We start from the raw sequence: 57,671 nt of genomic DNA on the forward strand, positions 1-57,671 counted from the left end.
AGAGGAGCAACCAAACGCTGTGAGACCTTAGGCGTTGCATACGAGAAATTCCTTCTCCCGGCAGACGTTACCCAGGAAGAGCTGATGGCTACCATCGATAAAGTAAACAAAGACGATTCCATCCACGGCGTTCTGATTTTCCGTCCGCTTCCGAAACATCTCGATGAGGCAGCAGTCATCAAAGCACTCTCCCCGGAGAAGGACGTAGACGGTATCACAGACGGTTCCATGGTAGGCGTATTCGCCGGAACAAAACAGGGCTTCCCGCCATGTACTCCGCAGGCCTGCATGGAGATCCTCGACCACTACGGCATCGACTGCACCGGTAAAAAAGCCGTTGTCGTAGGCCGCAGCCTCGTTGTAGGAAAACCGGCAGCCATGATGCTGTTAAAGAAAAACGCAACCGTAACCATCTGCCATACCAGAACGAAAGACATGCCGTCTGTAGTTAAAGAGGCAGATATCGTGATCGTAGCAGCAGGCCGTGCAGGTGTTGTAGATGATACTTACCTGTGTGCAGGCCAGACCGTTATTGATGTCGGAATCAACGTAAACGAAGAAGGAAAACTCTGCGGAGACGTTGCATACGCAAAAGCTGAGCCGATCGTTGAGGCAATCACACCGGTTCCAGGCGGCGTAGGATCCGTTACCACATCTGTTCTGGTCGGCCATGTGGTAGAGGCTGCCATGAGAAAAAACAGCTGATCATAGGCTGAAGATAAGAAAGTGACAGAAAAAAGGCACTGTGCGTCCGAAAAAAGGGCGGCGGTGCCTTTTTTGCGTGCGCGGCAGTGCAGTTTTGGTGATAGGAGAGGGGGCCGGCTCATAGAATATAACAGTACATAGCAACAAAGATCAAAAGGGGGACAATAGCGCATGGATGCATATTCAGTATACCGCGATATTCAGAAACGAACGAAGGGCCAGTTCCTGATCGGAGTGGTGGGGCCTGTACGGACGGGAAAGTCCACCCTGATCCGCCGTTTCCTGGAGGTGCTGGCACTGCCGTATCTTTCGGAAAAGGAACAGGCGGAGGTACGGGATGCCCTGCCTTTAAGCGGGGAGGGAAAGACGATCACAACGGTGGAGCCGAAATTTGTGCCGAAAGACGCCGTGGAGCTGCAGCTTGGGGAGGGCGATCCGATCCGGCTGCGACTGATCGACTGCGTCGGCTTTCTGGTGCCGGACGCGGCGGGAAATCTGGAAAATGAGAAGGAGCGGATGGTGAAAACACCGTGGTCCGAGCAGGCGATTCCGTTCCGGGAGGCGGCGGAGATCGGTACGAAGAAGGTGATCGCAGAACATTCCACGATCGGTCTTATGGTGACGTGCGACGGATCGTTCGGCGAGCTGCCGCGGGAGAATTTTCTGCAGGCGGAGGAACGGACCGTTGCGGAGCTCAAAAAGCAGGGAAAGCCCTTCCTGATTCTTGTGAATGCGAAAAAACCGTACCGGGAGGAGACACAGCGGCAGGTAAAGGAGCTTGAAACAAAATTCGGCGTGGCAGCGATGGCGGTGAACTGCGACCAGCTCCGCAAAGAAGATATTCTGCATATGCTCGAAAAGGTGCTGTATGAGTTCCCGCTTCAGCAGATGGAATTTTATATTCCAAAATGGGTGGAGCTTCTTGCCGATGACCATCCGCTGAAGGCAGAGCTGCTGCAGAAGATCCGTGAGATGTGCAGGGAAAAGACGCGCCTGAAGGATGCAGTGGGCGGAAAAACAGCGATTGCCAGTCAGTATGTCAGCCAGACACTGCTGCAGTCGATGGATCTTGCGAGCGGTACGGTGAAGGTGCGGATTGAGGTGAAAGAGCAGTATTATTATGAAATGCTGAGTGTACTTGCCGGCGTGGAGATCAAAGGCGAGTATGATCTGGTGCAGACGATCCGCGAGCTGTCGGCACAGCGGGAAGAGTACCGCAAGGTAGAGGACGCGATTCATGCGGTGCGCGGATGCGGCTACGGCGTCGTGATTCCGGGGAGGGAGGAGATTCAGCTGGAGGAGCCAGCCGTGATCCATCAGGGAAACAAATACGGCGTGAAAATTAAATCGGTGAGCCCGTCGATTCATATGATCAAGGCCAACATCGAGACGGAGATTGCGCCGATCGTCGGAAGTGAGCAGCAGGCGGAGGATCTGATCGCCTATATCAAAGAGAGCGCAAAGAGCCCGGAGGGAATCTGGAATACCAACATTTTCGGCAAATCCGTCGAGCAGCTCGTTGACGACGGCATCCGCAGCAAAATCGCCCAGATCACCGAGGATGGCCAGGCAAAACTCCAGGATTCCATGCAGAAAATTGTCAACGACAGCCGGGGCGGAATGGTGTGTATTATCATTTAATACAAAAGCTGTTCGAATATTTTTGAGTAATTGTGCAATAATACTTGAAAAGCGAACCAAAATAGCGTATAATCCGAATTGTGAAAAGAAAAGAAGAAAAATGTAACTTCCTGGAATGTTCGATGATCTCATTATTTTGAACCTACATTTACTTTAAACGGGAGGCTTATTATTGTCATGTGGATGTCAGGCCACCCTGGAAACAGACGTCAGTGGAAGGCAGAAATGGTGACTGCGGCTACCCACCTAGCTTGCGTTGCTAGGAGTCAAAGTATGGGAAACGGCATTCCGGGGTTACAAAAGAGAAAAAAGAGAATCATGAAAATGGTTCTCTTTTATACGTTACATACAACCAAAAGGAGAAGGAACATGAAAAAACAGGGTTTTGGAACAACAAAAGACGGAAAAGAAGCATTGCTCTACACGCTCTCCAATAAAAACGGAATGGAAATCAGTGTAACCGATTACGGCGCACATCTGGTATCGGTTCTCGTTCCGGATAAGGATGGAAAGAAGAGAGACGTTGTCCTTGGATTTGACTCCGTAACCGGCTATGAGACCGACGGAAGCCATTTTGGAGCCACCATCGGAAGAAACGGAAACCGTATCGCGGGAGCAGCATTTGAACTGCACGGAAAAACATACCAGCTGGCAAAAAATGAGAACAACAACAACCTGCACAGCGGCCCGGACGGATACGATTACCGCCTCTGGAACGTAGAAGAGGCGGATGACAGCGCCGTTACCTTCGTTCTGATGAGCCCGGACGGAGACCAGGGATTCCCGGGAAACTTTGAAGTGTCCGTTACGTATACCCTGACCGATGAGAACGCCGTAGAAATCCACTATGAGGGAAGCTGCGATCAGGATACCGTTGTCAACATGACAAACCACAGCTACTTCAACCTGGCAGGCCACGATGCCGGATCTATTGAGAACCAGACACTTGTCTTAAAAGCGGAGCAGTTCAGCCCGGTGATCGATTCTGCATCCATCCCGACCGGCGAGCATGCACCGGTACAGGGAACCCCGATGGATTTCACCAGCGAGAAAGCAATCGGAGCAGAGATCGAAGCAGATTTCGAACAGCTCAAACTGACCGGCGGCTACGACCACAACTTTATCCTGGACAAGGCTGTCGAGGGAAGCATTGAGCTGATGGCAGTCGCATCCTGCAAAGAGAGCGGCATCACCATGGAAGCCTTCACGGATCTGCCATGCGTTCAGTTCTACGCCGGAAATTTCATTGCTCCGGTTACCGGAAAGAATGGGGTATTCTATGACAAACGCAACGGCTTCTGCCTGGAATCTCAGTATGTGCCGAATGCCATCAACCAGGAGGGTGAGGAGAAACCGATCCTCGAGGCAGGCGATACTTACGACACCACAACCGTATACAAATTCATTTTCTAAGATCCTATTTTATAGCAATCCTCGAAAATAATGCAAAAAATTCAGCACCGCAGAGCGTGAATTACTGCGTCACAGATTTTCGTCGTACCCCGGTACGCCTTCAAATCTGTTCCTTGCAATTCGCGCTCTGCAGCACTGCCTTTTTTGCATTATTTTCGGGTCTTGCTATAGAAACAGCATAAAAAAGCTCCCTTCCTGCAGCGTCCTGTGAAAACAGGAGCGCAGGCGGGGAGCCTTTTTATGGGAAAATATGCAGAAAACGAATTCTGAAAAAACAGAAAAAGAAAAGACCCTGTTTTCGAATCCAACAGAATCTTACCAGTTATGTCATATTCTTTTCAGAGGTGGGTAACCGCTTCGCCATCTGAATCAACCTGCAAGCGGAATAGCAGACACCTTTAAGCGGAGGATGGCGCCTGACAAAGAACAGGCGAAACCAGAATCTGAAACGGTTTACCCGGCCGTTTAATGCAATGCATAAATCTCGCTCGAAGGTTTCTAAAAATCTAATCGAAAATTTTCAGACATTCCATATCCCATAATAGTCTTTGAATGGAAGCTTTCATCGGAAGCATCAACCCTATGCATACAGAGCAGGTTTCCTGACTTACAGATCATCGTTCCACATTCCTTCTCATATGTTGCGGACATACAATGGATTTGTTATGCTTCACTCCCTGATTACAGTGACCGGATCGCCCAGGAATCTCACCTGAATTCCCTCTCTCACCAAAAGACGGATCTTCTTTTGATGCACTCTGGATGTTGATATGAAATTTATACACAGCCATACTATATACCATAGGGCGGTATTTGTCAAGGAAAAATCGCAAAAAGAAAAGGAATCAGACAAAAAGCCGTGTGCATAGAATGAGATATGAAGAGAAAAAATGATACATTGGAACTGATACTGTTAGGAGTGGGGATTCTCCTGCTGCTGTTATTGTTTGTTGTGAAGCGCCGTCTGGATGCGCCGGAAGAGACAGCGACAGCAGAAAGCAGGACGGAGACGATGGAAGGCAAAAAGCAGGAGGAGACGATACAGAACATGGAACAGGAAAACGCGGCTTTTCTGAACAGTAAAAAGGAAGAACAAAAAGAAACAACGGCAGCCGGACCGGTGCAGATCCGTGTCCTTCTGACGGACTGCGGAAAGCTGGGATACGCACAGAAACAGGTGTCCCTGCGTGGAAACGCAAGTCTTTCCATGAACGACGGCGCATACACAGCTTCCCCGCAGGAGACGATCTGTGTGACGGAACAGGAATGCGGGGAAGTTGTGCATGTGGTGCCGGCCGATGAGACGGCGGGAACGGCGGTTTCCCTGACGGGAAAGCCGGAAGACGAGACGGTTTATCCGGGAAGTTTTGTCATCTATAAAAGCGAAGAGGGACTTCTCGTTGTAAATGAACTTGATCTGGAAATGTATCTTCGGTATGTCGTGCCGAGTGAGATGCCGTCCTCCTATGAAAAGGAGGCATTAAAAGCACAGGCGGTCTGTGCGAGAACGTATGCGTGTGCCAGGATTCGTGAAAAAACGTGGGAGAACTACCACGCGGATGTAGACGACAGCGTGGAAAGCCAGGTCTACCACAATATGGAAGCGCAGCCGGAGACAGACGCTGCGGTGGCGGAGACAGAAGGAAAAATCATTACCTGCGGCGGGGAACCAATTCAGGCGTATTTTTTCTCAACCTCCTGCGGGAAGACGAGTACGGATGAAGTGTGGAATACGGCGGAGACGGCAGAATATCTGAAGAGCGTGACGGTAGGCGGGGAGAAGCAGGAACCGGAGACGGAGGAGGCGTTTGCATCGTTTATCACCAAAAGGGACAGCACAAGTCTGGAAGTGGAGGACGGCTGGTACCGCTGGCAGGTGACGATTCCGGCGGATGTGCTGTCAGAACGGGCAGCGGATCAGAAAATCGGGGAGATCACGGGGATTGAGGTGCGGCGGCGGTCAGAGGGAGGTGCGGCAGAAACCGTCCGTATCGAGGGAGAAAAAGGATCCATGGAAATCGAGGGAGAGTATCAGATCCGAAAGTTCCTCTCGGCGAAAGGCTGGCCGATTCAGAAAAATGACGGAACTGTAAGCTGTGAGATGGAGCTGCTTCCGAGTGCCTGCTTTATCGTGGTTCCGGAAAAAGAAGGGGAAACGGCTGTCTCCTTTACATTTTACGGCGGCGGCTACGGCCACGGCGTCGGCATGTCACAGAACGGTGCGAAACATCTGGCAGAGCAGGGAAAATCGTATGAGGAGATTCTCCGCTATTTTTACCAGAACATCGAAATCGGCGACTGCCGTTCCCTTTTTTAAAAAAATCACCGAAAACAGATTTTTTGTGCTATAATGGGCGAAAGTGAAAAACAGTTAGAAAATGACGAGGAGAGAAACATGGCGACAATCAAGGACATAGCGGCACGCGCCGGCGTTACGGCGACGACGGTTTCCCGCGTGATCAACAACCGCGGATACATCAGTGAAGAGACAAGAAAAAAAGTAACGCAGGCGATGCAGGAGATGAATTACCAGCCGAATGAGCTGGCGCGTTCCCTGGCAAAAGCGCATTCCAATACGATCGGGGTTATCGTTCCGCACATCTCGCACCCGTTTTTCAGTAAAATGATCAGTGCACTCGAGAGCGCGGCGGCAAAGCGGGGCTACAAGATTCTGCTCTGCAACTCGAAAGATCAGCCGGAGAAAGAAACCGAATATCTCGATATGTTCATCTCCAACCGTGTAACCGGCGTTGTGATGGCAAGCCGCGATGTGCAGATTGAAAAGTTTCATGATCTGAAAATTCCGATCGTCAATTTCGAGCGAGAGGAAAATACGGAGGCCATTACAATCCAGTGTGACAACGAGCAGGGAGGAGCGCTTGCAGCATCGCATCTTGCGGACTGCGGCTGCTGCCATCTGCTTCATTTCGGCGGAATCGTCGGAAGAGATATGCCGGCGGACCGGCGTGCGGATGGATTCCTGCGCGTCTGCCGGGAGCGGGGGATTGAAGGGGAAGTTCTTTTGAGTGACCGCTTAAGCTACGGCTCCATGCACTATGAATCCTATATTGAAAAGGGCCTTCTGGAGCACCCGGAGACGGACGGCATTTTTGCAAGCAGTGACCTGATTGCCGCACAGGTACTCCAGCGCCTTTACGCCATGGGAAAACGGGTGCCGGAGGATATTAAAGTTGTCGGGTTTGATGACACTGTGATCGCCGGGATTACCACGCCTTCCATCACGACGATCCATCAGCCGATTGAGGAAATGTCGGAGCTTTCCATTGCGTATATCGACCGGAGAAGAAAGGGAGAGATGGTGCCGAATGTGACGACCATGCCGGTGAGCCTTGTGGTGCGCGATTCGGCGTGAAACAAAAACGAAAAGAAAACTCTGCGGAAAAAAGAAACCGCGGAGTTTTTTTCTGCCCTGCGGTAAACGATAGACAGAAAAATAGCAAAAAAGACAAAGAAGAAGCCGGAAATTTGTTGAAAAATATGGTATGTAAACGGTTGACATATAATTCACACAACGGTATACTGCAAGAGAAGAAACGTAACACAGAATTACCGTTACCGGAATGATGTGACAAAATAAAGAATAAGATAAAGGAGAATAAACAACATGACAGTGGAATATCAGAGAAGACTCGAAAAACACTACGACGAGCTGAAATGGCTCTACTGTGAGCTGTATCCAAACGGCCAGGGACGCTTTGAGGAACTCTGTGCAGCCATGGAGCAGTGGTACAAAGAGCGGAATAAAAAATGGAAAGCGCTGGATCGGAAAAGAGAAAAACAGAAAGACTGGTACAAGAGCCAGAAAATGCTCGGTATGATGCTGTACATCGACGCATTCGCAGATAACATCAGCGGCCTTGAGAAAAAACTGGATTATTTAAAAGAGTGCAACGTCAACTACCTGCATCTGATGCCGTTCCTTGCAACGCCGAAGGGAAAAAGCGACGGCGGCTATGCGGTTGCCGATTACCGCACGGTACAGCCGTCCCTTGGAACGATGGAAGATCTGGCTGCCCTCTCTGAAAAATGCCATGACCAGGGCATGAGCCTTTGTATGGATTTCGTTATGAACCACACTTCCGAGGATCATGAATGGGCAAAACGTGCACTTGCCGGTGAAAAAGAGTACCAGGACCGTTACTTTTTCTTCGACAACTACGATATTCCGTCCGAATATGAAAAGACCTGTCCGCAGGTATTCCCGACAACGGCACCGGGCAACTTTACCTGGAGAGAGGACTGCCATAAATTTGTCATGACGACGTTCTATCCATACCAGTGGGATCTGAACTATGCGAACCCGGTTGTCTTTAACGAGATGGTAAACAATATGCTCTATCTCGTCAACCAGGGAATCGATATCGTCCGCATTGATGCCGTTCCATACATCTGGAAACAGCTCGGCACCACCTGCCGTAACCTGCCGCAGGTACATACCATTGTCCGCATGATGCGTATGATCACCGAGATCGTCTGCCCGGGCGTTCTGCTGCTCGGCGAGGTTGTCATGGAGCCGGAAAAGGTTGTTCCGTACTTCGGAACACTCGAGAAACCGGAATGCCATATGCTGTACAACGTAACGACGATGGCATCCACCTGGCACACGGTTGCAACGGCGGATACCCGCCTGCTGAAACATCAGATGGATATTGTGACGAGACTGCCGAAGGACTATGTCTTCCTGAACTATCTGAGATGCCACGATGATATCGGCTGGGGCCTCGATTACGAATGGCTGAAACAGTTCGGCATCGCCGAGGCACCGCATAAGAAATATCTGAATGACTATTTCCGCGGTTATGTGGAGGGAAGCGACGCAAGAGGAGAGCTCTATAACGACGATCCGGTGCTGCAGGATGCGCGTCTCTGCGGAACAACCGCTTCCCTGTGTGGACTTGAGGCGGCAGGCTTTGAGCAGAATGAGGCGAAGACCGAACAGGCGATCCAGAGAATTGAGATGCTGAACGCATACCTTTTCATCCAGTCTGGTATTCCGGTTATCTACAGCGGCGATGAGATCGGCCAGGTCAACGATTATTCCTACAAAGAGAGTGAAGATTCTGACCGCGCAGCCGACAGCCGTTATCTGCACCGCGGCCACTTCCGCTGGGATCTGGAGCCCCAGAAGGAGAAAAAAGGAACGGTTCAGAATCAGATTTTTGCTTCGATGAAAAAGATGGAGGAGCTGAAATTCAAATACCGTCCGTTTGAGGGTGAGGCGGATGTCTGGACCGAGGAAACGTATGATACGGCGCTTCTCTGTGTCTGCAGAAAATCCGGCAATGAGATGGTAACGGGTCTCTTTAACTTCAGCAATGAAGACCGCACGGCCTGGATCGATATGGGTGAGTTCACCTGGAAGGATCTGTTTACCGGCGAGAAACGTGTTCTGCGCGGCGTTCCGGTTCCGGCACGCGGTTACGCATGGTATTACCGGAAATGGAATTAAATCCCTTGCGAAGGAAAGAAAAGTATGATATGCTTTGTAGGCTATCCTGAAGTACGATATATGTGCAAGAATGGGATAGATTCACGAAAACAAAGAAAAGGCGGTTTTGCCAGATGATAAAAACAATCCGCGGTTTTATGAAGCGCCTGAATGAGGACCATGTCGGTGCTTATGCAGCGCAGAGTGCGTATTTCATTCTTCTTTCCTTTATTCCGTTTGTTCTTCTGGTTGTTACGCTTGTAAAATATACGCCGCTGACGCGCGACGATGTTTACAGCGTTCTGATCAATATGCTGCCCACGGAGTTTCAGAGCTACGTGGGCGGTATTGTAAATGAGATCTTTTATCAGTCCGTTGCTTATATGCCGATTACGATCATCACAACGCTGTGGTCGGCGGGAAAGGGCATTGCGGCGCTGACAAATGGGCTGAACAGCATTTATCACGTAACAGAGACACGTAATTACATCATCAACCGGCTGCGGGGCATGGCATATACCTTGATATTTGTCGTTGCATTCCTCACCAGTCTGGTGCTTCTGGTCTTCGGAACCCGCATTCAGAATAAGCTGACGGAACATCTGCCGATGGTGGCGCGTGTGACATCCTCTATCATGGGAATGCGTACCCTGATCACGACAGGCGTGCTGGCTCTTCTGTTTCTTGTACTGTATAAATGTATTCCAAACCGGAAGGCGAGCTTTAAGAGCCAGTGCCCGGGCGCACTGATCTCATCCCTTGCCTGGTCTATTTTTTCCCTTGCATTTTCCATGTACCTCGACATCGCGCTTGCGGCGTCCAATATGTACGGCAGTCTGACGATGATCGTGTTTATCATGATCTGGATGTATTTCTGCATGTGGATCCTTCTGATCGGCGCGGAGATCAACGCGTATTTTGAGGATAAACTGCGGAAACTGCAGAACGCGGCGATCGAGCATTTTATGGAAAATAAAGAGACGAATAAAGAAGCGGGAAAATAATGGCTTGACATCCGGGGGTCAAGACGGTACAATAAATATTGTTTATGAAAGTTTTATAAATAATCTAACAGGAAAAATGCTGTGAAGATGTTCAGAGAAATATTTTTTCCGCCAGAGAGAGGGAGTCATCGGCTGCAAGCTCCTTCAGGTTCAGGAATATTTCAAATTTCGCATTGGAGCAGATGTCCGGAACGTATAGCAGGATACTGGAAATGCAAGTAGGGACAGACGTTTGGTGTACGTTACAGCACCGGTTATGAGTGTCTGCAGGAAGTATCTGCAGAAATCAGGGTGGTACCGCGAAATTTCAGATCTCGTCCCTTTGTGGGGCGGGGTCTTTTTTTGTGAGCAACGAGCCAGACAGCCATGCTTGCATGGATATTTGGCGACTGCCACGAAAATCAGATGCTCCGCTGTTTGCAGCGGGGTATCTGACTGTTTTTCACATTTACCATCAAACAAGCAAGAAAAAGAAAGTAGGAGAGTCAAATGCAGGAAAAAAGTGTATTAACCGGCCATCTGTCTGAATTAAAACAGAAGATTGAAAATGGACTGGAAGAGCTGAAAAGCTCCAAAGAACTGTATGAATTTAAGAGCGAGTATCTGGAAGGAAAGAAAAGTAAGATCAGCGGGCTGATGAAAGAAATGAAAAACATTGCCCCGGAAGAGCGCGCAAACTACGGTAAATCCGTCAATGAGTTAAAAGAGTGGGCGCTTGGCCGCTTCCAGAAAGTGGAAGAGGAGATGAAAGAGCGCGAGCTGCAGAAGAAATATGAGTCCGAGAAAATCGACCTGACCCTTCCGGCAGAAGAGACAGCGATCGGAAACCTTCATCCGGTTACCCTGATCCGCAAACAGCTCATCGACATCTTTGCAGGCATGGGCTTTGAGGTATACGAGGGAAGAGAAATCGAGACCGATTACTACAACTTTACTGCACTGAATACACCACAGGATCACCCGGCAAGAGATATGCAGGATACCTTCTATCTCTCCCCGGAATTCCTGCTTCGTACCCAGACATCGGCAGGCCAGATTCATGTCATGGAAAACAAAAAGCCGCCGATCAAGATCCTTTCCCCGGGACGTGTTTTTCGGTCTGATGACGACGCAACCCATTCTCCGATGTTCCATCAGATGGAGGGACTCGTTGTCGACAAAAACATCACCCTCTGCGACCTGAAAGGAATGCTCGACGTACTCGTACAGAAGATCTACGGCGAGGGAACGACAACACGTCTTCGTCCATCTTACTTCCCGTTCACGGAGCCGTCCGTTGAGGTAGACTGCAGCTGCTTCGCCTGCGGCGGAAAAGGATGCAGCCTCTGCAAGGGAACCGGCTGGATCGAGGTCCTTGGAGCAGGTATCGTAAACAAACGCGTGCTGGAGAACTGCGGCATTGATTCAGAAGAGTACAGCGGCTTCGCTTTTGGCATCGGCCTGGAGCGTATCGCCATGCTGAAATACGGAATCAACAACATCAAACTGTTATTCGGTTCCGATCTGCGGGTTTTAAATCAGATTAACGAGAAATAAAGACGAAACAGTTTGAATTTGGAGGTTTAATATGTTAGTACCGTTAAGTTGGCTGAAAGAATATGTAGATATCGATGTTACCCCGGAAGAACTGGAGAAAAAACTGTTCGACGGCGGTTTTGAAGTAGAAGAGCGTTATCAGGTGGGAAAAGACATCAGCAACGTTGTTGTCGGTCTGGTGGAGGGCTGCGAGCCGATCCCGGAGACCCATCTTCATGTGTGCCAGGTAAATGCAGGAGAACACGGCACCATGCAGATCTGCTGCGGCGCAGACAACGTGCACACCGGCGGAAAATTCCCGGTTGCCCTTCCTGGCGCTTCTGTTTATGCAACAGCAAAAGATCATAAGACCATCGAGGGTGTTATGACCATCAAAAAAGGAAAATTAAGAGGATATGAGTCCTGCGGAATGCTCTGCTCCGGCGTGGAGCTCGGCCTTACCGAGGATCTGTACCCGGGCGCAGGCTACAACGGACTGCTTGTTCTGCCGGAAGATGCCGAGCTTGGCGCAGATGTCAAAGAGCTGACAGGTCTTGACGACTGGATCTTTGATATCTCCCTGACTGCAAACAGACCGGACTGCCAGAGTATCCTCGGTATCGCAAGAGAAGTATCGGCGATGCTGGAAAAACCTTTAAAAATGCCGGCAACCGATTACACCGAGACGGATGTGGAAAAAGAAGGCTTCTCTGTCCGCGTGGAAGCTCCGGAACTCTGCCCGCGTTACAGCGCTCATTACGTATATGACGTAAAAATCGGAGAGTCCCCGGCATGGATGAAACGCCGTCTGGCACTCGTCGGCATGTCCGCGATCTCCAACGTGGTTGATATCACAAACTACGTCTTAAAAGAGATCGGCCAGCCGATGCATGCTTTTGACTGCTCTTATCTGGAAGGCAATGAAATCTGTGTCAGAAGAGCAAAAGAAAATGAAAAGATTGTGACCCTCGATGAGCAGGAATACACAATGAATGAGAACAACCTCGTGATCTGCGACGGCGTAAAACCGGTTGCACTTGCCGGTGTCATGGGAGGCTTAAACTCCGAGATCCGCGACACGACAGAGGCTGTTATGTTTGAGTCCGCAAAATTCGCACGCGACAACGTCAGAAAGACAGCCCGTGCGCTTGGAAAAGCGACGGATGCCAGTGCAAGATATGAGAAAGGCGTGGACGAGTATTCAACCGTACTTGGTATGAAACGTGCGCTGCATCTGATGGAAGAGCTTGGCTGCGGTAAAGTTTCCCGTACCCATTTCGATGTGAACACCGGAAACTCCATCGATCCGACTCCGATGACCGTCAGTGTCAGCAAAGTAAACGGCGTACTCGGTATCGAAGTTCCGGAAGCAGAGATTCTCCGCATTATGAAAAACCTGAACTTTGCACCGGAAATCAACGGCGATGAGCTGACCATCCAGGTTCCGGCTTACCGTGAGGATATGCTGCCGGAGGGAGAGAACGATGTCGAGCGCTATCCGGACGTGGCAGAGGAAGTCATCCGTATGTACGGCTACGATCACGTAACCGATACCTTCCTTTCCGCTGCACAGGTAACGATGGGCGGCTACAATGAAGAGCAGAAAGGCGAGCTGGCACTGAAGAATACCTTATGCACCATGGGTATCTACGAGTGCATGCATTACTCCTTCTTCTCCCCTGCAGATCTGGATCTCTTGAAACTGCCGGCAGATGCAAAAGAGAGAAATGCCATCGAGATCATCAACCCGATCAACCAGGATCTGTCCCTGATGCGTACCACACTGGCAGCTTCCATGCTGAATGCCATTTCCAGAAATGAGAAACAGGGCACCCTTGAAGGAAGACTGTTCGAGGTGGCAAGCATCTACATTCCGGAGTCCCTGCCGCTGACATCCTACCCGGATGAGAGAAAAGTTCTCTGCGTCGGAACCTTCGGAAACAACGAGAGCTTCTTCACTATGAAGGGCATCGCCAACACCATCGCCGAGAGCATGGACATTGAGTTCACCTACGAGCCGGTTCAGAAATCCTTCCTGCATCCGTATCAGGCAGTGAAAGTACTCTGCGAGGGTACAGAAATCGGATACTTCGGAAAAGCAGCATACGATATCCAGAACGAGCTGAGCATGCGTACTTCCTCTTACATCATGGAGCTTGACTTAAAAGAGCTCTCCAGATGGTACGGCAAAAAACGCACCTTCCAGCCGATCTCCAAATTCCAGGAGGAGAAACGTGACCTGGCATTTGTCATGGACAAAAACATCAGCTGCGGCGATGTAGAGAACTGTATCCGCGAGGCAAACAAATACGTAAAAGAGATCCGTCTGTTCGATGTTTACGAGGGCGGCCAGATTCCGGAAGGCAAGAAGAGCATGGCGTTCACCGTCACCTTTGCACCGAAGGAAGAAGCATTTGACTTCGAAAAAGTACAGAAATTTGTCGAGAAGATCTGCAAGAAACTGCAGAATGAGTTCAACATCGAACTGAGAGGCTGATTTTTATGAAACTTTATATCATACGCCACGGTGAAACTGCGTGGAACGTAGAAGGCAGACTGCAGGGCCAGACGGACACCGAGCTGAATGAGAATGGTGTCCGTCTGGCGAAAGTGACGGCGGAAGGACTGAAAAATATCCCGTTTGACCTTGGAATTTCCAGTCCACTGCGCCGCGCAAAGCACACGGCAGAGCTCGTCCTTGCGGGCAGAAATGTGCCGCTTACGACCGACGACCGCCTGATGGAGCTTTCCTTTGGCTCCTGGGAAGGGCTTGGATGCCGGGCAAACAATTTTGAGATTCCGTCTGAACACTTCGACGATTTTTACAGAGATCCGTTCCACTTCTGCCCGGCGGGAGACGGAGAGACGATCCAGGAGGTCTGCGACCGGGCAGAAGCGTTCTATCATGAGCTGACTGCAAAACCGGAGCTCCAGGACAAGACGATCCTGATCGCCACCCACGGCTGCTGCATGCGTGCGCTGCTACGCAATGTCTATGAAGACAAGAACGACTTCTGGCACGGCGGCGTGCCGTACAACTGTGCGGTCAGCATCATCGAAGTACAGAACGGTGTTTCCACGCTGCTTGCGGATAATAAAATCTATTATGATCCGTCGGACTGCGTAAACTTTTATAAAGAAGTAAAATAAAAAATGATATTCAGAGGCAGACATAAAAGGAAAGTATTTCCCTTTGTGCCTGCCTCTTTAAATCGCGTTTGCCGTCTGATAGAAAGTGTGATACTATAGAAATAACGGATTTTAACACCAGTAGACAAGAAGTCCCCCGTTTCTGAAGCGGTGGGATGAATTGCTAAAAGAAACATAACGGCAGTGGCGGGCGGAGAGAAATCGGTATTCTCCACTGACATGAGGCAAGTCACAGTCGAACTATTTTCGACATGTCAGACTCCGTGAAATACCGACTATGAGTTGAAACAATGAAAGCGAAAAAGGAGGAACATAAGTATGTCCATGGTAACACTGGGAAGTACAGGAATCTGTGTAAACAAGAACGGCTTCGGCGCGCTGCCGGTACAGCGTGTCACGAAAGAAGACGCTGTTTATCTGCTGCGCAAAGCGTATGACGGAGGCATCCGCTTTTTTGATACCGCGCGTGCATACAGCGACAGCGAGGAAAAATTAGGCGCAGCGTTTGAGAAAATGCGTGAGAAGGTCTTTATCTCTACGAAGACGATGGCAAAGGATGTGGAGGGCTTCTGGAAGGATCTGGAGACAAGCCTTTCCCTTTTGAAGACGGATTACATCGATATCTATCAGTTCCACAATCCGTCCTTCTGTCCTAAGCCGGGAGATGGAACCGGCCTGTATGAGGCGATGCTGGAAGCAAAAGCACAGGGAAAAATCCGCCACATCGGTATCACGAACCACCGCATGAGCGTGGCAGAGGAGATCATCGAGTCCGGTCTTTACGAGACGCTGCAGTTCCCGTTCTGCTATCTGGCAACGGACCGTGAGAAAGCACTGGTACAGGGATGCAAAGAGAAAAATATCGGCTTTATCGCAATGAAAGCGCTTTCGGGCGGGCTGATCACAAACTCCGCGGCTGCATATGCTTTTGAAGACCAGTACGACAACGTGCTTCCGATCTGGGGCGTCCAGAGAGAAAAAGAGCTGGACGAGTTCTTAAGCTACATTGCCTGTCCGCCTGCCATGACGGATGAAATCAAGACGATCATCGAGAAAGACCAGAAAGAGCTCTCCGGCAACTTCTGCCGCGGCTGCGGTTACTGTATGCCATGTCCGGCAGGCATTGAGATTAACACCTGCGCGCGCATGAGCCTGCTTCTGCGCCGTTCCCCGTCCGCCAACCAGCTCACCGAGCGCGGCCAGGCGATGATGAAGAAAATCGAAGGTTGTCTCCACTGCGGCGCCTGCATGAAGAAATGTCCCTACGGTCTGAATACGCCGAAGCTTCTCGAAGAGAACTACGAAGATTATAAAAATGTACTGGCAGGAAAAACGCTGGTATGAGTAATCTGATCTTCAGCCTGAACGCGACGATGCCGATCTTCCTGACAATGATTTTGGGACTTTTCTTTCGAAAGGTTGGTATTCTGGACGAATCGTTCACAAGCAAAATGAACAAATTTGTGTTTAAAATCGCACTCCCGGTGCTGCTGTTCCAGGACCTGTCGGATTCTGATTTCTCCGCTGTGTGGGATATCAAATTCGTTCTGTTCTGCTTCTTTGCAACACTGCTCTCAATTCTTGCGGTATGGGGACTTTCCCATCTCTTAAAAGAGAGAAGTGCAAGAGGCGAATTTATCCAGGCGGCGTACCGGAGCAGTGCGGCGATCCTTGGTATTGCCTTTATCCAGAATATCTACGGAAATTCCGGCATGGCGCCGCTGATGATCATCAGCAGTGTGCCGCTGTATAATATCATGGCGGTTGTCGTTCTTGCAGTATTCCGTCCGGAACGGGAGGAGATCACGGCAGATTTTGTGAAAAAGACGGCGAAAAATATCGTGACAAACCCGATTATCCTCGGGATCGCTACAGGACTTCTCTGGTCGGTGCTTCGCATTCCAAAGCCGGTGATTCTGCAGAAAACGGTGCAGAATATTGCGGTACTTGCAACGCCGCTCGGCCTGATTGCGATGGGTGCGTCGTTTGAGGCAAAGAGCGCGGCAAAGAATATCCGGCCGTCGATTGCTGCAGCTGCGATTAAGCTGGTCGGTCTTGCAGCTGCCTTTCTGCCGATCGCCGTGATACTTGGCTTCCGTCAGGAAAAATTGGTGGCAATCCTTGTGATGCTGGGTTCCGCAACGACGGTGAGCAGTTTTATCATGGCGAAAAATATGGGTCATGAGGGAAGTCTGACGGCAAACACCGTTATGCTCACAACGTGCGGCAGTGCCTTTACGCTGACGTTCTGGCTGTATCTGATGAAAACGCTGGCGTTTATCTAACCGGATTGCGAATATCCGCTTTGATTTTCAGTACACCAAAAGCGTGTCCGGGATTTTGTCCGGGCACGCTTTTATCAATCATAAAAATCAGAAAAAGAGGGAAAAGAATGGACTTCAAAAATGCGGTCAAAGCATTACAGATTGGAAAAAAGGAAGGAAAAAAATTCCGCCTTTCTACGGAATTTGGGAAAAATCCGGAAGAAGAGCTCCCGTTTCCGGAATATCCGCGTCCGCAGATGCGCCGGGAAAACTGGACAAATCTGAACGGATGGTGGGAGTATGCGTTCACGGAAACGCAGAAAATGCCAGAACAGCGGGACGGAAAAATTCTCGTTCCGTTTTCCCCGGAGTGCGATGCGTCCGGCGTGAAGCGGCAGCTGCTTCCAAAAGAATATCTGTGGTACTTCCGCACGATTCAGCTTCCCAAAATTCCTGCCGGAAAACGGCTGCTGCTGCAGTTCGGCGCCGTGGATCAGGATGCGGTAATTTACTGCAACGGAAAGCGTGCCGGAGGCCATCTCGGCGGGTATCTTTCTTTTTCAGTGGATCTTACGCCGTATCTCAAAACGGGAGAGAACGAGCTTGCCGTCAAGGTGCGCGATGAGACGGACACGGACTGGAAGGGCCGCGGAAAGCAGAGCCTTACCCCGGGCGGCATGTTTTACACCGCGCAGAGCGGCATCTGGCAGAGCGTCTGGATGGAATGGGTGCCGGAGACGTATCTGGAACGCATCGTGATCACGCCGGAATATGATACGGCGAGCGTAAAAGTACGGGTTTTCCTCAACGGACCGGATGCGGGACTGACGAAAAAAATTACGGTGCGGGAGAGCGAAGCGCCGGATGCGAAGGTGATCTGCGTCCGGGAGACGAGAGAAAACGAGGCGGAGCTGATTCTCGGTAATTTTGCAGGCTGGAGCCCGGAACATCCGCATCTATATGGGGTTTCCATTGAAGCGGGAGAAGACCGCGTCGAGAGTTATTTCGGCATGCGCAAATTCGGCATTGGAAAAGATGAGAAAGGAATCACGCGTCTTTTCTTAAACGGAAAGCCGTATTTCCAGAACGGTGTCCTCGACCAGGGTTATTGGCCGGAAAGCCTCTACACGCCGCCGTCCGATGAGGCGATGGTTTATGACATTAAGACGGCCAAACGCCTCGGTTTCAATATGATCCGGAAACACCTGAAAGTTGAGTGCGCAAGATGGTATTCCCACTGCGACCATATCGGTATGCTGGTGTGGCAGGATATGATCAACGGCGGCGGCCGGTCGGTCCAGACGTTCCTTTTGTACCTTCCGACCGTACTGCCGTTTGTGACAACGGAATTCAGGGATAACTGTTATCCGCTCTTTTCGCGGACCTCAAAAACGGGAAGAGAGTGGTGGAAGCGGGAGTGCCGCGAGACGGTTCATCAGCTTTACAATGCACCGTGCGTGTCGCTCTGGGTTCTGTTCAACGAGGGATGGGGACAGTTTGATGCCAGGGAGATGACAGAAAGGGTGCGCGCTCTCGATCCGACGCGGCAGATCGACCACGCGAGCGGCTGGTACGATCAGGGAGCGGGGGACATCAAGAGCCTTCACAATTACTTTCGTCCGTTAAAAGTAAAACCGGAGGAGCGCGCGTTTGCTTTTTCTGAATACGGCGGCTATACGTATCCGGTACAGGAGCATCTCTACTCCGAAAAATCGTTCGGCTACCGCACGTACCAGAACCAGACACAGTACCAGAAAGCGATGAATGCACTGGCAGAAAAGATAAGAGAACTCACAGAACAGGGACTTGCCGCAGCAGTCTACACACAGCTTACCGATGTCGAGGAAGAGTCGAACGGCATCCTTACGTATGACCGGAAGGTATGCAAATGGGAACCACAGGAGGCAAAAGATTTTTGCCCAAAAGAATAATTTGGTAAAATTTTTGTTGACAAAGTGAGGATAAGTTGCTAATATATTGGATAAGGCGTTGGAAGTTGTAAGAAATTGCTGAAAATCCGCGGCGCCTGCGGATGGAGGAAAGTTGGTGTTTATGGAACAGAAAAGAACATTATCCCTGCTGGTGGATAATACGCCGGGACTTTTAAGCAGAGTAGCTGGTCTTTTCAGCCGACGCGGATACAATATCGAGACGATCACCGCCGGTGTGACAGCAGACCCGCGATACACAAGAATGACTGTTGTTCTGTACTGCAGTGATGAAATGATTCTGGAGCAGATCAAAAAACAGCTGGCAAAACTTGTCGATGTGCGGGATATCAAAGAGCTGAAGCCGGACGAGAGTGTCAGACGAGAGCTGATGCTGGTCAAAATCCGTGTGAATGAAAATGAACGCCGCAATGTCATCGCCATCTCCGATGTCTTCCGTGGAAGAATCGTGGATGTGGGACAGGAAAGCCTGATTGTAGAGCTGACCGGAAACCAGTCAAAGCTCGAAGGGTTCCTGAATCTGGTACAGGGATACGAAATCCTGGAACTGGCCAGAACAGGAGTGACAGGACTCTCCAGAGGAGCCCACGATGTGCGTTACCTCGATTAACGCAGATCACATTACATACGTTTGCTAGAGGAATGAAATTTTTGTATAGAAAAGTTCATTTCCCTGACAAACAGCAAAAGGCAGAAATGCTTTTCGCTGTATAAATTGACCGACCTGCCGCCGGTCAAGACATTCTATATATTATGGAGGAAAATAAAATGGCAGCAAGACTTTTTTATCAGGAAGATTGTAATCTCTCTTTACTGGAAGGCAAAAAAATCGCAATTATCGGCTACGGAAGCCAGGGACATGCTCATGCACTGAACCTGAAAGATTCCGGCTGTGATGTTATTATTGGACTTTATGAAGGCAGCAAATCCTGGGCAAAAGCAGAGGCACAGGGATTCAAAGTATACACCGCTGCTGAGGCTGCAAAACAGGCTGATATCATCATGATCCTGATCAACGATGAGAAACAGGCTGCAATGTACAAAAAAGATATCGAGCCAAACCTGGAAGAGGGCAACATGCTGATGTTCGCTCATGGTTTCGCTATCCACTTCGGACAGATCGTACCTCCGAAGAACGTAGATGTAGCTATGATCGCTCCGAAAGCACCTGGCCACACAGTAAGAAGCGAGTATCAGGCTGGCAAAGGAACTCCTTGCCTGGTTGCTGTTGAGCAGGATTACACCGGAAAAGCTCTGGACAGAGCACTGGCTTACGGCCTTGGAATCGGCGGAGCAAGAGCTGGTCTTCTGGAGACAACCTTCAGAACTGAGACCGAAACAGACCTGTTCGGTGAGCAGGCAGTTCTCTGCGGCGGTGTATGCGCCCTGATGCAGGCTGGATTTGAGACTCTGTGCGAGGCTGGATACGACCCAAGAAACGCATACTTCGAGTGCATCCATGAGATGAAACTGATCGTAGACCTGATCTATCAGTCGGGATTCTCCGGAATGAGATACTCCATCTCCAACACAGCCGAGTACGGCGATTACATCACCGGACCGAAGATCATCACAGAAGAAACCAAGAAGACCATGAAGAAGATCCTTTCCGATATCCAGGATGGTACTTTCGCAAAAGACTTCCTTCTGGATATGTCCCCAGCAGGCGGACAGGCTCACTTCCGTGCAATGAGAAGAAAAGCTGCAGAGCATCCGTCAGAGAAAGTCGGAGAAGAAGTCAGAAAACTGTACAGCTGGAGCAACGAGGACAAACTGATCAATAACTAATCGGTTTGCTGTCAAATGATCCATATCGGGAGGCTGCCTTTGCGGGCAGTCTCCTTTTTTTGTTCTATCGTTTTATCATAGAAAAAACACTTCTGCGCCATGCATATCCCCCAATATGATAGGGCGCGGAAGTGTTATCTTTTCTGTATTCGTTTTTTTATGCCTCCTGACGACAGGCAGGAAAAGCACGGTAGTATTTGATATAAGAACTTAAAATATCAAAAAATTCGGAATTGGTCGGTTTTGTCAGAACCGGATGCACAGAAAGCGAAAAGAGCAGATCACGGTTTCCGCGGGTCCAGCAGACGGAAATAGCGGTGCGGATGTCTCGTTCGACGCAGGAGGACGATACCTGAAACGTTTGCGCGATCTTTGGGTACAGCGTTTTGCTGACCCGAAGGAGATAATCTTCGTCTTCCATGCATAAAGCGATACCATAGGCGAGATAGCGAAATCCGCGGTATTTTGCACCAATTCCTAAAGAGTGTAGTAGAAAGTAAATTTCAGTTTCCATTACGATGTCTCCTTTTATTCAGTTTTTACATAGTCTTTGCAGACGGGCATGCCAGAGGTGAAAGTTTGTATGGCATACGATTTTCCCCTTTCACTTATGATACGTGGAAAACGTCGAAAAATTACATATTCAGAAAGAAAAAGTGACAATATAGTAAAATAAAAGAGAATATGACACGAAATAAAGAAATGAATGTAATGAAACGGGAGAGGGAAAAATAACATTGATTTTTCAGAAGTTCGCTGGTATAATGAAAACATGATTACGGGGTATGGCGTAGCTTGGTAGCGCGCACGGCTGGGGGCCGTGAGGTCGCAGGTTCAAATCCTGTTGCCCCGATCGGTAAGAGTGTCGTTTTACGGCACTTTTTTTCTTACAGACAAAGACGTGTGCGGAAGAAAAATGAATTGCGCAGAAAAAACAGGGAGGAAGTTATGGGGAAAGTAACGATACAGAGTATGGCAAAGGAGCTGGGATTGTCCCGGAATACGGTTGCCATGGCATTAAAGGATGATCCGAAGGTAGCTCCGGTGACGCGGGAGAGAGTTCTTCGGATGGCGAAAAGAAATGGCTATCTGGGCGAAAATGTATATGTGGAAGAAGTTCGGGCACCGCAGGAGAAGCATTACAATATTATGGTTCTGCGTACGCGGGATGCCGCTGTTTATTGGGACCGTGTCGTGAGCGGCATCTCCGAGGAGGCGAGCCTCAATAACTGTCAGACGCGCGTTGCGGTCGTGACGGAGCGGGAGGAGGAGAACGGCATTCTGCCGCTCGGCCTGAATGAAAATATCGATGCGATCTTCTGCATTAAAATGCTGCCGCTGGAATATATGCAGAAACTGGTAAATCTGGGATACCGCATTTTTCAGCTCGACCATTACTGCGGTATCGAACAGCGGCCGATGGGCGATATCGTGCGTGTGGACGGTGTGCAACCGGTGAGTCTTCTGACGTCCCATCTGATCGGGCAGGGCATGACGCGGATCGGTTTCCTAAGTGAGCACAGCAGCACGTATGAGTCGATGCATGACCGGTATGTCGGTTTCCTTGCAGCGATGGAACAGGCGGGCATTCCGCTCGAGGAGGAGCTTGTGCGCCCCAATATGGAGAGCGATCATTTTTATTACCCGGAAAATTTTGACAAGATTGTGGCGAGCTACGATACACTGCCGGAAGCGATTGTCTGCGGCAACGATATGATCGCCAAAAGATTGACAGAATCCTTCCGGAAAATCGGCGTGCGCGTGCCGGAGGATGTGGCACTGACCGGATTTGATGATGATGAGGACCGGATGCTGTATCCGTTCTTCTCAACCGTTCATGTCGATACGAAGTGGCTTGGCCGCCGTATGGTGCATGAATTTTTATGGCGGGAGGAGCACCCGGAAGCGCCGAAAGAACGGATTCTCGTTTCGGGGGAGGTTGTGGTGCGCCGTTCCTCGTGCAAGCGCCAGGGATAGAAAGAAATAGAAAAAACAGGAAAAAGTGAACAAAGAAAGAAAGCCAGGGACGCCCCGGCGGACGAGAAGAAAAACCGTCTGCCGGGGCGTTTCCGGCTCCCTTTTTGCGATGATTCAAATTCGTGCATAAATGCCATGTAGAAAAACACTACCACGGAAAACAGGTAGAGGATTACCAGAAATACCTAGAAGAGTACAACAAATAAAACAACGAAATCATGTGTTAGAGCACCCGCCGGAGCCTCCTTTCCGGCGGGTGTATTTTTACGGAATCCTGCGTTTTGCGCTTGACAGAGATGGAGAAAAATGGTAACATAAGAGCCAAGTTAGGAAAAAGGCAAAGAAGAGGAATACTACATGGAGCTTCCGAATCCAGAAAGCTGTTGGGTGATGCGAAACAGCAGACGAATTCCGTGGAACTGACCTCAGAGCCGCTGCTCCCAAATTTAGAATAAAAAGAGTAGGTGCAGACGGAAACCCACCGTTAGAAGGGCAGGATATGCAGATGTTTCATCCGTATCCGCAGAGTGTACAGAGAAAATCTCTGTAAAACAGGAGTGGTACCGCGTAAGATAGCAAGTCTTTCGTCTCTTGTGTCAGAAGCCGACACAGAAGATGAGAGATTTTTTTATGCTTTCATCCCGAATTTATGTCGGCAGAATAAATTGTATTTCACTTTCTGGGAGGAAAAAATCATGATGAATGTAAAGAAGTATCAGAAACAGTATTATATGCCGCCGGTTCCGTGCATGGACTGGGCAGAAAAAGACAGCATTGACAAAGCACCGGTATGGTGCAGCGTTGACCTTCGTGACGGAAACCAGGCACTTGTAATTCCGATGAGCCTGGAGCAGAAGGTAGAATTCTTCAAACTCCTCGTCGAGGTTGGTTTCAAAGAGATCGAGGTCGGCTTCCCGGCAGCATCTGAGACCGAGTACGAATTCCTTCGCACCCTGATCGAGCAGGATCTGATCCCGGATGACGTAACCGTTCAGGTTCTGACCCAGGCGAGAGAGCATATCATCCGCAAGACCTTCGAGGCATTAAAGGGCTGCAAGAATGCCATCGTTCACGTTTACAATTCCACTTCCTATGCACAGCGTCAGCAGGTCTTCAAAAAATCGAAAGAAGACATCCTGAAAATCGCCGTTGAGGGAGCAAAGCTCTTAAAAGAGCTGACAGAAGAGGCCGGCGAGAAATACCGCTTCGAGTACAGCCCGGAGAGCTTTACCGGAACCGAGCCGGAATATGCGCTTGAGGTGTGCAACGCCGTTCTCGACGTATGGCAGCCGACTGCAGACCGCAAAGCCATCATCAACCTGCCGAGCACCGTGGAGCTTTCCATGCCGCACGTTTATGCAAGCCAGGTGGAATACATGAGCAAAAACCTGAAATACCGCGATAATGTCGTTCTTTCCCTTCATCCGCACAATGACCGCGGCTGCGGCGTTTCCGATGCAGAGATGGGTATCCTTGCCGGAGCAGACCGTATCGAGGGAACGCTGTTCGGAAACGGCGAGAGAACCGGAAACGTGGATATTATCACGGTCGGCATGAACATGTACATGCAGGGCGTCGATCCGGAGCTTGACTTCTCCGATATGCCGAAACTCTGCCATGCATTTGAATCCTTCACCGGTATGAGCATCAACCCGAGAAGCCCGTACTGCGGATCTCTCGTATTTGCAGCCTTCTCCGGTTCCCATCAGGATGCGATCGCAAAAGGCATGCACTGGATCGAGGAGAAAGCACCGGATACCTGGACCGTTCCGTATCTGCCGATCGATCCGACCGATATCGGAAGAAACTACGATGCAGACGTCATCCGCATCAACAGCCAGTCTGGAAAGGGCGGTGTCGGCTATATTCTGGAGACGAAATACGGCCTGAATCTGCCGGCGAAGATGCGCGAGGCTATGAGCTATACCGCAAAATCCGTTTCCGATCATCTGCATAAAGAGCTGCGTCCGGATGAGATCTTTGAACTCTTTAAAGATACCTTCGAGAACGTAACGACACCGTACAACATCAACGGCGTTCACTTTAAACAGCTCGATGAGGGCAGAATTGAAGCACAGGTTACCTCCAATTACGAGGGCGGTGAGTATGCAACTGTATATGCAGAAGGAAACGGCCGTCTGAATGCTGTCAGCAACGCGCTGAAACAGCAGTACAATCTGCAGTATGATCTGGTCAGCTATACGGAGCACGCGCTGGAGCAGAGCTCAAGTGCACAGGCAATTGCCTACGTCGGCATCAAAAAGCCGGACGGAATCCTTTCCTGGGGCGCAGGCGTAGATCCGGATATCATCCGCGCTTCCATCGACGCGCTGGTAACTGCAATCAACAACCGATAAGAAAAGAGAGAGCATATGCTGTTTAAAAACAAAATTGAATACACCAAAGGAATGTTTGTGGAGATTTACGGCACCGAGATAAAAAAAGTACGTCTGGTACTGCGGATCATTACAGGGATTGCTGTTGTGGCTGCGATCGCTTTTATGATCTACGGTGCAGCAGCGCGGGGATTTATCATGCCGGGAGACTTCTTCAATCTTGGAATCTCCATTCTGATGGCACTTCTGTGTACGTTTCTGCCGAATCTGATGGCACGTTCACAGATGAAAAAATGCAAAAAGAGAGGACTCCTTGGAGAACGTACCCTTCGTTTTACTGAGCAGGTGCTCACAATGACATACGAAAAAGAGGGCAGAAGCACTGATATTCCGCTCGAAGAGCTGACAAAGGTGACGGAGTTTGACAACTTTATCCGCATCACCATCGGAGGCAGAAGCACCTTTCTCGATAAGAAACGCTTTGAAATCGGAGACGCGGCAGCGTTTGTGACCTGGGCGGAAGATAGAATCGCAGAGAATGCGGAAAAAGAGGAAGAGGCACTCGCACTCGAGGAGACAGAAAGGGAAGCTCCGGCTTTAGAAGACGGCGAAGCAAAAACGGAGGAGTCCGACGAAAATTAAATCATACATTCTGACAAAAAATATTTTGGCAGAATGGTGGAAAATGGCTGTGCATTTTTGTGCACAGTCATTTTTTGTATATTTTTGTTGTTTTTTCATACTTCATCCATTATAATAAAAGGAAGCGTACAGGTAAAACTAATCTGAAACGTATCCGGCCAGGAGTCAGAGAGGCTCTGCCGGGAGTCAAAGTGAAGGAGAGAAAGAGCATGGAAGTATTATACAAAAGTACCAGAGGCAATGGAGAAACCGTAACTGCATCCCGGGCAATCTTAAAGGGTCTGTCCGACGACGGCGGATTATTTGTACCGACCTCCATTCCAGCACTGGATGTTCCCATGGAAAAACTTGCGGCTATGAGCTATCAGGAAGTAGCATACGAGGTAATGAGCCGTTTTCTTACCGACTTTACAGAAGATGAACTGAAAAACTGTATTGCAAACGCATACGATGCGAAATTTGACACAGAGGAAATTGCACCGCTGACAAAAGCAGACGGTGTTTACTATCTGGAGCTGTTCCACGGCGCAACGATCGCGTTCAAGGACATGGCACTTTCCATTCTGCCGCATCTGATGACGACCGCCGCAAAGAAAAACGGCGTGAAAAATGAGATCGTCATCTTAACTGCTACATCGGGAGATACCGGAAAAGCAGCAATGGCAGGCTTTGCAGATGTGCCGGGTACCAGAATTATTGTATTTTACCCGAAGAACGGCGTAAGCCCGATTCAGGAAAAACAGATGGTAACACAGAAGGGCAAGAACACCCACGTTGTAGCCATCCACGGAAACTTCGACGACGCACAGACCGGCGTGAAGAAAATGTTTAACGACAAAGAGCTTGGAAAAGAGCTGGCAGATAAAGGTTTCCAGTTCAGCTCTGCAAACTCGATCAACATCGGAAGACTCGTTCCGCAGGTCGTCTACTACGTATATGCTTACGCAAACCTGGTGAAAAACGGAGAGATTGCAGACGGAGAAAAGATCAATGTAACCGTTCCGACCGGAAACTTCGGAAATATTCTCGCTGCATTCTATGCAAAACAGATGGGACTGCCGATCGCAAAACTGATCTGCGCTTCCAATGAGAACAAAGTTCTGTTTGACTTCTTCCGCACCGGCGTTTACGACAGAAACAGAGACTTTATTCTGACAACATCACCGTCCATGGATATCCTGATCTCGAGCAATCTGGAGCGTCTGATCTACCGCATCGCCGGAAACAGCGAAGCAGCAGACCGCGAGCTGATGCAGGATCTTGCAAAGGACGGAAAATATGAGATCACCGATGCGATGAAAAAAGAGCTGGCAGACTTCTACGGCAATTATGCATCCGAACAGGAGACAGCAGACGCGATTGCAAAACTGTACAGCGATACCGGATATGTGATTGATACCCATACCGCGGTTGCAGCGGCTGTATACGGAAAATACCGCGAGGAAACCTATGACGAAACTAAGACCGTCATCGCATCTACCGCAAGCCCGTATAAATTTACAAGCAGCGTTCTTGCAGCGATTGCACCGGAGTATGACACCCTTCCAGTACTGGAGCAGGTAGACAAGCTGTCTGCACTTGCCAATACCGAGATTCCGCGTGCGATCGAAGAAATCCGTACTGCACCGGTGCTTCATACGACAGAGTGTGATGTAGATCAGATGCCGGAGACTGTTCGGGCGTTTTTGAAATAAGATAAAGCAGGAGCAGAATTTTAAAACAGGCAGAGCACACAGCAGGCTTTGCCTGTTTTTGCAGGGAGAGAAGAATAAATAATGAAAAATAAAGTAATCAGGGGAGTACTGGCGGCAGCCTGCGTGACAACCGCTGTCAGTGCTGCGAACGTATTTGGAGCAGGCACAGAGCAGAGTCTGGTAAATGAGGCTTCTGCTGTTACACAGGAAGAAACAGAAGAAACATCGGAGGCGGAAACCACAGACGAAAATACGCCGGAGATGACAGAAACGGAGACGCCGGATTCGACAGCGGAAAATGCCGCCTCGGATCTTCCGGCGGCAGAAGTACAGAGCGGAAAGCCCGAAGAGACGGCGGTATCCGTGCAGGCTGGAAGCTATTACCCATGGGTGAATGAGAACGGGATCTGGTATTTTAAGGATCCGGATGGTACCATTGTCAAAGGAGCCTGGAGAGAGTACGACAAGAACCGTTACTACCTGAATAATGACGGAAAAATGGCGGTCGGCTGGAAAAAACTTGATGGAGCCTGGTATTATTTCCAAAGCTGGGGCGGTGTTTACCGGGATGCCTTTTACACCGTGAAAAATGTACCGTATTATTCTGATGCGGACGGAAAAATGGCGACCGGCTGGAAACTGATCGATGATGTGTATTATTATTTTGATGATCAGGGCGCGATGTACCGGAATCGTTTTTTTGAGTATGACAAGAATACGTATTATGTTGATGCGGATGGAAAAATGGCATCCGGGTTCGAACAGATTGACGGGATCTGGTATTACTTCCGAAGCTGGGGCGGCATGGCACAAAACACCTTTCTGACGCATAAAAATAATATTTATCATGTTGATACGGATGGAAAGATGACGACCGGCTGGCTGCTGCAGGATGGAACCTGGTATTATTTCCGAAGCTGGGGCGGCATGTACCGCAGCACCTTTTTCAAAGCACCGACAGGAAGTGCACTTTACTATGCCGATGAGAACGGAAAGATGGCTGTCGGAAAAAAACAGATCGACGGTGACTGGTACTATTTCAAGGACTGGGGCGGCATGTATCAGAATGCATTCATCAAAAACGGAACGAGTGTATGCCATGCGGCTGCAGATGGAAAACTGACCGTCGGCTGGCTGCAGCAGGGCAGTACATATTACTATTTTGATGAAAACGGAGAGCAGTATTTTGACCGCTTTTTTGAATATGACAACAATACATATCGTGTGAATGCAGATGGAAAGATGGTAACCGGCTGGCAGAAAATCAATGGTACGTATTATTATTTCCGGGGCTGGGGCGGCATGTACCGTGGTACCTTTTTCCAGCTTGGCGGTGAAATGTATTATGCCGATGCGGATGGAAAGATGGTGACGGGCTGGCTTTCGAAAGAGAACCAGTGGTATTACTTCCGGGAAAATGGTGCGATGTACCGCAATACCTTCTTTACGCATTTAAACAACAGTTACTATGCCGATGCCAACGGCGTGATGGTGACGGGAGAGCGGACTATCAACGGCGCTTCCTATTACTTTAAAGACTGGGGAGGCATGGCAAAGAACCAGTGGCTCAATGCACAGAAACGGATGGTAAGCGGTGATCCGCAGACGGGCTGGTATTACTTTGGAAGCGACGGAAAGATGGTAAAATCGTATTACGCTCTGCTGAAAAAGAACAGCAGCAACTGGTACTACAGCTTTGACGAAAACGGAGTGTGCATTCTCGGCTCAAGCCAGTATGTGCGTGCAAAGGACAGCGTAAGCGGAAAATATTATACGATGGAGCATCAGTATTACACGGATCCGTCTGTGAGTGACCGTGATTTCTTTGCGGCTATCTGCAGTGCGGAGGCGGGTGTCCAGAGAAAAACAGGTATGACGGCAGTTGCGATGGTCATCCGGAACCGGATGGCGGCACAGAATATTTCGCTCCGCACCGCGATTTATAAACAGCAGCAGTTTGAACCGGCGCGGAACGGAAGTCTGACAAACTATCTGACGGGAATTGCGGAGCAGAGCAGTTCGATTATCAATCAGCTGAAAAATAATGGAGCCTACGGTGCAGTGGATGAATCCCAGTCGATCATGGATGCATATCTGAAGAACGGCACAAAGCGTGTGATCCCGGGCTTTGGCGATACGAGAGATGATTTTGATTATCTATATTTCATGACTCCGAAAGCATTTAAAAATCTGAATATGGATAAAGAAAAATGTGTGACATATACATACACCTATAAATGGACAACTTCCAGCGGAACAGCGCGGGAAGATTCCCATATTTTCTTTGTGAACTGGGTGAAAAAACAGAGCTGATCGGACGTCATATCGAAAGAAGGGGCGAACAAAAGATGACATTACAGGAAACAATCGAACAGATCCATCCGCTTTCGAAAGAGGCGATGGATCGTGCCAAGGCTCACTGGGACGGCATTGCAAAACCGCTCCACAGCCTCGGAAAGCTGGAGGACGTGCTCATCCAGATTGCCGGAATCACCGGAAAAGAGGAGATTTCGATTGAAAAAAGAGCACTTCTGACGTTCTGTGCGGACAATGGCGTTGTGGAAGAAAACGTGACGCAGAGCGGTCAGGAAGTGACAGCGACAGTTGCGGAAAATTTTCTGCAGGAGAAGGCGACAGCAGCCATTCTCTGCCGCGGCGCGCATGCGGATCTGTTTCCGATTGATATCGGAATGGCGCGCGATACGAAGGTTCCGCGGTATAAAGTTGCGTATGGAACAAAAAATATGGCAAAAGGTCCGGCGATGACAAGGGAAGAGGCCGTTCGTGCGCTTGAAACAGGAATCGCCGTGGCGGAAGAAAAAATTGCGGCGGACTATCAGCTGATGGCAACCGGTGAGATGGGCATTGGAAATACGACGACGAGCAGTGCAATGGCAGCCGTTTTCCTGAATCAGCCGGTTCCGGAACTGACGGGACGGGGCGCCGGGCTTTCGAGTGAAGGTCTTGCGCGGAAAATTGCAGCGATTGAAAAAGCAATTGCCATCAATCAGCCGGATCCGTCCGATCCCATCGATGTGCTGGCAAAGGTCGGCGGTTTTGACATTGCCGGCATGGCGGGTGTCTTTCTTGCAGGGGCTGCACATGGCGTTCCGGTTGTGATGGATGGCTTTATTTCCTGTGTGGCAGCGCTTCTTGCTGCACGGATTGCACCGTTTGCAAAGGACTATATGATCGCTTCGCACGTATCGAAGGAGCCGGCGGCGCATCTGCTGCTTGCAGAGCTTGGAAAAGAAGCCTTCCTGCACTGCGATATGTGTCTGGGCGAGGGAACGGGCGCCATCATGCTTTTCCCGATTCTGGATCAGGCAAATGCCGTATACCGCGGCATGGCGACATTTGACGAGGCACAGATCGAAACGTATGTGCCGCTGACTTAAAAAAGGCAGGTGAAACGATGATACATCTGGTTACAGGCGGCAGCGGCAGCGGAAAATCGGCGTATGCGGAGCAGTGTATTCTGGATTTTGGCGGAACACGGAGGGTTTATATCGCAACGATGCAGCCATTCGGTGCGGAAGGGCAGGCGCGTATTGCACGCCACCGGAAGATGCGCGCGGCAAAGAAGTTTTCGACGATTGAGTGTTATACGAATTTAAAAGAAGTGGAGCTGGAACCGGGAAGCGATGTGCTGCTCGAATGTATGTCGAATCTCACGGCAAATGAGATATTTGATCCATCCGGGGCGGGAAAAGCGCGGGCGGAGGAGGAAATTCTTGCGGGCGTTTCCCGTCTGGCCCATCAGGCGCGGAATCTGGTTCTGGTGACGAATGAAATTTTTTCGGACGGATACCGATATGAGGAGGAGACGATGGAATACCAGCGGATCCTGGGAAACATTAATGTACGTCTGGCAGAGATGGCGGACTGTGTGACCGAGGTTGTGTATGGGATTCCCGTCAGAATAAAAAAAGAATAAGATGAAAACGATATGGAATAACTTTAAAGTGGCGTTTGCCATGTACTCGAAAATCCCGATGCCGCCGGCAGACTGGGAAAAAGAGAACATGAAATATGCGTTGTGTTTCTTTCCGTGGGTCGGACTGGCTGTTGGTGCAGTTTCGGCGGTGCTTTTCTGGCTGCTGAAGCAGATTGGCGCGGGAAGCATGCTGCGGGCTGCAGTGCTGACGGCAGTTCCGGTTCTGGTGACGGGCGGTATTCACCTCGACGGCTATCTGGATACGATGGATGCGTTAAGTTCCTGGAGAGAAAAACAGCGCCGACTGGAAATCTTAAAAGACCCGCACGCCGGAGCATTTGCGATTATTATGGGATGTCTGTATTTTGTACTGTACGCGGGCGCAGCCGGAGAACTTATCTGGAAGATTTTTCCGGCGTATGCATTTGGCTTCGCAGTTTCGAGATCGTTCAGCGGTCTTTCGATCGTGTTTTTTCCAAATGCCAATCCGAAAGGAACAGCGGCAGCGTTTGGCATGAGCGCAGAGAAAAAAAGAACGGCGGCGGTGCTTGTTGTGACGATTTTTGCCGTGACGGCGCTCTCAGCTTCGTTCTGCGTCTGGGCGGCACTGGATGTACTGGTTGTATCGGCACTGGTATTCTGTTATTATAAATGGAAAAGCAGTAAGTATTTTGGAGGAATTACAGGAGATCTCGCAGGCTATTTCCTTTCGCTCTGTGAGCTGGCACAGCTCCTGTCTCTTGTGGTACTTTCTCTTGGAATGGAGAACTGGAAATGAAATTAGTAATTGGAGGGGCTTTTCAGGGAAAGCTTAACTTTGCAAAGAAGATGACCGGAAAAGAAACAGGATGGGCCGATGGGGCAGCAGTTTCGAAAGAGGAGCTGTCGGCATGTTCCGGCGTATATGATTTTCAGGAACTGGTCCGCAGATGGCTCCTTCTGGAAGAGGAGACCGGGACTGCACCGGAAGCGGAACTGGAAGAACTGCTGCAGAAAAATCCGGAAATCTGCATTGTTACGAATGAACTCGGTTACGGAGTGGTTCCGATCGAACCCTTCGACCGGAAATGGCGGGAAAAGACGGGGCGCATCTGTACGGAGCTGGCAGCAAAGGCTGATTCGGTAACCCGTGTGGTGTGCGGAATCGGAATCCTGCTGAAAGGTGAGGAAAAACATGATTAAAATTGCAATGATCCGCCATGGAAAAACCTATGGCAATACATTAGGACGGTATATCGGCGTGACGGATGAACCACTGTGTGAGGAAGGGAAAAAAGAGCTGGAACAGCGGACGATGGATACTGTTGAGCTTCTGTTCGTCAGCCCGCTGAAACGGTGTCTGGAAACGGCAGACATTCTGTATCCGTACGCCAAACAGGTCAAAATCCCGGAATTTGCAGAGTGCAATTTTGGTGAGTTTGAGAACAAAAATTATCAGGAATTAAAAGATAATCCGAAATACCAGGAGTGGATTGATTCCATGGCGACGCTTGCCTTTCCGGGCGGTGAGAGCCCGCAGCAGTTCAAGGACCGCTGCATCGCCGGCTTTGACAAGATGGTGGATACGTGTATCCGCCGCCATTACCGCAACGTGGCGATGGTGGTACACGGAGGCACGATCATGAGTATCCTTGAGCAGTACGGCGTGCCACAGAAGAGTTACTATGACTGGCGAGTAGAAAACGGCTGTGGATATCATCTGTATCTCTCGGAGCAGAACTGGAAAATGGGCCGTAGAGAAGCTGTGGTGGAATCGGAGATAAGGCGGTAAACAAAAATGGTGACAGCAGAATGCCATGCCCATATTTTTATGGACGGTGTGGATTACAAAAAGGCGGCGGCAGCGCATGAAAACGGCCCGCGGGAGGATCTGATCCGGGAACATCTGGCGGCGTATCAGAAGGCAGGGATTTCCTATGTGCGTGACGGCGGGGATCCGTACGGGGCGGGTGTTCTTGCACGGAGCCTTGCGCCGGAGTACGGGATCACATACCGCACACCGGTTTTTGCGATTCACAGGGCGGGCCGTTATGGAAAAATTGTCGGACGCGCATTTTCAGACTGGAAAGAGTATTGTGCGCTTGTGCGTGAAGTACGCCGTGCGGGCGGAGATTTTATCAAGATCATGACGACGGGAATCCTGGATTTCGCGACAAAGGGGCATGTGACCAGTGAGCCGCTTTCCAGGGAGGAGGTTTTTGCAATGACGGCTGCGGCACATGATGCGGGGCTTTCTGTGATGGCGCATGTGAACGGCGCACAGGCTGTGATGGATGCGGCAGAGGCAGGCGTGGACTCGGTTGAACACGGGAACTTTCAGAATGAAGAGAGCATCTGCTGTATGGCAGAGCATGCAACAATCTGGGTGCCGACAATTGTGACGGTTTCGAATCTTCTGGAGAACGGCAGATATCCGGCTGAAACGCTGGCGTGGATTTTTGAGACGCAGAAAAAAGGTCTGCAGCTCGCATTTGAAAAGGACGTTGTGCTTGCGGCGGGAAGTGATGCCGGCGCATACGGCGTACTTCACGGAAAAGGAATCCGGGAAGAAGAGAGTGTAATGCGAAAAATCCTTGGGGCAGAAAATGGGCAGGAGCTGGAAAAGCGGCTTGCGTTTGGAGAAAAAAAGATCCGGGAAAAGTTCTGAAAATTTTCTGCGTTTCAGGCTTTAGAAAAAATTTAGAATTAAACGGGCAGACAATGCTTGCGCTTTCGCCCGGACTATGGTAAGTTTAAATCACTTTTACAAGAACTTTAGAGAAAATGAAACAGGGATATTCTGAGACAGAGGGTAAATGCTATCCTCTGTTTTTTGCGTGCAAAAATGACAGTCTGGATATCCGCATCGACGGAAGGGAGCAAATGAAAGCAAAAGGAAAACTGGGGCTGCAGGGCTTTCTTTCCTTCCTTTTTCTGGCGGCGGGATGGTATCTGATGCAGTATTTCTGCGCCTATGTCGTACTGTCCGGTTCCATGGAACCGGAGATCCCGACGGGATCTGTTGTGGTTGTGGATGGACGGAAGAAGGAATGGAATCCGGGGGATGTGATTACCTACCGGAGAGGAAATATGGTGGTGACACACCGGATCGTGGAAAAGAGCGAGGAAGGATACTGTACTAAGGGGGATGCCAACGCGGAGGAAGATGCAGGCATCGTTTTGGAAAAACAGGTGATCGGGAATGTGATCGTAGCTCTTCCCTGGCTTGGCTTTGGTATCGTCTGGCTCCGGCAGAGAGGAACACTCTTTTTTCTGGCCGTGGGAGCGGTGATGCTTTTTACAATCCGGCAGCTTTGGCACGGTAGAAAAATCATGCAGGAAAACAAGTTATAAAAAGAATTAGCAAAATTATTTAGGAAAACAGGAGGAATTGATCTATGAAAAAACAGCGGAAAATCGTATTCTGGGCAGCATCACTGCTTCTGACAGGAGCCCTGGCAGCGGGCGGAACACTGGCGTATCTGACGGATAAGGATTCTGTGACGAACCAGTTTGTTGTGGGAAAAGTAGATATCGAAGGAAATGAACCATCGTACGCACCGGATCCGGACGGAAAGACCAATCATATTGTGCCGACCCAGGTGATTCCGAAGGACCCGCGTATCAAAAATAAAGGTAAAAATGATTCTTACGTCTATATGGATGTTTCCATACCAATCGCAAAAGTGATCGTTGCAGATACATCCGGAAACCGTTTAAACGGCGGAGCAGCCGGCGATACGGAACTGTTTTCGATGAATCAGCTTTCGAAAAAATGGGTGCTGATGTACAAGAAAAAACAGAACAATTCGATGGTATATACATATCTCTACAATGAAGTGCTTGCAGCTGGCAAAACGACGGATCCTTTATTTACGAGCGTGACAGCAGCTAATATCGTGGAAGGGCAGCTGGATGAAAAAGAGGTCGATATTCCGATCAATTATTATGCAATCCAGGCGCTGAATACCGGTGAGGGAAGTACGGCTGCCGAGCGGGCAGCAAAGGCCTGGGAGAAGTATGTAAATCAGAATAATGGGCAGAAGGGGCAGGTAACGGCACCGCAGTCGGAGCCGGAACAGACAGAAGCACCTGGAATTTAAGCAGTTTTCTGGGGGACAAAAGATGAAGAAAAAGACGAAACGGCTGTTTTTCCTTGCGGGTGCGGCCGGGTGTACGATGGCGGCAGCCATTTGGCTGCTGCCGGGAACTTCGGCGTATTTTACAGATCACGAGAGTGTCTGGAATCGTATGGTGTTCGGACATAATACAAGTACGATCGATGAAGAATTTCCGACACCGACGCCCGTACCGCCAGGGAAAAGTGTGGTAAAGAGAGTAAAAATCAGAAATGAAGGTTCCGTTGCCTGCTATATTCGTGCGGCACTTATATTCAGTGAACCAATTGAAGCGATTGAGGGACTTGATACGGAAAACTGGGTAAAAGGAGAAGATGACTACTATTATTACAAAAAACCGGTTTCAGAAGGCGAAAGCACGACGGAATTGTTTACCGGAATCCGCGTTGCAAAAGAAATGGAACAGAAAGAACTTGAGGTTTCGGTCTATGAGGAATCGGTGCAGATCCAGAAGGGGAATATGGTATTTCACGGCTATCGGGAGGCATGGGATGCTTATGAGAGAGGTGGTCAGACATGAAAGGAAAACGCGTCAGGATCGGATGTGCGGCGGCGAGTCTTCTGATGGGAATCAGCGGAACGTATGCATATTACCGGAGCAGTGTTGAGACCATTAACAAAATAGCTGTCGGAGATGTAAATATTGGAATCTGGGAATATGAGGAAGACGGGGATGGAGAAAAGAAGTATGAGGGACCGGAAAACGGCATTGTACTGCCTTCCCAGGTGATTTCAAAAATTCCGCGGATCACCAATTATGCCGAACCATGCTATGTCCGCGTAAAGCCTGTGTTTGATGCGGAAGAAACGCAGGATTACCGTCTGGGGGAAGAGGATCTTGGGGGAATCGAGGACGTCTGGCTGAAAGCAGGAGAGTATTATTATTATCCCAAAGTGCTGGGAAAGCAGGAATCTGTCGATTTTTTCCGTACAATCACCATTCCATCTGCGTGGACCAGTGAGGCGGAGGGACAGGTGCTGTCCGTTGAAATCCAGGCGGAGGCCGTACAGGCAGCGAATGTGACGCCGGATTTTACGGCAGAAGCTCCGTGGGGAGAAGAACTGGAAATTGAACAGTGTGTCCACGAGGCGGATAATACCGTTTCGGAGGTTTCGCAGCAGAGCTTCCTCACCGTTTCGTACGAAGGAGCAGCGCGGAATCTGATCTTGGCACCCGACAATTTCTTTCGGAACTTTCCAGTGCTGATGCCGGGAGATGAATGGGAAGATACGTTCACACTGGTGAACACGACAGCAAGCCGTGCAGAATTTTTTCTGCGGACGGAACTTCCGGAAGAACTCAGTGAAACAGAAAAAGAACTGCTTTCCAAGGTGAAACTGGAAATACGAGAGGGAAACAGCGTGATTTATGAAGGTGATTTAGAGAGTGAGGGACTATGGGCAGCAAAAAGTCTTGGAATATGCAGTCCAGATGAACGGAAAGAAATCTGTTTTTCAATCCGTGTGCCGTCAGAACTTGGAAATGAATGGGCACTTCGGAAAAGCGGGGTAAAATGGATTTTTTCTGTCGAAGGAGAAGATCTGCCGCAGGAAGAAGGCCCCTCTATCTGGCACAGCGCGCCAAAAACAGGTCTGCGCGATCCGTCAGCAGCGGTCCCCATTGGAATTGCCGTGACAGGAGCCTTCCTGTTTCTTGCCGCGGGCCGGTCTGAAAGGAGGGAAGAATGAAAAGAGCAAAGAAAAGCTTCTGGTTTCTCGCAGGAATTCTGCTGTTGTTGGGATTTTGTTTTCGGGAAGATGTTCTGGCTTCGAGTCTTACGAGTCTTCCTTCTCTTTCGAAAGCCGGAATCGGAGAAGTTGTATCATCGGACTCTGTTATTGACGGCCGATATGATTTTACCCCGCTGATCGGAAGTGAGACAAAAATCCGTTTTGGAAGTACAGATGGAAGTACCTGGGACAATCTGTTCTGCAAAAACGGAGAGAGCCATTCGAAATGCTGTTCCACATGGTGGCCGGCGGCCGATGTGAAGGGATGGAGTAATCTCCGTTCCTTCACGCCGCTGGAGTCGAAAAAAGGAAAAATGTATGCGGAATATACGAATGTTGGAGAGTGCCACGGGGAAAATGTAACGATGCGGATCTGGCTGGAAGACTGGCAGAACACGGTTGTACCATCAGGGTATGAGGACGTGGATGCGGTAGTCGTGGCGATTGACCACAATAAGCCGGTCATTGATATTAAAGGTCTGCTCTGGATCAAGGTACGGTTTGCTTATTACGACAGTAAAGGAAATCCGCTGAATGTGAAAGGGTATTTTACACTTTCAGATCTGGACTTTAAGCAGGGCTTTTATCTGGCTGATGAGACAGAACATATCTATCTGACGAAGGAGGCAGATGCCAGAATCGTCTACGATGCCAGAACAGAAGCGATCTGGTCGGCAAGACGCGGCTCTGAGCCGGACGGTGGAACAACTCCGGAAAATTCGGAAGGCTGGGTTACAGTTACCTTTGAAGGAAATTCCCAGACGATGATTTTCTATGATGGAGGCACTAACGACGCGGTAACTGGTCCTGGCGGCGGAGTAAAAGCACCGAAAAAATGGCCGGATAATTTTGTAAACGATACTTCCAGTACGTACAACAACTGGCATGGAGCATCCCGGGAAACGGGAATAACTGTTGTGCCGTGGAATACTTCGGAATTTGGTTACACAGCGAACGTTCCCTGTCATCTGTCGAAAGTAGGAGATCTTGTAGTGAAAAAAATGGATGCAGAGACAAAAGAAGCTATTTCGGGTGCAGAATTTACCGTGTACCGCTGGAAAAACAACACCTGGAGTGAATTCAAAAAGATGAACTGGGTGAAAAAAACGGGTTCTTATCTGCTGGAGGGAATTCTGGATACAGACAGTGAAAATGGAAAATTCCGTGTTGTGGAGACAAAGAATCCAGCTGGTTATGCAGGAAGCTGGGAGCAGGAATTTTCCATTGACAAGGAAGGCATGCAGACGATCCATCTGGAGGCAGAAAACACAAGAAAAACAGGCTCACTGAAGATAAAAAAGACGGAAGAAAACTCAGGGAAAGCACTTTCTGGTGCAACATATCAGGTGATTGCGAGCGGAGCAATTACAACGGTAAACGGAACAGTGCTGTTTCCGGATCAGGCGGTAGCAGCTGTGCTGAAAACGGATGAAAATGGAGAGGCGTTCAAAGACGGGCTGGAGTACGGAACGTATCTTGTGCGGGAAACGGCGGCTCCAAATGGATATGTGCTGGATCCGACGGAAAAGAAAATAACGATCGGGGAACAAAACGCACAGATCACACTGACGTTTACAAACTGGAAGAACCGTTTTATTCTGCAGAAAGTAAGTCAGGGAGACGGAAAAGTGCTTCAGGGAGCAGCCTTTCATATCTGGACGAAAGATGGAAGTTTTGATGAGACAAAAAAGACGGATGCAAATGGAAAAATTGAGCTGACGGGACTTTTGGACGGTGTCTGGTACTATCAGGAGACAGCATCTCCGGAGGGCTATCTGCTGGACAGCACATGCCGGGAATTTGTGGTAGAAAACGGAAAAATTGACGGTAAATCGGAACTGTCGGTGACGGTCGAAAATGATGGAACACATCTGACAATTGAAAAAATAGATGCAGAGAGCGGAAAACGAATTTCCGGCGCAAAGCTGGTATTAAAAGATATGGATGGAAACCGTGTGGACAGCTGGATTTCAGGAGGAAGCGGCCCGCATGAACTGGAAAAATTAAAGCCGGGTTCTTATGTCATTGTGGAGGAGGCCGCGCCGGATGGATACCTTGCGGCAGAACCGGTTTCGTTTGTGCTGGAGGCAAAACAGGAAGTGCAGACCGTGACGATGAAGGATCTTGCATGTGAAACCTTGACGATTACAAAGAAGATTAAGGCGGATGAGATTACATGGGCGCATGGAAATCCAACGTTTCTGTTTTCCGTGAAGGGAAAGGATCTGTATGGAAAAGAACATACATACCAATGCTATCTTACGTTTACAAAAACACAGGTGGAGAAAACGACAGATCAGGACGGCTACACGGAACAGTCGGTACAGATCCGGGGAATTCCGGCAGGAAACGATTACCGGGTACAGGAGAAAAAGGTGCTGCGGTATTCGCTTATGCAGGTGACAGGTACGAAGAATGTTACCGTGAAAAAACTAGAAGAGCCGGCATATGGAAAAGATCCTGCGCGCGTCTTTTCGGTATCGGTAAATCTTTGCGGACATCCCAAAGAAAGTGAGGTTGTATTTGAAAATCAGAAATACCGCTGGGATGATTATGGACACAACAGTATTGTAAAAAACCGGATTCCGGTTGAATAACAAAATGGAAAAAACATTCCACCATCGGTTCGGGTGGTGGAATGAAAACAAAATGGAGAGAGAAAAAATCGGCAGAAAAAGAAGAGGGATTGCAGTTCTGACATTGGCGGCGCTTTTTTTCTGGTATCTGCCGCAGATTCAGGTAAGCCGGCAGATTCGAAAAGAACAGGAAGAAGCGGTGGAGATGTATGTCAGAGAAGAAAAAGAAGAGAACAAAGAGGAAAACGAAAAAAGCGAAGAAGTGCAGGAGCAGGAACCGGGCAGTACAGACAAAAATCTGTTTCGGACAATTGATTTTGCAGGACTTCGATCAAAAAATAGAGAAATCTGCGCGTGGCTCTGGATTCCGGGCTGCGCCTTAGATGTTCCGGTTGCGCACGGGCAGGATAACGCATATTATCTGACACACGATGCGTTTTGCAGGGAGCGGATTTACGGCAGTATTTTTGCACCGTGTGATACACCGGAGGATTTTTCTGAACGTCACACGATTTTATATGGGCATAATATGCGGGATGGAACGATGTTCGGAGGATTGAAAAAGTATCGTGAAGCGTCGTGGAAACAGGAATTTCCGTATCTGTACCTGTATTTGCCGGGTGAAGCATGGCAGTGCCGTATTTGGAGTGTGGAGGAGACGGATGCCAAAAGTGATGTTTACCGGCTGGGAGCATGGAGCGATGCGGACTGGAATGCATGGGTACAGGAAAGAAAAGAAAACAGCATGATCTTTGGCAGCGGTGAGGAAAAGGAAGTTCAAAAGATACTTACCCTTTCCACCTGCATTGGTGACGGCAGCAGTTCACAGAGACTGGCTGTACATGCGGCGGTGGAGATGATTTTTGCAACAAAATCTGGAAGGGAAGAGGGTTCTGTGCTAGAATAAGACAGAATCAAAAGACTTATGATACAGAGCAGGAAAAAGGATGGCGATAAGACATGAAAGAACTGTATACGGCAGCAGGAATTTTTGTGGTTCTGATACTGCTGGGAGTTTGGATGGTACAGAATAACAGAAATGAACAGGAAAAGAAGCTGGTACAACTGCGGAAGAAATGGGGAAAAAAGCAGGAGAAACGGACGGCACGGGAAAAGAAAGAAAAACTGGAAGCGTGTCTGAGACGAAAAGCAGGGGAAAACTTCTGCGTGGACGCGATTACCTGGAATGACCTGGATCTCGATGCGGTTTTTGACACAGTCGACCACACAGTGTCGGTGTGCGGGGAAGAATATCTGTACACGGCGCTTCGGATGCCGGTCACAACAACAGAAATCAGGGAAGAGCGGGAACGGCTGATGAAGCTTTTTGCAGAGAACCAAAAAGCCAGAGAAGCAGTGCAGAAAGCACTTCTTTTGATGGGAAAAGAAAAGATGAATCCGCCGACAGAAGAAATAGCCGTACTGATGGAGGCGGAGCCGGGAGAGAAGGGGAAATATCTTCTGATGGCCGGTATTGCTGTGCTTGGAATTGGACTGCTGTTTGTACTGCCTCCGCTGGGTGTGTCTGTTCTGTTTGCTTCTATGGTCGGCAACGGACTGATGCATGGAAGGGAGAGCAAAAAGCTGGAGAGTGCATTAAAAGCGTTTGGCTGTATCCTGCGGCTGCAGCGGACAGCCAGGGAACTTGGAAAAGAAAAAATTTCCGGACTGGAAATGTATCAGAAGCGTCTGGAAGAACAGGAAAAACAACTCCGTCCGATTACAAGAAAATGCAGAACACTTGTGAATACGAAAGAATCGCAGGGCGGTGCAGCAAACATGATTTTTGCATACTTTCGCACGTTCTTTCTGCTGGATCTGATCGAGTATTCTTCGGTTGTTTCCGGAGTGAAATCGTATGAAAAAGCGATTCTGCAGATGGCAGAGGATCTTGGACTCCTGGACTTTGCACTGTCTGCAGCATCGTACCGGGAGAGCCTTTCGTATTACTGCCGGCCGGAATTCCTGGATGAGAAAAAGGCGGGCTGTCGGATCGATGTGGAGGAGCTTTATCATCCGCTTCTGACACATCCGGTGGCAAACAGTCTGTATGCGGAGGGCGGAATTCTGCTGACCGGCTCGAATGCGTCGGGAAAATCCACATTTATGAAAAACATGGCAGTGAATGCGATTCTGGCACAGGCACTGAACACGAGTCTTTCGAAGCGGTACCGCGGTGTTGTGTGCCGGATCATGACATCCATGGCACTCCGCGATAATCTGGCACAGGGAGAGAGTTACTTTGTTGTGGAAGTAAAATCTTTAAAACGGATTCTGGAGGCAAGCCGTGAAAAAACACCGCTTCTGTGCGTCATTGATGAGGTGCTGCGGGGAACAAACACGACGGAGCGGATTGCAGCGTCAGAGAGTGTGCTTGCTGCCCTGCGCCGTGCAAATGTGCTCTGTCTTGCAGCAACACATGATACTGAACTGACGTATCTGCTGGAAGATCTCTACACCAATTATCATTTTGAAGAGCAGATTACCGCGCAGAGTATTTCCTTCCCGTATCGCCTGGAACAGGGGCCGGCAAGAGGAAAGAATGCGATTGCGCTGCTTGGAAATATGGGAATTGATGAAAAAATTGTGAAACAGGCAGAAAGAAGAGCTGCGGAGTTTGAAACAACAGGAAGCTGGGAAAAGAATAAGTTTCTGAGATAGAAAAACAGCCGGGAAAAATTGATCTTTTTTGAAAAAATATGCGAAAATGGTTCAGCATTTTTTCATTGTGTGTTATGATAAAATAGATCGCGTGATCCGGCAGAAAAACCGCCGGATCTGTTAAGGAGAAAAACATGAGCAGGACAGGCTTGGAAGATGCATATATTATGCGCGGCAGCAAGAAACTCCGCATGGGATATACGACGGGTTCCTGCGCTGCAGCGGCAGCGCGGGGAGCGGCGTTTATGCTGCTTTCCGGGAAAGAAATACAGGAAGTGAAAATCCATACGCCAAAGGGCATTGTTCTGAATCTGGAATTGCTGGATATCCGGAGAAGTGCCGAAAAAGTAAGCTGTGCCGTCCGAAAAGACGGCGGGGATGATCCGGATGTGACAGATAAAGCATTGATTTACGCGGAAGTGACGTTTGGAACAGAAGAGGGAATTGTAATCGATGGAGGATTCGGCGTCGGGCGTGTGACAAAGCCGGGGCTGGATCAGCCGGTCGGAAACGCGGCGATCAACCATGTACCGCGCCAGATGATCCGCGAGAATGTGGAGGAGATTCAGAAAAAACTCGATGATTTCCGCGCATTGCAGGTTATCATCTCCGTACCGGAAGGGGAAGAACTGGCAAAGCATACATTCAATCCGAGACTTGGCATCACCGGCGGCATTTCAATCCTTGGAACGAGCGGGATTGTAGTGCCGATGAGCGAGGAGGCGCTGATTTCCACGATCCGCGTCGAGATGGAAATGCGGAAAGCACAGGGTGACCGCGTCCTTCTGGTGACACCGGGAAATTACGGACAGGACTTCTTAAAAACGTATCCGTGGGTCCGTGCAGACCATTCCGTTAAGTGCAGTAATTACGTCGGAAAAACACTGGAATTTGCAGCTGAGCTCGGCTTTGACGCCATCCTTTTTGTGGCCCATCTTGGAAAATTTGTCAAGGTGTCCGGCGGAATTATGAATACCCATTCCCACGAGGCAGACTGCCGTGCGGAGCTTCTTACGGCGCAGGCGGTGCGTGCAGGGGCGGATCTTGCACTGGCAAAAAAACTGCTGGAGACTGGAACGACGGAAGAAGCGGTGCAGATTTTAAAGGAAGCAGGATGCCTGAAAGAGACCATGGAAAAAGTGACAGAAAAAATTGCTTTTTACATGAATTACCATATTGAGGGCAGAGTGCAGACGGAGGCGATTGTTTTTTCAAGCAATGAGGGCCTGCTCGGGGAAACCCCGGGAGCGGGAGAACTTCTGGAGCGCCTGCGGGAGCAGGAAGAAAAAGAAAACAGAAAAGAGTAAAAACAAAATGACAGGAATTTTATTTGGAACAGGAATCGGACCGGGAGACCCGGAGCTTATGACGTTAAAGGCCGTCCGTCTGATCCGGGAAAATGATACGATTGCAGTACCAGGAGAGAAACCGGAAGAGAGCATTGCCTACCAGATTGCTGTTCAGGCAGTGCCGGAACTGGCAGAAAAAGAGCTTGTTGCTATTCCAATGCCGATGACAAAGAATGCCAAAGAACTGAAGGAAAATCACCGGCGCGGTGCAGAAAAAATAGAGGAGCTGCTGGATGCAGGAAAAAACGTAGTATTTCTGACACTCGGAGATCCAACCGTGTATTCTACCTACCTTTATGTACACAGACGGGTACTGGAAGACGGTTACGATGCGAGAATTGTAAGCGGTGTTACATCGTTCTGCGCGGCAGCAGCATCTCTTTCCGAGGGACTGGTGGAAAATTCCGAAGAACTGCATGTGATTCCGGCGTCTTATCAGATTGAAGATGCACTGGAACTTTCAGGAACAAAGGTTCTGATGAAAGCGGGTAAAAAGATGCCGGCTGTGAAACAGTTCCTGAAGGAAAAGAACTGCCGGGCGGTGATGGTAGAAAACTGCGGCATGGATACGGAACAGAAGTATTTCAGCGCGGAAGAAATCCCGGACCAGGCAAGTTACTATTCACTGATTATTGTAAAAGAAAAGAGGAAAAAATAGATGGTACATTTTATTGGAGCGGGCCCTGGAGCCCCGGATCTGATTACGGTAAGAGGACAGAAGCTGCTTGGTGAGGCGGACATTATCATTTATGCAGGTTCTCTTGTCAATCCGGCACTGCTGGATCTGAAAAAAGAGGGCTGTGTGGTATATAACAGTGCAACCATGACGCTGGAGCAGGTGATTGATGTTATGAAAGAGGCCGAAAGCAAAGGCCAGACTGTGGCAAGACTCCACACGGGAGATCCGTGCCTGTACGGTGCAATCCGCGAACAGATTGATGCGCTCGATGCCCTTGGAATCGCTCACGATGACTGTCCGGGTGTCAGCTCTTTCTGCGGAGCGGCTGCTGCCCTTGAAATGGAATATACGCTGCCGGATATCTCCCAGAGTGTTGTCATCACCAGAATGGCCGGAAGAACACCGGTTCCGGAGCGGGAGAGCATTGCGTCTTTTGCGGCACATCAGGCAACGATGGTTGTATTCTTAAGCACGGGACTCTTAGAGGAACTTTCCCGTGAGCTGATTGCAGGCGGCTATACGGCAGATACTCCGGCAGCGATCGTTTACAAAGCAACCTGGCCGGAGGAGAAGACGTTCGTCTGCACCGTTGGAACACTTGCCGAGACGGCGAAAAAGAACCAGATCACCAAGACAGCGCTGATGATCATCGGAAATGCCGTTTCCCAGGGAAATTACCGCAGAAGTGATCTGTACAATCCGGCGTTTACCACCGAATTCCGAGAGGCAGAAAAATAAGATGAAAATAGCCATAGCAAGTTTTACAAGAAACGGATGCGCCTGGAATCAAAAACTCTGTGCGGCACTGAAAAAACACAGCTGTGAAGGATATGCACTGGAAAAGTACGGGAAAGAAGCGGGAATTCCTGCGATTGCACCGTCGCTTCCTGCATGGACAGAGCGCATGTTTCAGAAAATGGATGCGATTTTGTTTATCGGGGCGTGCGGGATTGCGGTGCGCAGTATTGCACCGTACGTGAAAAGTAAAAAGACAGATCCGGCGGTTCTGTGTATGGATGAACAGGGAAAGTTTGTGATTTCATTACTTTCCGGCCATATCGGCGGAGCAAACGAGCTGACGGAAGAAGTTGCAGCTGTAACGGGTGCGGTTCCGGTCATTACAACGGCAACGGATGTCAATCACAAGTTTGCGGTCGATGTCTTTGCTGTAAAAAATCATTGTGAAATTTGTGAGATGGAGCTGGCAAAAGAGGCAGCGGCGCTTCTGGTGGACGGAAAAACGGTTGGATTCTGCAGCCGTTTTCCGGTGGAGGGAACAAAACCGGAGGAACTGATCCCGGAAGAGGCGGCAAAACCGTCGATGGGAATCTGCATTACCACATCGGAAGAGGATTCGCCATATGAGAGAACACTTCACCTGATCCCGAAGGTGATCACCGTCGGCATCGGCTGTAAGAAGAATACACCGGCCGGCCGGATTGAAGAAAAGGTTCTTGCGGCACTTGCGGCGGCCGGGATTTCTCCAAAAGCAGTTCGACAGGCGGCAAGTATTGATCTGAAAGCGCAGGAGCCGGGAATTCTGCAGCTGGTGGAAAAGTATGGCTGGCAGTACCGGACCTTTTCTGCAGAAGAACTGGAAACGGCGGAGGGGGAATTTACGCCGTCTCCGTTTGTGAGGAAGATTACAGGAATTGACAATGTCTGTGAGCGCAGCGCAGTTCTCGCCGGCGGCAGACTGATAAAGAAAAAAAAGGCAGCGGACGGTGTAACAGTTGCACTGGCTGCGGCGGACTGGAGGGCAGTATTTTGAGTACAATTTTTGTCGTGGGCATCGGCCCCGGAGCATATGAAAAAATGACGATCGAGGCGGCGGATGCGCTGCGGAACTGCGATGTGATCATCGGCTATACCGTCTATGTGGATCTGGTAAAAGAACATTTTGAAGGAAAAGAATTTCTGACGACGCCGATGCGGAAAGAGGTGGAGCGCTGCCGTCTAGCATTTGAAACTGCGGCAGAGGGAAAACAGGTTGCTATGATCTGCAGCGGAGATGCCGGCGTTTACGGTATGGCAGGTCTGATGTATGAGCTTTCGGAAGAATGGCCTGATATTGAAATTAAGGTAATTCCAGGCGTGACCGCCGCAACGGGAGGCGCTGCCGTTCTTGGTGCACCGTTGATCCACGATTTCGCCCTGATCAGCCTGAGCGATCTTCTGACACCGTGGGAGAAAATTGAAAAACGTCTTCTGCTGGCATCGGAAGCGGATTTTGTCATCTGTCTTTATAACCCGGGAAGCCATAAGAGAGCGGATTATCTGGAAAAAGCGTGTGATCTGATGCTTCGTTACAAAGCGCCGGAAACCGTCTGCGGAATCGTAAGCCAAATCGGAAGAGACGGGGAGACGAGCCGGACCATGACGCTTGCAGAACTTCGCAATACAAAAGTGGATATGTTTACGACGGTATTTATCGGAAACAGTCAGACAAAGGAAATCCGGGATCACATGGTAACGCCGAGGGGATATCGCTATGAATAAAGTAATCGTCTTTGCCGGAACGACGGAAGGCCGGGAAATCTGCAGTTTTCTGAAGAAATATGAGATTGCATCCCTTGCCTGTACGGCGACAGAATACGGCAAGTGCCGGATCGAGGAGGGCGGTGCCCTGACGGTTCGAAGCGGAAGACTGACAGAAGAAGAGATGGAACAGCTTTTTGGCGAAGAACAGCCGGAAATGGTTATCGATGCAACCCATCCGTATGCCGATCTTGTGTCGGAAAATATCCGGTCTGCATGTGAAAAAGCAGGAAAAACGTATCTTCGGCTGCTGCGGCCGTCGCTTGCGGCAGATCCATCCTGCGTCATGGTCGATACGACAGAAGAAGCGGTATCGTATCTGGCGGGTACAGAGGGAAAGATTCTGGTGACAACAGGAAGCAAGGAACTCGCAAAATTTGCAGAGCTTCCGGATTATAAAAACCGTGTGTATGCCCGGGTGCTGCCGTTGCCAGGCGTAATTGCATCCTGCGCGGAACTTGGATTTGATGCCGCACATACCATAGGCATGCAGGGACCGTTTTCTATGGACATGAACGTTGCAATGCTGCAGTCGTTCCATGCCGAATGGATGGTAACGAAGGAATCCGGAAGAAACGGCGGCTTTGAAGAAAAAATTGAGGCAGCCAAAAAGGCCGGTGTCCGTGTCGTTCTGATCGGCCGTCCGAAAGAGGAAGAAGGACTCTCGGAGGACGAGGTCAAGCGGTATCTCGTTGAAAAATTTGATCTGTCCGTGAAACGGGACGTCGTGATCGCCGGAATCGGACCTGGTGCAGAAGCACAGATGACGCTGGCGCTCGTAGACGCGTGTGAGCAGGCGGATGTGCTGATCGGTGCGGGACGCATGACAAAAGCAGTAGAAAAATATCAGAAGCCAATGCTTGCAGAATACAGCCCGGAAAAGATTTACGAGTATCTGAAGGCGCACCCGGAATATGAAAAGATTGTTCTTCTGCAGTCGGGTGATGTCGGCTTTTACAGCGGAGCAAAGAAACTTCAGGCCGTCCTTGCGGAAGATGCGGATTTTTCTGTCCGTGTAGAGCCGGGAATTTCTTCGCTGGTTTATTTCTGTGCCAAAATCGGAGTGTCCTGGGAGGATGCAGCATTTGTGAGCCTGCACGGGCAGCACTGCAACTTTCTGGAGACGGTCCGCCGGAACCGGAAAACTCTGGCGATCGCCGGCGGAAAGGGCAGTGTCAGGGAAATCTGCCAGACGTTAAGTTCGTACGGCTGGGAGCAGATTGTGCTGCATGTGGGAACGGATCTGTCGTATCCGGAAGAACAGATTGTGACAGGAACCCCATTCGAACTTGCTAAAATGGAGTTTGCTCCGCTTGCGGTTCTTCTGTTTGAAAACCCGAATCCGGAACCGGAGTTTACAGCCGGCATGGCAGATGAAGTATTTCTGCGTGACAAAGTACCGATGACCAAGCGGGAAGTGCGCAATGCATCTCTTTCTCATCTGCAGCTTTCTTCGAATTCTGTTGTCTATGATATTGGATCGGGCACAGGTTCTGTTTCGATTGAGATGGCGCTTCGTGCAGCACAGGGAAAGGTATATGCGATAGAAAAAAATCCGGCAGCCGTTGCACTTCTGCAGGAAAATAAAAAGAAATTTGCAGTGGATCATCTGGAAATTATTGAGGGAACTGCACCGGAAGCACTCGAAGCACTCCCGGTTCCGACGCATGCATTTATCGGCGGGTCTGCCGGAAACTTAAAAGAGATTCTGGAACTGCTCCTGCGGAAGAATCCGAACATCCGCGTGGTATTAAATACAGTAACCGTGGAAACATTAGCGGAGGCAGCATCGTGTTTCAAAAAACTTGCGTTTGAAGAGCCGGAAATCGTCTGCCTGCAGGCTTCCAATGCGAAAAAGGCCGGAAGAAGCCATCTGATGATTGCCCAGAATCCGGTTTATATCTTTACAGCCCAGGGAGGTGCCAAAGAATGAAAGCACCAAGAATCATGCTGGCAGCAGGAAGGAGTGGAAGCGGGAAAACGATGATCACCTGCGGACTGCTCCGTGCACTGCAGCAGATGGGAAAGCAGCCCGCAGCGTTTAAATGCGGCCCGGATTATATCGATCCGATGTTTCACGAACAGGTAATCGGCGCCCCGTCGTGTAATCTGGATCCGTTTTTCACAGAGGAAGAAACAACACAGTATCTGTTCTGCAAACATGCAGCGGGTCATGACATTTCCGTATTGGAAGGCGTTATGGGGTATTACGACGGTCTTGGCGGAATTTCTACCAAAGGCAGCGCCTACGATCTCGCCGGTATGACAAAAACGCCGGTTCTTCTGGTTGTCGATGCCAAAGGCATGAGCGTTTCAGCGCTTGCCTTTATCAAGGGATACCTGCAGTACAAAGAGGACAGCCGGATCGCCGGTGTAATCTTTAACCGGATGTCAGAGATGCTGTACCGGGAGATCGCGCCGATGGCGGAAAAAGAACTTGGCATTTCCTGTGCCGGCTTTGTGCCGGAACTGAAGGAATGCCACTTAGAAAGCCGCCACCTCGGCCTTGTGATGCCGGATGAGGTGGAAAATCTGCAGGAGCAGGTCAATCTGCTTGCAGAAACACTGCAGAAGACACTGGATTTTGAAAAAATTCTTGCGATTGCAGAAGGGGCAGAAGAGCTCTCGGGAAAAATGCCGGAAGTCCTGCGTAAGGTGACAGAAAGCGAAGCAGCCGCAAAGGTGCGTGCTGCGAAGCCGATTCTTGCCGTTGCAAAGGATGAAGCATTCTGTTTCTTTTATCGGGATAATCTGGAGCTTCTCGCGTCACTTGGAGCCAAAATCGAATATTTTTCGCCGCTTTCCGATGCGGAGCCGCCAAAGAATACAGATGGATTTCTGTTCTGCGGCGGCTACCCGGAGCTGCACGCAGAAGAGCTTTCGGAAAACCAGACCATGAGAACGAAGATCCGCGATAACATCCGTCAGGGAATGCCGGTTCTTGCAGAATGCGGCGGTTATATGTACCTGTCAGAATCCATGGAGGATATGGATGGAAATGTGTATCCTATGGTACAGGCTGTTCCGGGAAATGTTTACCGGACAAAAAAGCTGGGAAGATTCGGCTATATCACCCTCACGCCAAACACGAAGGATACCTTTCGGAACGGCGGAAATCCGGTGCGCGGCCATGAGTTCCATTACTTTGACAGCACAGACTGCGGAAGTGCATGGCATGCGGCAAAACCGCTGCGGAAGCGGAACTGGGAATGCATTCATGCGACAAAACGGATGATGGCGGGATTCCCGCATCTTTACTATATGGCAAGTCCGCACCTCGCACTGGAATTTCTGGAGCAGTGTGTCTCTTACCGGAAAGAACAGGAGAAAACAAGATGAAAACAGCATTAGCAGCCCTGATTGTGGGCTATGGATTGGACCTGCTGCTTGGAGATCCCTCCTTTTTGTACCATCCGATCCGTGTGATCGGAAATCTCATTGCCCTGCTGGAAAAATGGCTGCGGAAGGTATTTCCGAAAACACCAAAGGGAGAGCTTGCCGGAGGAGTTTTTCTCGTGATCCTCGTCTGTCTGGCGGGATACGGTGTTCCGGCACTGCTGCTCTTTGCGGCATTTAAAATTCATCCGGTCATCGGCTTCCTTCTGGAGGTTCTCTGGTGCTGGCAGATTCCGGCAACGAAATGCCTGAAGGATGAGAGCATGAAGGTCTATCAGAAATTAAAAGAAAACGATCTTCCGGGGGCGCGCTATGCGGTTTCCATGATCGTAGGACGTGATACGGAAAATCTTTCGGAAACAGGAGTGACGAAAGCTGCCGTGGAAACGATCGCGGAGAATACGTCGGACGGTGTCATTGCACCGCTCCTCTTTCTTGCCATCGGCGGACCGGCATTAGGCTTTCTGTATAAGTCCATCAATACCATGGATTCCATGGTGGGATACAAAAATGACAAATATCTGTATTTTGGACGGTGTGCGGCAAAGCTGGATGATGTCGTCAATTACATACCGGCGAGAATCAGCGCATGGCTGATGATTCTTGCGTCTGCATGCGAGCGCATGAACTGGAAAAATGCAGAAAAAATTTACAAACGCGACCGTTACTGCCACGCCAGCCCAAATTCTGCGCAGACAGAAGCAGTTATGGCAGGGGCGCTGGAAGTACAGCTTGCCGGAGATGCCGTGTATTTCGGCAAAGTCGTAAAGAAACCAACGATCGGCGATGACATCCGCCCGGTCGAGGCGGAAGATATCAAAAGAGCAAATCATCTGATGTATCTGACCTCGTTCCTCGGACTGGTGTTCTTTGCGGGAATCCGCGCGATCTTTTTATTTCTGTAAAAAGAGAAGATAGAAACACAACGGAAAAGAGAAAGGAAGGCATATGGTATGAGACAAAATCCACATGGAGGAGACATTTACACGAAAAAATGCAGAGTCGATTTTTCTGTGAATGTCAATCCTCTTGGAGCTCCGGAAAGTGTGAAAGAGGCGGTGAGAAAGAGCGCGGAATCGGTGGAACAGTATCCTGACGCACTGTGCCGGGACCTGACCCGGGCACTGTCGGAAAAGGAGCAGCTTCCAGAAGAAAATATTCTGTTTGCAAACGGCGCCGCGGAGCTTATTTTTGCCCTGACACAGGCTCTCCGCCCGAAAAAAGCGCTGATTGCAGCGCCGGGATTTGCAGAGTATGAAGCAGCACTTTCAGCGGCAGGGTGTTTTATCCGTATGTATTTGCTGCAAAAGGAAAAAGGCTTTCTTTTACAGGACGATTTCTGCGATGATCTGACCGACGATCTGGATCTTGTTTTTTTATGTAATCCAAATAATCCAACCGGCCTTACGATTCCGCAGGAACTTCTTTTAAAGATCCTGGATAACTGCCGGGAGCGTAACATCTATCTGGTGCTGGATGAGTGTTTCATAGAATTTCTGCCGGAGCCGGAAAAAGTGACGATGCAGGGAAAACTGGACGAATATCCGAATCTGCTGATTCTGCGTGCGTTCACAAAGATTTACGCAATGCCGGGCCTGCGTCTTGGCTATCTGCTCTGCAGCGACGAGGATCTGCTGGATCGGATCAGCCGCAGCATGCAGTCGTGGAATGTTTCGATTCCGGCGCAGATGGCAGGCCTTGCCGCCCTGAACGAGGATGCTTACGTCAAAGAAGCACGGGAACTGATCGGAAAAGAACGCGCCTGGATGAAAGCAGAACTGGAAAAAGCAGGTCTTACCGTATGGGATTCCTGTGCAAATTATTTGTTCTTTGAGGGACCGAAAGGACTTGCCGCACGGCTGGAAAAAGGCGGCATTCTGATCCGCGACTGTTCCAACTACTCGGGCCTTGCCGACGGATATTACCGTGCAGCCGTACGCACACATGAAGAAAACCAGATTCTGACAGAAGCCGTTTCACAGATTCTGCAGTGGTTTTAGGAGGAAAAACGATGGCGAAAGTAATTATGATACAGGGAACGATGTCAAATGCGGGAAAGAGTCTGCTTGCGGCGGGCTTATGCCGGATTTTCCATCAGGACGGATACCGTGTGGCGCCGTTCAAATCACAGAATATGGCGCTGAATTCGTTTATTACGAGAGAAGGCCTTGAGATGGGACGTGCACAGGTCATGCAGGCGGAAGCGGCCGGGATCGAACCGTCCGTTTTGATGAACCCGATTCTGTTAAAGCCGACGAATGACACCGGTTCGCAGGTGATTGTAAACGGTGAGGTACTGGGAAACATGAGTGCGCGGGAATATTTTTCCCACAAAAAAGAGCTGATCCCGGACATCATGAAAGCGTACCATGCACTGGAAGAACAGTATGATATCATTGTGATCGAGGGAGCCGGAAGTCCGGCGGAGATCAACCTGAAAGCCGATGATATCGTCAATATGGGAATGGCAAAGCTTGTGGATGCACCGGTGCTCCTCGTCGGAGATATTGACCGCGGCGGCGTTTTTGCTCAGCTTTACGGTACCGTAGAGCTTTTAGAGCCGGATGAGCGCGACCGCATCAAGGGTCTGATTATCAACAAATTCCGCGGGGACAAAACCATCCTGGACCCGGGCGTTGTGATGCTGGAAGAAAAAACACACATCCCGGTGGTCGGCGTGGCGCCGTATCTCCACATCGAAGTGGAAGACGAGGACAGTCTGACCGAGCGATTCACCAGAAAAGAGGAGATCGGTCTCATTGACCTTGCGGTCATCCGTCTCCCGCGTATTTCAAACTTCACCGATTTCAACCCGTTCGAGCGGATCGAAGGCGTATCACTCCGCTACGTAAGCTCTGTCTCCGAACTGAAAAATCCGGATATGATTCTGCTTCCGGGAACGAAAAACACGATGGAGGATCTGCTCTGGATGCGTCAGAATGGTCTGGAAGCGGCCGTACTGAAGGCGGCTGCGGCCGGAAAAGTAATTTTCGGTGTCTGCGGCGGCTTCCAGATGCTCGGAGATACGCTGAGCGATCCGCTGCATGTCGAAGCCGGCGGAACGATCAAAGGAATGGGACTCCTGCCGATGGATACCGTATTTGCCGGTGAGAAGACGAGAACCCGCGCGGAGGGCGCTTTTGGAAAAACAGAAGGCGTTCTTGCCGGGATCGAGGGAACCCGGATTGAGGGCTATGAAATCCATATGGGAGAAACGGTGCGGAAAGAAGAAACAGAAGCATTCACGTTCATCGATGATCAGAACCGTGCTGATTCGGATAAGCTGGACGGTGCACAGAAAGGAAATGTGTACGGTACGTATGTGCACGGCATTTTCGACAAAGAAGAAGTTGCCGAACGGATCGTGGAAGCACTTGCAAAGAATAAGGGAATTGCCATGGAGCAGATTCACGGTGTCGATTACCAGACATTCAAAGAGACACAGTACGATATTCTCGCAGATGCGCTGCGCGAGCATCTCGACATGAAGAAGATTTATCAAATTCTGGAAGAAGGGGCATAAAGATGAAGATAGAACTGGAGCAGGTAAGCCCGCACGAGATTGAAAAGAGAAGCTTTGAAATTATCACGGAAGAATTAAACGGAAGAACGTTTCCAGAGGATCAGGAACTGGTTGTAAAGCGGTGTATCCACACAAGTGCGGATTTTGATTATGCGGATAATCTCTGCTTTTCGGAGCATGCGGTGGCAAAAGGCATCGAGGCGATCCGGGAGGGAGCCTGCATTGTGACGGATACGCAGATGGCAAGATCCGGCATCAACAAAAAGGTGCTTGCGCGCCACGGCGGTGAAGCGCTCTGCTTTATGTCAGACGAAGATGTTGCGGCAAGAGCAAAAGAAACCGGAAGCACCCGCGCGGCAGCCTGCATGGAAAAAGCAGCGGAGCTGGATAAAAAGCTGATTATTGCGGTTGGAAATGCGCCGACGGCACTGGTCCGCCTCTATGAACTGATCGGGGAAGGAAAAATAAAACCGGCGCTGATCATCGGAGTTCCGGTCGGCTTTGTCAATGTGGTACAGTCCAAAGAACTGATTATGCAGACCAATATCCCGTATATCGTGGCACGCGGACGAAAAGGCGGCAGCAATATCGCGGCGTGCATCTGCAACGCACTCCTGTATATGATGGATCAGGACCGCGGATATTAAAAATAGATGAAAAAACGGAAAGCAGAAGTCTTGACAGATTTCGAATCACCGTTTATACTATGGAACATGGAAAAAGGCTTGGAAGGGAACAAGTAGACGTACAAAAACGCGGACAGAAAGCAGCCGGCAGATGAGAGGCGCATGCAGGTTCTGTACGATTCGAATACATCCCGGAGTTGCGCACCGAATAAAACGGGCGGCAGAAGAACTATGATGCACGTTTTTAGTAGGCTGCGACGTAAGAGACGAACGTTACAGCGTCAGGGTATTCAGAGGTTTTGGATACCGACAAAGGCAGCTGCCGTGAGACAGCTGTGAAGTAAGGTGGTAACACGGGAGATACGGGCTCTCGTCCTTTGAATCGGAAAGGACGGGAGTCTTTTTGTATAAAAAACTTTGGTCCCAGACGGTAACACATACCCGAAAGTCAACCGAAAAAAGGAGAAAAACAAAATGCAGATTTATGACGAACTGATCGCCAGAGGCCTTCTGGCACAGGTAACCGACGAAGATGAAATCAGAGACCTGGTAAACAATGGAAAAGCAACGTTCTATATCGGATTCGACTGCACCGCAGACAGTCTGACCGCAGGTCACTTCATGGCACTGACCCTGATGAAACGGATGCAGATGGCAGGAAACAAACCGATCGCCCTGATCGGCGGCGGCACCACCATGATCGGTGACCCGTCTGGAAGAACCGATATGAGAAAAATGCTGACCCGCGAGGAGATCGACCACAACGCAGAGTGCTTCAAACGTCAGATGGAGCGTTTCATCGAGTTCGGCGAGGGAAAAGCTATGATGCTCAACAACGCAGACTGGCTGCTGAACCTGAACTATGTAGAACTGCTCCGTGAGGTAGGTGCATGCTTCAGCGTCAACAACATGCTCCGTGCAGAGTGCTACAAACAGCGTATGGAAAAAGGTCTTTCCTTCCTGGAGTTCAACTACATGATTATGCAGAGCTACGACTTCTATCACATGTTCCAGAAATACGGCTGCAATATGCAGTTCGGCGGCGATGACCAGTGGTCCAACATGCTGGGAGGAACCGAACTGATCCGCCGTAAACTTGGAAAAGATGCCTATGCAATGACCATCACCCTTCTGACCGACTCTCAGGGCAAGAAGATGGGTAAAACCGCAGGAAACGCTGTATGGCTTGACCCGAACAAGACCAGCCCGTTCGATTTCTACCAGTACTGGAGAAACGTGGACGATGCCGATGTCTTAAAATGTATCCGTATGCTGACCTTCCTGCCGCTGGAGCAGATCGACGAGATGGATTCCTGGGAAGGAAGCAAGCTGAACGAGGCAAAAGAGATCCTGGCCTATGAGCTGACCTCCATGGTACACGGCGAGGAAGAAGCAAAGAAAGCGCAGGAAGGCGCACGTGCCGTATTCTCTACCGGAAGCTCCGAGCATATGCCGACCAGTGAAATTTCTGCAGAGGATTTCACGGACGATAAAATCGATATCGTAACCCTTCTTGTCAAGGCAGAGCTTGCAAAGACCAGAAACGAAGGACGCCGTGCCGTAGAGCAGGGCGGTGTATCCGTAGACGGTGAGAAAATCACAGATCCGAAATATGCCGTAGAAAAAGCAGCCTTCGGCGAGGACGGTATCGTTCTGAAAAAAGGAAAGAAGAATTTCAAAAAAATTTGCGTTAAATAATTAAGTGTGCTATTATAAAAGAATGGATTCCCGGAAGAAATTCCGGGACACACTGAATTATTTGGAGGACAAACAGTCATGGAAAAATATGGCGTAAACGAATTACGAAAGATGTTTCTTGAGTTCTTCGAGAGCAAAGGACATCTTGCTATGAAGAGTTTTTCGTTGATTCCACACAACGATAAAAGTCTTTTACTGATCAACTCCGGTATGGCTCCGCTGAAACCTTACTTCACAGGCGCAGAGATTCCGCCGAGAAGAAGAGTAACAACATGCCAGAAATGTATCCGTACCGGCGATATTGAAAATGTAGGAAAAACAGCCCGTCACGGCACCTTCTTTGAGATGCTCGGAAACTTTTCCTTCGGTGATTATTTCAAACACGAAGCAATCGCATGGTCCTGGGAGTTTTTAACACAGGTAGTAGGGCTCGATCCGAATCGTCTGTACCCATCCATCTATCAGGACGATGATGAAGCATTTGATATCTGGAACAAAGAGATCGGCATCCCGGCAGACCGTATTTTCCGTTTTGGAAAAGAGGACAACTTCTGGGAGCATGGCGCAGGTCCGTGCGGTCCGTGTTCTGAGATTTATTATGACCGCGGAGAAAAATACGGCTGCGGCAAACCGGGATGTACCGTTGGCTGCGAGTGTGACCGTTACATGGAAGTATGGAACAACGTATTCAGCCAGTTCAACAACGACGGCGAGGGCCACTACACCGACCTGATCCAGAAGAATATTGATACCGGTATGGGACTTGAGCGTCTGGCCGTTGTCGTACAGGATGTAGATTCCATTTTCGATGTCGACACCATTCAGGCACTCCGCAACAAAGTATGCGAAATCTCCGGAAAAGAGTATGATAAAGATCATGAGACCGATGTTTCCATCCGCCTTATCACAGACCATATCCGTTCCGCAACATTCATGATTTCCGATGGAATCATGCCGACCAACGAAGGAAGAGGCTACGTACTGCGCCGTCTGATCCGCCGTGCAGCACGTCATGGCCGTCTGCTTGGCATTGACGGACTGTTCCTTGCCCGCCTTTCCGCAAGCGTAATCGAAGGCTCCAAAGACGGATATCCGGAACTTGAAGAGAAAAAAGATTTCATCTTCAACGTTCTGAACAACGAGGAGACCCAGTTCAACAAAACCATCGACCAGGGACTTCATATCCTCTCCGAGCTCGAAGAAAAAATGCAGAGCGAAGGCAAAAAAGTTCTGGACGGACAGGATGCATTCAAACTGTACGATACCTACGGATTCCCGCTGGATCTGACCAAAGAGATCCTTGAGGAGAAGG

At 49.7% G+C, this 57,671-nt stretch carries 47 protein-coding genes, 1 tRNA gene, 1 other RNA gene, 1 riboswitch and 2 other annotated features (2 of these 52 running past the window's edge); of the genes, 48 read left to right on the forward strand and 1 reads right to left on the reverse strand.

Features of this window, described 5'->3' with window-relative positions:
* The 16 genes from DW915_RS01155 to ilvC form a co-directional block, all read left to right on the forward strand.
* Positions 1–705: the 3' portion of a bifunctional 5,10-methylenetetrahydrofolate dehydrogenase/5,10-methenyltetrahydrofolate cyclohydrolase gene (locus tag DW915_RS01155; RefSeq protein WP_117509041.1), read on the forward strand. It extends 147 nt beyond the left edge of the window; only the last 705 of its 852 coding nucleotides appear in the window; the start codon falls outside the window, past its left edge; its stop codon occupies positions 703–705.
* A gap of 171 nt (positions 706–876) precedes the next feature.
* Complete coding sequence (gene spoIVA, locus DW915_RS01160; protein WP_022461834.1) at positions 877–2,346, forward strand: stage IV sporulation protein A; 1,470 nt, start codon at positions 877–879, stop codon at positions 2,344–2,346.
* Between the two features lie 104 nt (positions 2,347–2,450).
* A non-coding RNA gene (gene ssrS, locus DW915_RS01165) (6S RNA) lies at positions 2,451–2,645 on the forward strand.
* A gap of 70 nt (positions 2,646–2,715) precedes the next feature.
* The gene (locus DW915_RS01170) at positions 2,716–3,759 is read left to right on the forward strand and encodes an aldose epimerase family protein (RefSeq protein WP_055218365.1); all 1,044 of its coding nucleotides are present in this window, start codon (positions 2,716–2,718) and stop codon (positions 3,757–3,759) included.
* 575 nt (positions 3,760–4,334) lie between these two features.
* A riboswitch (cobalamin riboswitch) is annotated at positions 4,335–4,535 on the reverse strand.
* 101 nt (positions 4,536–4,636) lie between these two features.
* The gene (locus DW915_RS01175; protein WP_118741415.1) at positions 4,637–6,076 is read left to right on the forward strand and encodes a SpoIID/LytB domain-containing protein; all 1,440 of its coding nucleotides are present in this window, start codon (positions 4,637–4,639) and stop codon (positions 6,074–6,076) included.
* Between the two features lie 78 nt (positions 6,077–6,154).
* Positions 6,155–7,132, forward strand: a complete 978-nt coding sequence (locus DW915_RS01180; protein ID WP_022461831.1) for a LacI family DNA-binding transcriptional regulator — start codon at positions 6,155–6,157, stop codon at positions 7,130–7,132.
* A gap of 252 nt (positions 7,133–7,384) precedes the next feature.
* Positions 7,385–9,229, forward strand: a complete 1,845-nt coding sequence (locus DW915_RS01185) for an alpha-amylase family protein (RefSeq protein ID WP_118600604.1) — start codon at positions 7,385–7,387, stop codon at positions 9,227–9,229.
* A 113-nt stretch (positions 9,230–9,342) separates the two neighbouring features.
* Positions 9,343–10,212, forward strand: coding sequence for a YihY/virulence factor BrkB family protein (locus DW915_RS01190; protein ID WP_055226442.1), 870 nt, complete (start codon positions 9,343–9,345; stop codon positions 10,210–10,212).
* A 72-nt stretch (positions 10,213–10,284) separates the two neighbouring features.
* Positions 10,285–10,537: a binding site (T-box leader), on the forward strand.
* A 164-nt stretch (positions 10,538–10,701) separates the two neighbouring features.
* A complete protein-coding gene (pheS, locus tag DW915_RS01195) occupies positions 10,702–11,748 on the forward strand; it encodes a phenylalanine--tRNA ligase subunit alpha (RefSeq protein WP_022461828.1) in 1,047 nt (348 codons plus the stop codon).
* A gap of 31 nt (positions 11,749–11,779) precedes the next feature.
* On the forward strand, positions 11,780–14,224 hold the full coding sequence (gene pheT / locus DW915_RS01200; protein ID WP_055226441.1) for a phenylalanine--tRNA ligase subunit beta: 2,445 nt from the start codon (positions 11,780–11,782) through the stop codon (positions 14,222–14,224).
* A 5-nt stretch (positions 14,225–14,229) separates the two neighbouring features.
* Entirely contained in the window at positions 14,230–14,877 is a 648-nt protein-coding gene (locus tag DW915_RS01205) for a histidine phosphatase family protein (protein WP_022461826.1), read from the forward strand.
* 318 nt (positions 14,878–15,195) lie between these two features.
* On the forward strand, positions 15,196–16,221 hold the full coding sequence (locus tag DW915_RS01210) for an aldo/keto reductase (protein WP_117804049.1): 1,026 nt from the start codon (positions 15,196–15,198) through the stop codon (positions 16,219–16,221).
* The gene (locus tag DW915_RS01215) at positions 16,218–17,162 is read left to right on the forward strand and encodes an AEC family transporter (RefSeq protein WP_118741416.1); all 945 of its coding nucleotides are present in this window, start codon (positions 16,218–16,220) and stop codon (positions 17,160–17,162) included. Before DW915_RS01210 ends, DW915_RS01215 begins: the two co-directional genes overlap by 4 nt.
* A gap of 107 nt (positions 17,163–17,269) precedes the next feature.
* On the forward strand, positions 17,270–19,072 hold the full coding sequence (locus DW915_RS01220) for a glycoside hydrolase family 2 protein (RefSeq protein WP_118741417.1): 1,803 nt from the start codon (positions 17,270–17,272) through the stop codon (positions 19,070–19,072).
* Between the two features lie 121 nt (positions 19,073–19,193).
* On the forward strand, positions 19,194–19,700 hold the full coding sequence (gene ilvN, locus DW915_RS01225; RefSeq protein WP_022462281.1) for an acetolactate synthase small subunit: 507 nt from the start codon (positions 19,194–19,196) through the stop codon (positions 19,698–19,700).
* A gap of 158 nt (positions 19,701–19,858) precedes the next feature.
* On the forward strand, positions 19,859–20,878 hold the full coding sequence (gene ilvC / locus DW915_RS01230) for a ketol-acid reductoisomerase (RefSeq protein ID WP_022462282.1): 1,020 nt from the start codon (positions 19,859–19,861) through the stop codon (positions 20,876–20,878).
* 157 nt (positions 20,879–21,035) lie between these two features.
* On the opposite strand, the gene DW915_RS01235 is transcribed toward ilvC, so the two are convergent.
* On the reverse strand, positions 21,036–21,392 hold the full coding sequence (locus DW915_RS01235) for a sporulation initiation factor Spo0A C-terminal domain-containing protein (protein ID WP_022462283.1): 357 nt from the start codon (positions 21,390–21,392) through the stop codon (positions 21,036–21,038).
* 265 nt (positions 21,393–21,657) lie between these two features.
* On the opposite strand from DW915_RS01235, the gene DW915_RS01240 reads away from it, so the two are divergent.
* The 32 genes from DW915_RS01240 to alaS all read left to right on the forward strand — a co-directional run.
* Positions 21,658–21,731, forward strand: a tRNA-Pro gene (locus DW915_RS01240).
* 95 nt (positions 21,732–21,826) lie between these two features.
* On the forward strand, positions 21,827–22,855 hold the full coding sequence (locus tag DW915_RS01245) for a LacI family DNA-binding transcriptional regulator (protein WP_118600608.1): 1,029 nt from the start codon (positions 21,827–21,829) through the stop codon (positions 22,853–22,855).
* Positions 22,856–23,186: 331 nt separating this feature from the next.
* Positions 23,187–23,450, forward strand: a binding site (T-box leader).
* 100 nt (positions 23,451–23,550) lie between these two features.
* Positions 23,551–25,212 carry a 2-isopropylmalate synthase gene (locus DW915_RS01250; protein ID WP_022462286.1) on the forward strand — a complete coding sequence of 554 codons (1,662 nt, stop codon included), beginning with the start codon at positions 23,551–23,553 and terminating at the stop codon, positions 25,210–25,212.
* A 15-nt stretch (positions 25,213–25,227) separates the two neighbouring features.
* Positions 25,228–25,833, forward strand: coding sequence for a hypothetical protein (locus DW915_RS01255; RefSeq protein WP_117804054.1), 606 nt, complete (start codon positions 25,228–25,230; stop codon positions 25,831–25,833).
* A 209-nt stretch (positions 25,834–26,042) separates the two neighbouring features.
* Positions 26,043–27,527, forward strand: a complete 1,485-nt coding sequence (gene thrC / locus DW915_RS01260; protein ID WP_055266623.1) for a threonine synthase — start codon at positions 26,043–26,045, stop codon at positions 27,525–27,527.
* Positions 27,528–27,608: 81 nt separating this feature from the next.
* A complete protein-coding gene (locus DW915_RS01265; protein ID WP_118719004.1) occupies positions 27,609–29,840 on the forward strand; it encodes a cell wall hydrolase in 2,232 nt (743 codons plus the stop codon).
* A gap of 35 nt (positions 29,841–29,875) precedes the next feature.
* On the forward strand, positions 29,876–30,925 hold the full coding sequence (gene cobT, locus DW915_RS01270; RefSeq protein ID WP_118741418.1) for a nicotinate-nucleotide--dimethylbenzimidazole phosphoribosyltransferase: 1,050 nt from the start codon (positions 29,876–29,878) through the stop codon (positions 30,923–30,925).
* 17 nt (positions 30,926–30,942) lie between these two features.
* Positions 30,943–31,464: a bifunctional adenosylcobinamide kinase/adenosylcobinamide-phosphate guanylyltransferase gene (locus DW915_RS01275; RefSeq protein ID WP_022462291.1), complete on the forward strand. Its 522-nt coding sequence runs from the start codon at positions 30,943–30,945 to the stop codon at positions 31,462–31,464.
* Position 31,465: 1 nt separating this feature from the next.
* Positions 31,466–32,242: an adenosylcobinamide-GDP ribazoletransferase gene (locus DW915_RS01280; protein ID WP_118719006.1), complete on the forward strand. Its 777-nt coding sequence runs from the start codon at positions 31,466–31,468 to the stop codon at positions 32,240–32,242.
* Positions 32,239–32,646: a bifunctional adenosylcobinamide kinase/adenosylcobinamide-phosphate guanylyltransferase gene (locus DW915_RS01285; RefSeq protein ID WP_118600614.1), complete on the forward strand. Its 408-nt coding sequence runs from the start codon at positions 32,239–32,241 to the stop codon at positions 32,644–32,646. Before DW915_RS01280 ends, DW915_RS01285 begins: the two co-directional genes overlap by 4 nt.
* The gene (locus DW915_RS01290) at positions 32,639–33,235 is read left to right on the forward strand and encodes a histidine phosphatase family protein (protein ID WP_022462294.1); all 597 of its coding nucleotides are present in this window, start codon (positions 32,639–32,641) and stop codon (positions 33,233–33,235) included. Before DW915_RS01285 ends, DW915_RS01290 begins: the two co-directional genes overlap by 8 nt.
* 6 nt (positions 33,236–33,241) lie before the next feature.
* Complete coding sequence (locus tag DW915_RS01295) at positions 33,242–34,111, forward strand: amidohydrolase family protein (protein ID WP_022462295.1); 870 nt, start codon at positions 33,242–33,244, stop codon at positions 34,109–34,111.
* Positions 34,112–34,227: 116 nt separating this feature from the next.
* A complete protein-coding gene (locus tag DW915_RS01300; RefSeq protein WP_022462296.1) occupies positions 34,228–34,797 on the forward strand; it encodes a signal peptidase I in 570 nt (189 codons plus the stop codon).
* Between the two features lie 44 nt (positions 34,798–34,841).
* Positions 34,842–35,546 (forward strand): SipW-dependent-type signal peptide-containing protein, encoded by a 705-nt coding sequence (locus DW915_RS01305; RefSeq protein ID WP_022462297.1) that lies wholly within the window; start codon positions 34,842–34,844, stop codon positions 35,544–35,546.
* Between the two features lie 22 nt (positions 35,547–35,568).
* On the forward strand, positions 35,569–36,102 hold the full coding sequence (locus tag DW915_RS01310) for a hypothetical protein (RefSeq protein WP_022462298.1): 534 nt from the start codon (positions 35,569–35,571) through the stop codon (positions 36,100–36,102).
* Positions 36,099–37,271, forward strand: coding sequence for a hypothetical protein (locus DW915_RS01315; RefSeq protein WP_022462299.1), 1,173 nt, complete (start codon positions 36,099–36,101; stop codon positions 37,269–37,271). Before DW915_RS01310 ends, DW915_RS01315 begins: the two co-directional genes overlap by 4 nt.
* The gene (locus DW915_RS01320) at positions 37,268–39,910 is read left to right on the forward strand and encodes a SpaA isopeptide-forming pilin-related protein (RefSeq protein WP_118594739.1); all 2,643 of its coding nucleotides are present in this window, start codon (positions 37,268–37,270) and stop codon (positions 39,908–39,910) included. Before DW915_RS01315 ends, DW915_RS01320 begins: the two co-directional genes overlap by 4 nt.
* A gap of 52 nt (positions 39,911–39,962) precedes the next feature.
* A complete protein-coding gene (locus DW915_RS01325; protein ID WP_158565010.1) occupies positions 39,963–40,796 on the forward strand; it encodes a class B sortase in 834 nt (277 codons plus the stop codon).
* Between the two features lie 53 nt (positions 40,797–40,849).
* Positions 40,850–42,550, forward strand: a complete 1,701-nt coding sequence (locus tag DW915_RS01330; protein ID WP_117812893.1) for a MutS-related protein — start codon at positions 40,850–40,852, stop codon at positions 42,548–42,550.
* Positions 42,551–42,684: 134 nt separating this feature from the next.
* Positions 42,685–43,857 carry a cobalt-precorrin-5B (C(1))-methyltransferase CbiD gene (cbiD, locus tag DW915_RS01335; protein WP_055226415.1) on the forward strand — a complete coding sequence of 391 codons (1,173 nt, stop codon included), beginning with the start codon at positions 42,685–42,687 and terminating at the stop codon, positions 43,855–43,857.
* A gap of 7 nt (positions 43,858–43,864) precedes the next feature.
* Positions 43,865–44,557, forward strand: a complete 693-nt coding sequence (gene cobI, locus DW915_RS01340) for a precorrin-2 C(20)-methyltransferase (protein ID WP_117812894.1) — start codon at positions 43,865–43,867, stop codon at positions 44,555–44,557.
* A complete protein-coding gene (gene cobM, locus DW915_RS01345; protein ID WP_022462305.1) occupies positions 44,558–45,316 on the forward strand; it encodes a precorrin-4 C(11)-methyltransferase in 759 nt (252 codons plus the stop codon). It abuts the gene before it with no gap.
* A 1-nt stretch (position 45,317) separates the two neighbouring features.
* The gene (locus tag DW915_RS01350) at positions 45,318–46,349 is read left to right on the forward strand and encodes a cobalt-precorrin 5A hydrolase (RefSeq protein WP_118594741.1); all 1,032 of its coding nucleotides are present in this window, start codon (positions 45,318–45,320) and stop codon (positions 46,347–46,349) included.
* Entirely contained in the window at positions 46,346–47,077 is a 732-nt protein-coding gene (gene cobJ / locus DW915_RS01355) for a precorrin-3B C(17)-methyltransferase (RefSeq protein ID WP_118594742.1), read from the forward strand. The genes DW915_RS01350 and cobJ overlap by 4 nt, the downstream gene beginning before the upstream one ends.
* The gene (cobK, locus tag DW915_RS01360) at positions 47,070–49,049 is read left to right on the forward strand and encodes a precorrin-6A reductase (protein WP_117801002.1); all 1,980 of its coding nucleotides are present in this window, start codon (positions 47,070–47,072) and stop codon (positions 49,047–49,049) included. Before cobJ ends, cobK begins: the two co-directional genes overlap by 8 nt.
* Positions 49,046–50,455, forward strand: coding sequence for a cobyrinate a,c-diamide synthase (locus DW915_RS01365; RefSeq protein ID WP_118594743.1), 1,410 nt, complete (start codon positions 49,046–49,048; stop codon positions 50,453–50,455). The genes cobK and DW915_RS01365 overlap by 4 nt, the downstream gene beginning before the upstream one ends.
* Positions 50,452–51,417 (forward strand): adenosylcobinamide-phosphate synthase CbiB, encoded by a 966-nt coding sequence (cbiB, locus tag DW915_RS01370; protein ID WP_118666270.1) that lies wholly within the window; start codon positions 50,452–50,454, stop codon positions 51,415–51,417. Before DW915_RS01365 ends, cbiB begins: the two co-directional genes overlap by 4 nt.
* 48 nt (positions 51,418–51,465) lie before the next feature.
* Positions 51,466–52,512 (forward strand): threonine-phosphate decarboxylase CobD, encoded by a 1,047-nt coding sequence (gene cobD, locus DW915_RS01375; RefSeq protein WP_117760333.1) that lies wholly within the window; start codon positions 51,466–51,468, stop codon positions 52,510–52,512.
* A gap of 11 nt (positions 52,513–52,523) precedes the next feature.
* Complete coding sequence (locus DW915_RS01380) at positions 52,524–54,035, forward strand: cobyric acid synthase (protein ID WP_117760332.1); 1,512 nt, start codon at positions 52,524–52,526, stop codon at positions 54,033–54,035.
* A gap of 2 nt (positions 54,036–54,037) precedes the next feature.
* A complete protein-coding gene (locus DW915_RS01385; RefSeq protein ID WP_055218068.1) occupies positions 54,038–54,682 on the forward strand; it encodes a precorrin-8X methylmutase in 645 nt (214 codons plus the stop codon).
* Between the two features lie 453 nt (positions 54,683–55,135).
* Positions 55,136–56,359 carry a tyrosine--tRNA ligase gene (gene tyrS / locus DW915_RS01390; RefSeq protein ID WP_055218066.1) on the forward strand — a complete coding sequence of 408 codons (1,224 nt, stop codon included), beginning with the start codon at positions 55,136–55,138 and terminating at the stop codon, positions 56,357–56,359.
* Between the two features lie 78 nt (positions 56,360–56,437).
* Positions 56,438–57,671 carry the 5' end (the start) of an alanine--tRNA ligase gene (gene alaS / locus DW915_RS01395; RefSeq protein WP_117801012.1) on the forward strand. The gene runs 1,406 nt beyond the window's last position, so only the first 1,234 of its 2,640 coding nucleotides appear in the window; it begins with the start codon at positions 56,438–56,440; its stop codon lies off the right edge, out of view.

The organism is Blautia sp. AM42-2 (genome assembly GCF_003480245.1).
Taxonomy (GTDB): Bacteria; Bacillota; Clostridia; order Lachnospirales; family Lachnospiraceae; genus Fusicatenibacter; species Fusicatenibacter saccharivorans.

What these genes read in the sequence shown, in the direction of transcription:
- DW915_RS01245 (WP_118600608.1), top strand. Translation starts at nt 21,827, where the DNA reads ATGGGGAAAGTAACGATACAGAGTATGGCAAAGGAGCTGGGATTGTCC.
- cobM (WP_022462305.1), top strand. Translation starts at nt 44,558, where the DNA reads ATGGTACATTTTATTGGAGCGGGCCCTGGAGCCCCGGATCTGATTACG.
- pheS (WP_022461828.1), top strand. Translation starts at nt 10,702, where the DNA reads ATGCAGGAAAAAAGTGTATTAACCGGCCATCTGTCTGAATTAAAACAG.
- cobK (WP_117801002.1), top strand. Translation starts at nt 47,070, where the DNA reads ATGAATAAAGTAATCGTCTTTGCCGGAACGACGGAAGGCCGGGAAATC.
- DW915_RS01280 (WP_118719006.1), top strand. Translation starts at nt 31,466, where the DNA reads ATGAAAACGATATGGAATAACTTTAAAGTGGCGTTTGCCATGTACTCG.
- DW915_RS01385 (WP_055218068.1), top strand. Translation starts at nt 54,038, where the DNA reads ATGAAGATAGAACTGGAGCAGGTAAGCCCGCACGAGATTGAAAAGAGA.
- cobI (WP_117812894.1), top strand. Translation starts at nt 43,865, where the DNA reads ATGACAGGAATTTTATTTGGAACAGGAATCGGACCGGGAGACCCGGAG.
- ilvC (WP_022462282.1), top strand. Translation starts at nt 19,859, where the DNA reads ATGGCAGCAAGACTTTTTTATCAGGAAGATTGTAATCTCTCTTTACTG.
- DW915_RS01300 (WP_022462296.1), top strand. Translation starts at nt 34,228, where the DNA reads ATGAAACAGGGATATTCTGAGACAGAGGGTAAATGCTATCCTCTGTTT.
- DW915_RS01235 (WP_022462283.1), bottom strand. Translation starts at nt 21,392, where the DNA reads ATGGAAACTGAAATTTACTTTCTACTACACTCTTTAGGAATTGGTGCA.
- DW915_RS01305 (WP_022462297.1), top strand. Translation starts at nt 34,842, where the DNA reads ATGAAAAAACAGCGGAAAATCGTATTCTGGGCAGCATCACTGCTTCTG.
- DW915_RS01315 (WP_022462299.1), top strand. Translation starts at nt 36,099, where the DNA reads ATGAAAGGAAAACGCGTCAGGATCGGATGTGCGGCGGCGAGTCTTCTG.
- DW915_RS01350 (WP_118594741.1), top strand. Translation starts at nt 45,318, where the DNA reads ATGAAAATAGCCATAGCAAGTTTTACAAGAAACGGATGCGCCTGGAAT.
- ilvN (WP_022462281.1), top strand. Translation starts at nt 19,194, where the DNA reads ATGGAACAGAAAAGAACATTATCCCTGCTGGTGGATAATACGCCGGGA.
- DW915_RS01190 (WP_055226442.1), top strand. Translation starts at nt 9,343, where the DNA reads ATGATAAAAACAATCCGCGGTTTTATGAAGCGCCTGAATGAGGACCAT.
- DW915_RS01310 (WP_022462298.1), top strand. Translation starts at nt 35,569, where the DNA reads ATGAAGAAAAAGACGAAACGGCTGTTTTTCCTTGCGGGTGCGGCCGGG.
- DW915_RS01185 (WP_118600604.1), top strand. Translation starts at nt 7,385, where the DNA reads ATGACAGTGGAATATCAGAGAAGACTCGAAAAACACTACGACGAGCTG.
- cobT (WP_118741418.1), top strand. Translation starts at nt 29,876, where the DNA reads ATGACATTACAGGAAACAATCGAACAGATCCATCCGCTTTCGAAAGAG.
- DW915_RS01365 (WP_118594743.1), top strand. Translation starts at nt 49,046, where the DNA reads ATGAAAGCACCAAGAATCATGCTGGCAGCAGGAAGGAGTGGAAGCGGG.
- DW915_RS01330 (WP_117812893.1), top strand. Translation starts at nt 40,850, where the DNA reads ATGAAAGAACTGTATACGGCAGCAGGAATTTTTGTGGTTCTGATACTG.
- DW915_RS01250 (WP_022462286.1), top strand. Translation starts at nt 23,551, where the DNA reads ATGATGAATGTAAAGAAGTATCAGAAACAGTATTATATGCCGCCGGTT.
- DW915_RS01220 (WP_118741417.1), top strand. Translation starts at nt 17,270, where the DNA reads ATGGACTTCAAAAATGCGGTCAAAGCATTACAGATTGGAAAAAAGGAA.
- DW915_RS01180 (WP_022461831.1), top strand. Translation starts at nt 6,155, where the DNA reads ATGGCGACAATCAAGGACATAGCGGCACGCGCCGGCGTTACGGCGACG.
- spoIVA (WP_022461834.1), top strand. Translation starts at nt 877, where the DNA reads ATGGATGCATATTCAGTATACCGCGATATTCAGAAACGAACGAAGGGC.
- DW915_RS01265 (WP_118719004.1), top strand. Translation starts at nt 27,609, where the DNA reads ATGAAAAATAAAGTAATCAGGGGAGTACTGGCGGCAGCCTGCGTGACA.
- DW915_RS01285 (WP_118600614.1), top strand. Translation starts at nt 32,239, where the DNA reads ATGAAATTAGTAATTGGAGGGGCTTTTCAGGGAAAGCTTAACTTTGCA.
- DW915_RS01175 (WP_118741415.1), top strand. Translation starts at nt 4,637, where the DNA reads ATGAAGAGAAAAAATGATACATTGGAACTGATACTGTTAGGAGTGGGG.
- cbiB (WP_118666270.1), top strand. Translation starts at nt 50,452, where the DNA reads ATGAAAACAGCATTAGCAGCCCTGATTGTGGGCTATGGATTGGACCTG.
- DW915_RS01290 (WP_022462294.1), top strand. Translation starts at nt 32,639, where the DNA reads ATGATTAAAATTGCAATGATCCGCCATGGAAAAACCTATGGCAATACA.
- pheT (WP_055226441.1), top strand. Translation starts at nt 11,780, where the DNA reads ATGTTAGTACCGTTAAGTTGGCTGAAAGAATATGTAGATATCGATGTT.
- DW915_RS01325 (WP_158565010.1), top strand. Translation starts at nt 39,963, where the DNA reads ATGGAGAGAGAAAAAATCGGCAGAAAAAGAAGAGGGATTGCAGTTCTG.
- DW915_RS01215 (WP_118741416.1), top strand. Translation starts at nt 16,218, where the DNA reads ATGAGTAATCTGATCTTCAGCCTGAACGCGACGATGCCGATCTTCCTG.
- thrC (WP_055266623.1), top strand. Translation starts at nt 26,043, where the DNA reads ATGGAAGTATTATACAAAAGTACCAGAGGCAATGGAGAAACCGTAACT.
- tyrS (WP_055218066.1), top strand. Translation starts at nt 55,136, where the DNA reads ATGCAGATTTATGACGAACTGATCGCCAGAGGCCTTCTGGCACAGGTA.
- DW915_RS01210 (WP_117804049.1), top strand. Translation starts at nt 15,196, where the DNA reads ATGTCCATGGTAACACTGGGAAGTACAGGAATCTGTGTAAACAAGAAC.
- DW915_RS01205 (WP_022461826.1), top strand. Translation starts at nt 14,230, where the DNA reads ATGAAACTTTATATCATACGCCACGGTGAAACTGCGTGGAACGTAGAA.
- DW915_RS01255 (WP_117804054.1), top strand. Translation starts at nt 25,228, where the DNA reads ATGCTGTTTAAAAACAAAATTGAATACACCAAAGGAATGTTTGTGGAG.
- DW915_RS01295 (WP_022462295.1), top strand. Translation starts at nt 33,242, where the DNA reads ATGGTGACAGCAGAATGCCATGCCCATATTTTTATGGACGGTGTGGAT.
- DW915_RS01170 (WP_055218365.1), top strand. Translation starts at nt 2,716, where the DNA reads ATGAAAAAACAGGGTTTTGGAACAACAAAAGACGGAAAAGAAGCATTG.
- cbiD (WP_055226415.1), top strand. Translation starts at nt 42,685, where the DNA reads ATGAGCAGGACAGGCTTGGAAGATGCATATATTATGCGCGGCAGCAAG.
- DW915_RS01275 (WP_022462291.1), top strand. Translation starts at nt 30,943, where the DNA reads ATGATACATCTGGTTACAGGCGGCAGCGGCAGCGGAAAATCGGCGTAT.
- DW915_RS01320 (WP_118594739.1), top strand. Translation starts at nt 37,268, where the DNA reads ATGAAAAGAGCAAAGAAAAGCTTCTGGTTTCTCGCAGGAATTCTGCTG.
- cobD (WP_117760333.1), top strand. Translation starts at nt 51,466, where the DNA reads ATGAGACAAAATCCACATGGAGGAGACATTTACACGAAAAAATGCAGA.
- DW915_RS01380 (WP_117760332.1), top strand. Translation starts at nt 52,524, where the DNA reads ATGGCGAAAGTAATTATGATACAGGGAACGATGTCAAATGCGGGAAAG.